The 57,671-nt window shown below is 67.9% G+C and carries 44 protein-coding genes (2 of these 44 cut by a window edge); 18 read left to right on the forward strand and 26 right to left on the reverse strand.

All coding sequences use genetic code 11. The features are described 5' to 3' along the window. The 3 genes in view from IM660_RS17215 to IM660_RS17225 are tightly spaced (at most 47 nt apart) and all read right to left on the reverse strand, a layout consistent with a single transcriptional unit that may run on beyond the window. A protein-coding gene (locus tag IM660_RS17215) for a carbohydrate ABC transporter permease (RefSeq protein WP_193497000.1) crosses the window boundary here: on the reverse strand, positions 1-5 show its start. It extends 955 nt beyond the left edge of the window; the window shows 5 of its 960 coding nt (coding positions 1-5); it begins with the start codon at positions 3-5; its stop codon lies off the left edge, out of view. A 10-nt stretch (positions 6-15) separates the two neighbouring features. Further along, positions 16-1,338, reverse strand: coding sequence for a sugar ABC transporter substrate-binding protein (locus IM660_RS17220; RefSeq protein WP_193497001.1), 1,323 nt, complete (start codon positions 1,336-1,338; stop codon positions 16-18). A gap of 47 nt (positions 1,339-1,385) precedes the next feature. Continuing rightward, a complete protein-coding gene (locus tag IM660_RS17225) occupies positions 1,386-2,411 on the reverse strand; it encodes a Gfo/Idh/MocA family protein (protein ID WP_193497002.1) in 1,026 nt (341 codons plus the stop codon). Between the two features lie 114 nt (positions 2,412-2,525). Here IM660_RS17225 and IM660_RS17230 point away from each other — a divergent pair, with 114 nt between their 5' ends. Continuing rightward, entirely contained in the window at positions 2,526-3,713 is a 1,188-nt protein-coding gene (locus IM660_RS17230; protein ID WP_193497003.1) for an ROK family transcriptional regulator, read from the forward strand. A gap of 82 nt (positions 3,714-3,795) precedes the next feature. Then, complete coding sequence (locus IM660_RS17235) at positions 3,796-4,581, forward strand: nucleotidyltransferase domain-containing protein (protein ID WP_193497004.1); 786 nt, start codon at positions 3,796-3,798, stop codon at positions 4,579-4,581. A gap of 101 nt (positions 4,582-4,682) precedes the next feature. On the opposite strand, the gene IM660_RS17240 is transcribed toward IM660_RS17235, so the two are convergent. Genes IM660_RS17240 through arsB form a run of 3 tightly spaced genes read right to left on the reverse strand, consistent with a single transcriptional unit; the run spans position 4,683 to position 7,280 of the window. Next, positions 4,683-5,105, reverse strand: coding sequence for an arsenate reductase ArsC (locus tag IM660_RS17240; protein WP_193497005.1), 423 nt, complete (start codon positions 5,103-5,105; stop codon positions 4,683-4,685). Beyond that, on the reverse strand, positions 5,098-6,159 hold the full coding sequence (locus tag IM660_RS17245) for a metalloregulator ArsR/SmtB family transcription factor (protein WP_193497006.1): 1,062 nt from the start codon (positions 6,157-6,159) through the stop codon (positions 5,098-5,100). The genes IM660_RS17240 and IM660_RS17245 overlap by 8 nt, the downstream gene beginning before the upstream one ends. Continuing rightward, a complete protein-coding gene (gene arsB / locus IM660_RS17250) occupies positions 6,156-7,280 on the reverse strand; it encodes an ACR3 family arsenite efflux transporter (RefSeq protein WP_193499495.1) in 1,125 nt (374 codons plus the stop codon). Before arsB ends, IM660_RS17245 begins: the two co-directional genes overlap by 4 nt. 211 nt (positions 7,281-7,491) lie before the next feature. Here arsB and IM660_RS17255 point away from each other — a divergent pair, with 211 nt between their 5' ends. Genes IM660_RS17255 through IM660_RS17275 form a run of 5 tightly spaced genes read left to right on the forward strand, consistent with a single transcriptional unit; the run spans position 7,492 to position 13,034 of the window. Next, positions 7,492-8,913: a sulfatase family protein gene (locus IM660_RS17255; RefSeq protein WP_193497007.1), complete on the forward strand. Its 1,422-nt coding sequence runs from the start codon at positions 7,492-7,494 to the stop codon at positions 8,911-8,913. 34 nt (positions 8,914-8,947) lie between these two features. Continuing rightward, positions 8,948-10,336, forward strand: a complete 1,389-nt coding sequence (locus IM660_RS17260) for an ABC transporter substrate-binding protein (protein ID WP_193497008.1) — start codon at positions 8,948-8,950, stop codon at positions 10,334-10,336. Between the two features lie 3 nt (positions 10,337-10,339). Beyond that, a complete protein-coding gene (locus IM660_RS17265) occupies positions 10,340-11,299 on the forward strand; it encodes a carbohydrate ABC transporter permease (protein ID WP_193497009.1) in 960 nt (319 codons plus the stop codon). After that, positions 11,296-12,153, forward strand: a complete 858-nt coding sequence (locus IM660_RS17270; protein ID WP_246465015.1) for a carbohydrate ABC transporter permease — start codon at positions 11,296-11,298, stop codon at positions 12,151-12,153. Before IM660_RS17265 ends, IM660_RS17270 begins: the two co-directional genes overlap by 4 nt. Then, positions 12,150-13,034 carry an N-acetylmuramic acid 6-phosphate etherase gene (locus IM660_RS17275; protein WP_193497010.1) on the forward strand — a complete coding sequence of 295 codons (885 nt, stop codon included), beginning with the start codon at positions 12,150-12,152 and terminating at the stop codon, positions 13,032-13,034. Before IM660_RS17270 ends, IM660_RS17275 begins: the two co-directional genes overlap by 4 nt. Here IM660_RS17275 and IM660_RS17280 read toward each other — a convergent pair. After that, complete coding sequence (locus IM660_RS17280; protein WP_193497011.1) at positions 13,027-15,228, reverse strand: alpha-N-acetylglucosaminidase; 2,202 nt, start codon at positions 15,226-15,228, stop codon at positions 13,027-13,029. The genes IM660_RS17275 and IM660_RS17280 overlap by 8 nt on opposite strands. Then, the gene (locus IM660_RS17285) at positions 15,225-16,592 is read right to left on the reverse strand and encodes a Gfo/Idh/MocA family protein (protein ID WP_210769012.1); all 1,368 of its coding nucleotides are present in this window, start codon (positions 16,590-16,592) and stop codon (positions 15,225-15,227) included. Before IM660_RS17285 ends, IM660_RS17280 begins: the two co-directional genes overlap by 4 nt. 129 nt (positions 16,593-16,721) lie before the next feature. Between IM660_RS17285 and IM660_RS17290 the strand changes: the two genes are divergently transcribed. Then, positions 16,722-17,747, forward strand: a complete 1,026-nt coding sequence (locus tag IM660_RS17290; protein WP_193497013.1) for an Lrp/AsnC family transcriptional regulator — start codon at positions 16,722-16,724, stop codon at positions 17,745-17,747. A 68-nt stretch (positions 17,748-17,815) separates the two neighbouring features. On the opposite strand, the gene IM660_RS17295 is transcribed toward IM660_RS17290, so the two are convergent. The 3 genes from IM660_RS17295 to IM660_RS17305 form a co-directional block, all read right to left on the reverse strand. Further along, positions 17,816-19,000 (reverse strand): glycoside hydrolase 5 family protein, encoded by a 1,185-nt coding sequence (locus IM660_RS17295; RefSeq protein WP_193497014.1) that lies wholly within the window; start codon positions 18,998-19,000, stop codon positions 17,816-17,818. Positions 19,001-19,100: 100 nt separating this feature from the next. Next, positions 19,101-20,696 (reverse strand): FAD-dependent oxidoreductase, encoded by a 1,596-nt coding sequence (locus IM660_RS17300; RefSeq protein WP_193499497.1) that lies wholly within the window; start codon positions 20,694-20,696, stop codon positions 19,101-19,103. A 1-nt stretch (position 20,697) separates the two neighbouring features. Next, positions 20,698-21,690 (reverse strand): LacI family DNA-binding transcriptional regulator, encoded by a 993-nt coding sequence (locus tag IM660_RS17305; RefSeq protein ID WP_193497015.1) that lies wholly within the window; start codon positions 21,688-21,690, stop codon positions 20,698-20,700. A 269-nt stretch (positions 21,691-21,959) separates the two neighbouring features. On the opposite strand from IM660_RS17305, the gene IM660_RS17310 reads away from it, so the two are divergent. Further along, a complete protein-coding gene (locus tag IM660_RS17310; protein WP_193497016.1) occupies positions 21,960-22,970 on the forward strand; it encodes a GDSL-type esterase/lipase family protein in 1,011 nt (336 codons plus the stop codon). 187 nt (positions 22,971-23,157) lie between these two features. Here IM660_RS17310 and IM660_RS17315 read toward each other — a convergent pair whose 3' ends face one another. Beyond that, positions 23,158-25,488 (reverse strand): NHL repeat-containing protein, encoded by a 2,331-nt coding sequence (locus tag IM660_RS17315; protein WP_193497017.1) that lies wholly within the window; start codon positions 25,486-25,488, stop codon positions 23,158-23,160. Positions 25,489-25,801: 313 nt separating this feature from the next. On the opposite strand from IM660_RS17315, the gene IM660_RS17320 reads away from it, so the two are divergent. Continuing rightward, positions 25,802-26,992 carry an ROK family protein gene (locus tag IM660_RS17320; protein ID WP_193497018.1) on the forward strand — a complete coding sequence of 397 codons (1,191 nt, stop codon included), beginning with the start codon at positions 25,802-25,804 and terminating at the stop codon, positions 26,990-26,992. A gap of 24 nt (positions 26,993-27,016) precedes the next feature. On the opposite strand, the gene IM660_RS17325 is transcribed toward IM660_RS17320, so the two are convergent. The 10 genes from IM660_RS17325 to IM660_RS17370 form a co-directional block, all read right to left on the reverse strand. After that, positions 27,017-28,006 (reverse strand): hydroxyacid dehydrogenase, encoded by a 990-nt coding sequence (locus IM660_RS17325; RefSeq protein ID WP_193497019.1) that lies wholly within the window; start codon positions 28,004-28,006, stop codon positions 27,017-27,019. Continuing rightward, a complete protein-coding gene (locus IM660_RS17330; protein WP_193497020.1) occupies positions 28,003-28,950 on the reverse strand; it encodes a Gfo/Idh/MocA family protein in 948 nt (315 codons plus the stop codon). Before IM660_RS17330 ends, IM660_RS17325 begins: the two co-directional genes overlap by 4 nt. Next, complete coding sequence (locus tag IM660_RS17335) at positions 28,947-29,843, reverse strand: ATP-binding cassette domain-containing protein (RefSeq protein ID WP_193497021.1); 897 nt, start codon at positions 29,841-29,843, stop codon at positions 28,947-28,949. The genes IM660_RS17330 and IM660_RS17335 overlap by 4 nt, the downstream gene beginning before the upstream one ends. After that, entirely contained in the window at positions 29,836-30,810 is a 975-nt protein-coding gene (locus IM660_RS17340; RefSeq protein WP_193497022.1) for an ABC transporter ATP-binding protein, read from the reverse strand. The genes IM660_RS17335 and IM660_RS17340 overlap by 8 nt, the downstream gene beginning before the upstream one ends. Beyond that, positions 30,807-31,742, reverse strand: a complete 936-nt coding sequence (locus IM660_RS17345; RefSeq protein ID WP_193497023.1) for an ABC transporter permease — start codon at positions 31,740-31,742, stop codon at positions 30,807-30,809. The genes IM660_RS17340 and IM660_RS17345 overlap by 4 nt, the downstream gene beginning before the upstream one ends. Beyond that, positions 31,739-32,683 carry an ABC transporter permease gene (locus tag IM660_RS17350; protein ID WP_193497024.1) on the reverse strand — a complete coding sequence of 315 codons (945 nt, stop codon included), beginning with the start codon at positions 32,681-32,683 and terminating at the stop codon, positions 31,739-31,741. Before IM660_RS17350 ends, IM660_RS17345 begins: the two co-directional genes overlap by 4 nt. A gap of 105 nt (positions 32,684-32,788) precedes the next feature. Next, positions 32,789-34,558, reverse strand: a complete 1,770-nt coding sequence (locus tag IM660_RS17355) for a peptide ABC transporter substrate-binding protein (RefSeq protein ID WP_193497025.1) — start codon at positions 34,556-34,558, stop codon at positions 32,789-32,791. 114 nt (positions 34,559-34,672) lie between these two features. Continuing rightward, positions 34,673-36,355, reverse strand: coding sequence for a sulfatase family protein (locus IM660_RS17360; protein ID WP_193497026.1), 1,683 nt, complete (start codon positions 36,353-36,355; stop codon positions 34,673-34,675). A gap of 86 nt (positions 36,356-36,441) precedes the next feature. Continuing rightward, positions 36,442-37,038, reverse strand: a complete 597-nt coding sequence (locus IM660_RS17365) for a TetR/AcrR family transcriptional regulator (protein ID WP_193497027.1) — start codon at positions 37,036-37,038, stop codon at positions 36,442-36,444. 41 nt (positions 37,039-37,079) lie between these two features. Continuing rightward, the gene (locus IM660_RS17370; protein WP_193497028.1) at positions 37,080-37,418 is read right to left on the reverse strand and encodes a type II toxin-antitoxin system PemK/MazF family toxin; all 339 of its coding nucleotides are present in this window, start codon (positions 37,416-37,418) and stop codon (positions 37,080-37,082) included. 126 nt (positions 37,419-37,544) lie between these two features. Here IM660_RS17370 and IM660_RS17375 point away from each other — a divergent pair, with 126 nt between their 5' ends. Next, positions 37,545-38,813: an FAD-dependent oxidoreductase gene (locus IM660_RS17375; protein ID WP_246465016.1), complete on the forward strand. Its 1,269-nt coding sequence runs from the start codon at positions 37,545-37,547 to the stop codon at positions 38,811-38,813. 252 nt (positions 38,814-39,065) lie between these two features. Next, a complete protein-coding gene (locus tag IM660_RS17380; protein ID WP_193497029.1) occupies positions 39,066-39,962 on the forward strand; it encodes a DUF4349 domain-containing protein in 897 nt (298 codons plus the stop codon). A 2-nt stretch (positions 39,963-39,964) separates the two neighbouring features. On the opposite strand, the gene IM660_RS17385 is transcribed toward IM660_RS17380, so the two are convergent. Next, positions 39,965-41,137, reverse strand: coding sequence for a hypothetical protein (locus tag IM660_RS17385; protein ID WP_193497030.1), 1,173 nt, complete (start codon positions 41,135-41,137; stop codon positions 39,965-39,967). A gap of 195 nt (positions 41,138-41,332) precedes the next feature. Between IM660_RS17385 and IM660_RS17390 the strand changes: the two genes are divergently transcribed. Beyond that, complete coding sequence (locus IM660_RS17390) at positions 41,333-41,827, forward strand: septum formation family protein (protein WP_193497031.1); 495 nt, start codon at positions 41,333-41,335, stop codon at positions 41,825-41,827. A gap of 65 nt (positions 41,828-41,892) precedes the next feature. Further along, positions 41,893-42,288 carry a DUF4280 domain-containing protein gene (locus IM660_RS17395; protein WP_193497032.1) on the forward strand — a complete coding sequence of 132 codons (396 nt, stop codon included), beginning with the start codon at positions 41,893-41,895 and terminating at the stop codon, positions 42,286-42,288. Between the two features lies 1 nt (position 42,289). Here the strand turns inward: IM660_RS17395 and IM660_RS17400 are convergent, their stop codons facing one another. From IM660_RS17400 to IM660_RS19965, 3 genes are all read right to left on the reverse strand, one after another. Then, positions 42,290-42,901 (reverse strand): hypothetical protein, encoded by a 612-nt coding sequence (locus IM660_RS17400; RefSeq protein ID WP_193497033.1) that lies wholly within the window; start codon positions 42,899-42,901, stop codon positions 42,290-42,292. Next, positions 42,898-46,140, reverse strand: coding sequence for an eCIS core domain-containing protein (locus IM660_RS17405; protein ID WP_193497034.1), 3,243 nt, complete (start codon positions 46,138-46,140; stop codon positions 42,898-42,900). The genes IM660_RS17400 and IM660_RS17405 overlap by 4 nt, the downstream gene beginning before the upstream one ends. A gap of 83 nt (positions 46,141-46,223) precedes the next feature. Next, positions 46,224-48,251 (reverse strand): ATP-binding protein, encoded by a 2,028-nt coding sequence (locus IM660_RS19965; RefSeq protein ID WP_193497035.1) that lies wholly within the window; start codon positions 48,249-48,251, stop codon positions 46,224-46,226. A 217-nt stretch (positions 48,252-48,468) separates the two neighbouring features. On the opposite strand from IM660_RS19965, the gene IM660_RS17415 reads away from it, so the two are divergent. The 4 genes in view from IM660_RS17415 to IM660_RS17430 are tightly spaced (at most 1 nt apart) and all read left to right on the forward strand, a layout consistent with a single transcriptional unit that may run on beyond the window. Then, entirely contained in the window at positions 48,469-49,035 is a 567-nt protein-coding gene (locus IM660_RS17415; protein ID WP_193497036.1) for a Pvc16 family protein, read from the forward strand. Continuing rightward, positions 49,032-51,299 carry a carboxypeptidase-like regulatory domain-containing protein gene (locus tag IM660_RS17420; RefSeq protein ID WP_193497037.1) on the forward strand — a complete coding sequence of 756 codons (2,268 nt, stop codon included), beginning with the start codon at positions 49,032-49,034 and terminating at the stop codon, positions 51,297-51,299. Before IM660_RS17415 ends, IM660_RS17420 begins: the two co-directional genes overlap by 4 nt. Before the next feature lies 1 nt (position 51,300). Then, a complete protein-coding gene (locus IM660_RS17425) occupies positions 51,301-53,835 on the forward strand; it encodes a carboxypeptidase-like regulatory domain-containing protein (RefSeq protein ID WP_193497038.1) in 2,535 nt (844 codons plus the stop codon). After that, positions 53,832-57,671 carry the 5' portion of a carboxypeptidase regulatory-like domain-containing protein gene (locus IM660_RS17430; RefSeq protein WP_193497039.1) on the forward strand. The gene runs 1,935 nt beyond the window's last position, so the window shows 3,840 of its 5,775 coding nt (coding positions 1-3,840); its start codon is at positions 53,832-53,834; its stop codon lies beyond the right edge, outside the window. The genes IM660_RS17425 and IM660_RS17430 overlap by 4 nt, the downstream gene beginning before the upstream one ends.

The following is a 57,671-nucleotide window of genomic DNA, read 5'->3' on the forward strand; positions in this document are numbered from 1 at the left end:
GCCATGCTCACCTGATCACCCGAGGTATCGATCGACGAGTTCCTGGGTCTGTTGCGCTGCCGAGTCGAGCGCGTCCTGTGCGCTCGTCCGTTCGTTCAGCACGTCAGAGATCTGCACCGAGAGCAACTGATCGAGCTCGTTGGACCAGGGCACGCCCCACCGTTTGGTCGCGTACTGAGTGGACTCTTCGTACGTCTCGAGCACAGGCAACGCCTCCCGGCTCTGCGGATCCTCAAGCACCGTCTGCGACACGGGGAACCATCCCTCACGTTCGACGATCTCGCGCTGGACCTCGGCCGAGGCGGCGAACTGCAGCCATGCGAGAGCGGCGTCCTTGTTCTGGGAGAACTTGCTGATGGCGAACCCTTCCGAGCCATCGATCGACGCCGAACGCACGCTCATCCCCGGGATCAACCCATTGCCGACGGACTCGGTGTCGAGCTGCGACTCGGCGGCGGTGGCCACGGCGTACTGGAACGGCCAGTTGAACACCATCCCGGTGCTGCCCCGCGCGAACTGGTCGCCGAGATCGGAGGCATTCGTCGTCTGGAGGGAGGCCGGATCCATGACTCCGTGCACCGTGAGCAGCTCGGCGAACTTGGCCAGCGCCTCCACACCGTGCTCGCTGTTGAAGATAGGCCTGAACTCGTCGTCGTACATGTCCCCGCCGTTGAGCAGCAGCACCCGCAGGAAGTTCTGGTAGGCGCCGGCGGGATTGCCGACATCGCAAGCGAAGCCCCACCGGTCCTCGGTCGTCATGGCCTTCGCGGCCTCGACGAACTCATCCCAGTTCTGCGGCCCGGCCTCGGGATCGAGGTCGGCCTCGCCCATCATGTTCTTGTTCCAGAACATGGTCTGAACGCTGGCGAACTTCGGAAGACCGTAGACCTTGCCATCCCAGCTCACCGCGTCGAGAGCAGGCTGGATGAGGTCATCCGGAACTGCAGCGGAGTCGAGCTCCTGCAACCATCCGGCTTGCCCGAACTCAGCTGTCCATCCTGCCCAGGTCATGACGACGTCGATGCTGGTGTCACCAGCGGCGAACAGTGTGGCGAATCGGTCGTGCAGATCGTTGAAATTGCCTTGGGTGTAGGTGCGGACGGTAATGCCGGTCGCCGCCTCGAAGGCCGCGATGGTCGAGTCCTGGAACACCTGATTGGTGTTGTCGTCGAGGATCGTGATCTCGCCCGAGGGTGAGTCCCCGGGAGCGAGCGGCCCGTCCTCCGCTCCGGTATTGCTATCGGTGCTGTTGGCGCCGACGCATCCAGCCAGTGCGAATGTTCCGGCAGTCGTCGCGCCCAGCTGCAGCGCCCGACGACGGGAGAGTGAGTACACCATTGGTCATGCTCCTTGGGTCGTGTCGTCCTTGCTCGGTTCGTGATGTGTCACACGGCAATCGCCACGGGTCCGCCAGTGGCGAGACTCTCGTGGACTGCCGCGATGCTGCGGGTGATGGCCAGTCCCTGCCGAAGGTCCGGCAGGTCACGCTCGGCGCCGCCGAGGACGTCGACGAACTCGTCGATCATGTCGATCGGGATGCCTCGTAGACGTCCCGCACGCTCGTAGACGCCGAACTGAAGCCAGCTGGCGCCGTCAGGGGCGTACCGGGTGACACCGCTGGGACTGATCTCCACGTGGTACGTCATTGCCTCGGTGTGGATCTCGTGCCGGAAGTCGAAGACAGAGGGCGCCGATGTGGGCATCACCCACGAGGAGTTCAACGACACCAGGGACCCGTCGGAGAGGGTGAAGGAGGCCGTGACGACGTCCCACGTCGGCACTCCCAGGGCCGGAAGAACGCGGCGAACCCCTCGGGCGTACACCTCAACCGGCTGGGCCTGGGCCAGCCAGGTGGCCAGATCCAACGTGTGCGGCATGAGGAACCAGGCTGGTGAGCTCTGACCAGCCCAGCTGAGCATCTCGGTGGGCACGAAGCGGGTGTCGTTCAGGTTGGCGACTTGGTGCAGTACCTGACCCGGCTCGCCACCTGCCAACTGACGGCGCACCTCAAGGAACCGTTCGTTCCACCGGTTTTCGAATCCGACCACAGCGCGCACCCCGGCCCGCTCAACCGCCTCCGCGATCGCTTCGGCGTCCTCGACGGTTGTGGCGAGCGGCTTCTCGATCAGGAGATCGATTCCGGCGTCCGCGAGTCGCACGGCCGCTGCACGGTGAGCGAAGTCGGGGGTGGCAATGACGGCGGCTGTCACCTCGGGATGCCGGCTCAGCAACTCATCCACCCCGGTGTAGGCAGGCACTCCCAGCTCCGACGCTCGCTCGGCCCCCAGATCGGGCGCGCGGTCGACAAGGGCTACGAGGTCCGCTGCCGGGTTCTGGCTCACCGCGCGGGCGAACATCGCGCCACGGATACCCGCTCCAACAACCGCGAGCCTGGGGAGATCTGCCGACATATCGCTCCTTCACGTAGGTATGAGGTAGTAACATACATACTTCATAGCGACTTGACCAGACCACTTCCGGTCCTGGGTCGGGCACGATGGGCTCCGGACGAGAGGAACTCCCGCATGACTACGGGTCAGACGAGCAGGCCGGTGAAGCTGGTCAGCCCCACCTCGATGGGGCGCACCAACCGATCACGCGTGCTTCAGCTCCTGCTGCGCAACGGCCCCGCAAGCCGCGCTCATCTCGCCCGCACTCTTGGCGTCAATCGAGCGACGATCGCGACGATCCTGCAGCCAATGATCGATGACGGCACTCTCGTCGAGGGCGAGGCGGTGTCCGCCTCGCCCTCAGGCGGCAAGCCAGCCCGGCCGCTCTGGTTCAACGAGAGGGGCGCCGAACTCGGGTCGCTCCGGATCTCTTCGACCCGGCTCACGGCGGCCAGGCTCGGGATGGACGGCAGTATCCGGCAGCAGTCAGCCCGTGACATCGAGCCAGGCTGGGCCCTGGACCACATCGTGGACACACTCCTGGACCTCACATCCGAGTGCTTCGAAGGGCGCGACCTGGTCGGCGTCGGAATCGCAGCGGCAGGCATGGTCGACACCTCAACGGGCACCATCCTCTCGCTGCACCTGGCACCCGTGCTGAACGGATTTGCGATCGCTGACCTTCTCGGCTCCGAGCATGGCGTCCCGGTCGCAGTCGATCACCACCCACGGGTCCTGGCCCTGGGTGACAAGTGGTTCGGACTCGGTCGGACGCTGGACGACTTCGCTTCCGTCTACACGGGGGAGGCGCTCGGGATGGGAATCGTCCACGACGGTGACGTCTTCCGCGGGTACAACGGCGCCGGTGGCGAATACGGGCACACCGTCGTCGACGTGCGCGGCGACCTGTGCATGTGCGGGCGCCGCGGATGCTGGGAGACGATCGCCACGACGCGGTGGCTACGGGCACAAGCCACCGCGGCAGGGCTCCCCGGCGCCTCGTCGATGGACTGTGCCGAACTGGTCGCTCTCGCGGCCCGCGGCCATCCGATGGCGGCGGAACTTGCTGATCGCTACGCCGCCAACATCGCGATCGGCCTGGCGAACAATGAACACATGCTCGCCTCGAGCACCTACATCATGCACGGCGACGTGGTGGGCGGCGGCGCCTACATGCGCCGGCGCCTGCAGCACCACCTGACGGCCTCTGCACCGCACCGTGGTGAACAGCCGACCGTGCTGCTCGACCTCAGTGACGACGACACCGTGCTGCTTGGTGGCGGCGGCCTCGTCCTGTCCTCCGTCTACGCCACGACCGTCTGAGACCACGTGGCGACGTCGGCTGTAGCTGGCACCGGAAATCGGGGTCGGGCAGGCTTGTCGCACCCCACCCCAAGGAGCACGCGTGCAGCACCACGAGGAAACCGTCGCCGCTTTCGTCGAGCACGTCCGCCACGACCCTGATGTGGTGGGCGTGGTGGTCACCGGATCAGTGGCCCACGGCACCGAGCGCCCCGACTCCGATGTGGATGTCCAGCTCGTCCTGACCGAGGACGCATTCACTCAAGCGTGGGAGCAGAACAAGCTCAGCTACGTCGTCCGGGACGTCGCCACCTACGACGGTGGCTACGTCGACATCAAGGTGGCGAGCCCCGACTTCCTGCGGCAAGCAGCGCAGCACGCGGACGATCCGATGCGTCACTCGATGATCGGCGCGCGGGTTGCCTGGTCGCGGATGGAAGGCCTGCAAGAACTGGTCGACGCGATCCCGGTGCTGCCCGCGGGCCTCTGGGAGGACCGGATGGCGTCGTTCATCGCGCAAGTGCGGCTGCACGGTCGCTACTTCCTCCCACAAGCCGTGAAGCTGGAGAACACGCACCTCCTGCACCACGCGGCCGTCCATGCGGTCACCGCCGGCGGCCGCGCGCTGCTTGCCCTGAACCGGACCCTGTTCAAGGGGCACAAGTATCTGGATGGGATGCTCGCTTCGGCCGAGCATGTGCCCGACGGGTACGCGCACGCGGCGGCCGAGCTACTGCACCGACCCAGCATGGAGTCCGGGGCGGCCTACATGGACCTGCTGGAGTCATTCCACCCCTGGCCACTCAGCAAGGAGCAGACGCTGTCCACGTTCGTCCGGGACAACGAGCTCGGCTGGTACTCCGGCAGGATCCCGCCGGAGTACATCTGATCCTCTAGTACGACCGACAGGACGTCCCCCAGCCAGCACGTACACAACTGACGGGCCGGGAGCATGCCGCGCCACTATTGGCACGGCATGTCCGAGGGCCGTCAGTTCGGGACGGAAGCCGCCGCCACGCCCAGCTCCGCAAGCAACGCGACGATCCGTCCCCGGATCTCGTCCCGGATCGGGCGCACGGCCTCGATCCCCTGCCCGGCGGGGTCCTGCAGCGCCCAGTCTTCGTACCGCTTGCCGGGGAAGATCGGGCAGGCGTCGCCGCAGCCCATGGTGATCACCACGTCCGAGGCCTGCACGGCGTCGGTGGTGAGCACCTTGGGCTGCTCGGCAGTGATGTCGATGCCGAGCTCGGCCATCGCCGCCACCGCGACCGGATTGATCTGATCGGCGGGCGCCGACCCGGCCGACCGGACCTCGACGCCGTCACCGCCGAGTGCACGCAGGAAGCCGGCGGCCATCTGCGAGCGCCCGGCGTTGTGCACGCACACGAACAGGACGCTGGGCTTGTCAGTCATCATTCTCCTCGAGATGGGTGGACTGGGCGACGGAAGGGCCGTCGCCGGGAATAGTCAGATCGGTCACGAGGGTGGCAAGCAGCTCGCGCACGTGGGAGTCGATCTCGGCCTGGATGGCTGCGACGCCGGCGGCCGAGGCGAGTGCCGGATCTCCGACCTGCCAGTCCTCGTAGCGCACGCCGGGGATCACCGGGCAGACGTCACCGCAGCCCATGGTCACGACCACGTCGGCGGCGCGGACGGCATCGTCGGTGAGCGGCTTGGGGAAGGCGTCAGTAGCGCTACCGAGCGCGTCGAGTGCGTCACGCACGCCCGCGTGGATCTCCGACGCCGGAGTCGAACCTGCCGATCGGACAGTCACCCGGTCTCCGGCGTAGTGCCGCACCAGGGCCGCAGCGAGCTGGGATCGGCCGGCGTTGGCTACGCACACGAACAGCACCTGGGGCGGGGTGCTCGCGCGGTCACGGGTGATGTCGACCAGGCGCTGCCGGGCGAATCGTTCGGTGAGGGGCACCAGGTGAGCGCTGATGGTGGCGGTTCGGGCGAGCCCTGTGTAGGACTCCCGGACGATCGTGCGCACCAGGGTGGGGTCGACGTCGGCGAAGCGGCTCGTCAACGCGGTCGTGAGGTGATCGAGAGCGAGTTCGACATCGGACAGGCCGGTCAGGTGCGGCGAGGCGTCGCGAGCAGCGAGCGCCGCCGGGGCGAAGGAATCCAGCAAGGCCGTGACGGCGCTGCGGTAGCCCGGGGTGATGGAGTACCAGACCCAGGTGCCGCGGCGCTCGCTGGTGAGCACGCCGACCTCGCGGAGCACCTTGAGGTGGTGGGAGACCGTCGGCTGCGACAGGTCGGTCAGCGCGGTGAGATCGCAGACGCACGCCTGACCTGCGGGAGCGGCGGAGATGAAGGAGAGCATCCGCAGCCGGAGCGGGTCGGAGAGCGCCTTGAGGGCGGCTCCCACCTGGTCGGCGACGGAGCGGTCGATGGCGCGCGCCTCGAGGGCGGGGGCGCAGTCGGGATCGGTGGACAGGGGCTGGAGTTCGGAGGTGGTCATGATCGGATCTCCTCATGGGAGGTGGGGGTCTCAGCGGTGACAGCGGCGTCGCCCTGTGAGCTGCGTGGATCACGGCCCCACCAGCGGCGGCCGACCCACAGGGAGACGTAGACGAGGCCCACGAGCACGGGAACCTCGATGAGCGGGCCGACGACGCCCGCGAGTGCCTGCCCGGAGGTGGCTCCGAAGGTGCCGATCGCCACGGCGATCGCAAGCTCGAAGTTGTTGCCGGCGGCGGTGAATGCGAGCGTGGCGGAGCGTTCGTAGCCCAGGCCGAGGGCCTTGCCGGCGACGATCCCGAGGCCCCACATGAGCGCGAAGTAGACGAGCAGCGGCAGTGCGATGCGGACGACGTCCCAGGGGTTGGAGGTGACCGCCTCACCCTGGAGCGCGAACAGCAGCACGATGGTGAACAGCAGACCGTAGAGGGCCCACGGTCCGATGCGGGGGACGAAGCGCTCCTCGTACCAGTCGCGTCCGCGGGCGCGTTCACCGATGAGGCGGGAGAGGAAGCCGGCCAGGAGCGGTATCCCGAGGAAGACGAGCACGTTGATCGCGATCTTCCCCATGGAGACGTCCAGGGCAGCACCCTCGAGGCCGAGCCAGTCGGGCAGCACGGCGAGGTAGAAGTAGCCGAGCAGGCTGAAGGCGAGCACCTGGAAGACGGAGTTGAGGGCGACGAGCACGGCAGCCGCTTCGCGGTCACCGCAGGCGAGGTCGTTCCAGATGACCACCATGGCGATACACCGGGCCAGGCCCACGATGATCAGACCGGTGCGGTACTCGGGCAGGTCGGCGAGGAAGATCCACGCCAGGGCGAACATCAGCAGCGGGCCGAGCAGCCAGTTCAGCGCGAGCGAGGCGAGCAGGAGTTTACGGTCGCCGGTGACGGCGGCCACTTTGTCGTATCGGACCTTCGCCAGCACCGGGTACATCATCACCAGCAGGCCGAGGGCGATCGGCAGGGAGATCCCGCCGATCTCGAGCCGGGCGAGCAGATCGCTCAGCGCGGGGACGAAGCGGCCGAGAATCAGCCCGGCGACCATCGCGAGCCCGATCCAGAGCGGGAGGCCACGGTCGAGGGCGGAGAGACGGGCCGGCTGAGCGGCCGGATGCTGCATCGACATACTTCAATATTGACGGACTTCGATCCAGCCGTCAACTGCTGGTCGAGACCGGACCAGACTCGCCACAGCGCGGTGCGTCACAACGCTATTTCTCAAACTGCAACGCCCCAGTATCGACATCTTTCATTCTTATGATCGATCGCGACACCCGACGACCTCGCCATCTACTCTCGCTGCATCATCCTGTCTCCCGGAGGTGCGCACCGTGCCTGACACTCGCCGACCGAACATCGTGCTCATCCTGAGCGACGACCACGCCGCGCACGCGATGAGCTGCTACGGCAGCCAGGTGAACGAGACGCCCTCCTTGGACCGCATCGCCACTGAGGGCGTCAGATTCGACCGCGCGGGCTGCACCAATGCGCTCTGCGCCCCGAGCCGGGCGTCGATCCTCACCGGCACCCACAGTCACCGCAACGGGATGATGACCCTGACCACGCCCTTCGACTCGACTCAGCCGACCTTCCCGGCACTGATACAGGCCGCCGGATATCGCACGGCACTGTTCGGCAAATGGCACCTGGGGCACGGCGCCGGGCACGACCCCGACGGTTTCGACGAGTGGCAGATCCTGGACGGCCAGGGTGAGTACGACGATCCCGAGCTGATCAGCCCAGCCGGACGCACCCAGCACCCCGGGTACGTCACCGACGTCCTCACCGACCTTGCCCTCGAATGGCTGGATCAGCAGGGCGGCACACAACCCTGGCTGCTGCTGCTGTGGCACAAGGCCCCGCATCGGCGGTGGTTCCCGGGTCCGCACGAGCAGCACCTCTACACCGACGTCACCTTCCCTGAACCGTCGACTCTCTTCGACGACTACGAAGGACGGGCTGATGCCGCGGGCGAGGCCGCGATCCGGGTAGGCCGCGACCTGGACGAGCTGGACGTGAAGACCACGATCCCGGCGTTCGACACGGCCGACGAGCGCACCTCGTGGTTCTACCAGCGCTACCTGCGTGACTACCTGCGCTGCGTCGCCGGGATCGACCGCACCACGGGCCGCCTCCTGGACTACCTGGACGCCACCGAACAGTCCGACGACACCCTGGTCACCTACGCCAGCGACCAGGGCTTTTTCCTCGGCGACCACGGGTGGTTCGACAAGCGATTCATGTATAGCGACTCGATGCGCATCCCGCTCGTGATGCGCTACCCGGCCGAGATCCCACCCGGGACGGTCAGCACCGACTTCGCCCTCAACCTCGATCTGGCGCAGACGTTCCTCGACTTCGCCGGGATCGAAGCGCCGGATCGGATGCAGGGACGCAGCCTGCGGCCGCTCTGCCGTGGCGAACACACCCCCTGGCGCACGCACGTCTACTACCGCTACTGGGAACACCTCAAGGCCGGTGTGGGTGCCCATGTGGGCGTGCGGACCGAGCGGTACGCGCTCATCCATTACTACGGCGAGGCCCTCGGAGTCACCGGCTCGATCGATGAGCCACGCCATCCGGAGTGGGAGCTTTTTGACCTCGAGTCCGATCCGCTGGAGCTGCGGTCCTGCTACCACGACCCTGCCTACACACAGGTCCGTGACGAGCTGACGGAGCTACTCGTGTCCACCATCCATGAGACCCATGACACACCCCCACCGAGCCTGCACCACCTCGCCCACGCCTCCTAGACAACCGACCGACGCGATGCAAAGGAGCAACACCATGAGAAGAGCAGGACGACTCACTGGAACGGCGGCGGCAGCGCTGGCCTCCTGTCTGGCACTGGCCGCCTGTTCAGGCGGCGGAGATGGCAACGGCACCGACGACGGCGATGCTGCGGACAGTGCCATCACCTTCTGGACACCACACGTCCAGCCGGACCGGATGGCCGCGCAGCAAGAGATCGCCGCAGAGTTCACCGCCGAGAGCGGCATCGAGGTAGAGGTCGTGGCCATGGCAGGCGCCGACCAGGACCAGGCACTGATCACCGGGGCAGCGTCCGGCGATGTCCCCGATGTGGTGCTGCACGCCCCTGACCTGAGCGCCTGGCAGTCCCAAGGGCTGGTCGACTCCGGCGCCGCCACCTCGGTGATCGAAAGTCTCGGCGCGGATACGTTCAACCAGCAAGCTCTCGACTTCATCACGATCGAAGACACCTACCAAGCGATCCCGGCCGACGGTTGGGTCCACTTGATCGCCTATCGTACGGACCTGCTCGACGAGGCAGGCATTTCCGTGCCCGCTTCCCTGGATGAGCTCGCCGATGCGGCCCAGACCATCCGAGCCGATGTCGGGATCACGGGAATGGCGATGGGCACGCAGGCTGGCACGCCATCAGCCACCGAGGCGATCGAGTCCACCTTCCAGCAGACCGGGTGCGAACTGGTGCAGGACGGAACGGTCACCTTCGACTCCCCGGAGTGCGTCCAGGCCGCCGGGAACTTCGCCACCCTCGCCGACTCCAGCGCTGCCGGACCGTTCGACGTGCTCAGCGCACGCTCGGCGTACCTCAACGGCGACGCCGCGTTCCTGCTGTTCTCCACGCACATCCTGGACGAGCTCGCCGGCCTCGATGCGGACAACCCACTCACCTGTGACGAGTGCGCCGACAACGAGAACTTCCTGATGGAGAACACCGGGTTCATCACCGTGCTGGACGAGAGCAACCCCGCTCAGTACGGCACGACCCTGAACTACGTGATCCCCGAAGGTGCGAACGCCGAGGGCGCGAGTGAGTTCGTGGAGTACATGCTCAGCGATGGCTACAGCGCCATGCTCGGCACGGCCCCCGAGGGACGGATCCCGCTGCGACCGGGCACTGCCGACAGCCCGACCGAGTATCTGGATGCGTGGGGCACCCTGCCGATGGGCGGGTCGGACCAGTCGGTCGCCGATCTGTACGGCGATGAGCTGGTGACCTCTCTCGGCGACGGCATGAACGCCGTCTCCCGTTGGGGTTTCGGGACCGAGGATGCAGTGCTCGCGGGTGAGGCGTTCGCGCAGAACACTCTTGCGGAGCAGCTGGAGGCGCTCTACTCCGGTACCGATCCTGAGCAGGTGGTGGCAGACATGGCCGCCGCGGTCCAGTCGCTGCAGGACGAGCTCGGCTAGGAGATGTCTGACGCCCGCTCGACGAGGGTGGCGCGGGGGTCCCGGCTCAGCCGGGGCCAACGCGCCAATCTCCATGGATACCTGCTCTCAGCACCGTCCTACCTGACCATCACCCTGGTCATTCTCATCCCGTTCTGCGCCGTAGTGGTGTTCGCGTTCGCAGAGTTCCGGCTGATCGACGTTTCTCAGATGAGCCTGGGCACGATCGACTGGTCGCTGGCGAACATGTCCGGTGCCCTGCAGTCCGGCCGGTTCTGGAGCTCGCTCGGGACCACCGTGGCCTACGCGGTTTTCACCACGATCGGTGTGATCGCCGGCGGCGTCATCGTGGCGCTGGCGATGCGCAAACCGTTCCGCGGTCAGCACGTGGTCAGGGCGCTCTTCCTCGTGCCGTACGTACTGCCGGTGATCGCCGCGGCCACGATCTGGCGCACCATGCTCAATCCCCAGTACGGGATCATCAATGCGTTCGGCACATCCGTGCTCGGGTGGGAAGCGCCGATCGCGTTCCTGACCACGCGGTCGGCGGAGATCGGCGGCCTGTCGATCCCGGTGGCCTTGACGATGGTGATCCTGTTCGAGATCTGGAAGTCGGCGCCGTTCACCTTCCTGTTCGTCACGGCCCGCTTGCAGAACGTCCCAGCGGAGCTGGAGGACGCTGCGGCGATCGACGGCGCCAACGCCCGTCAACGGCTCACTCACATCGTGCTGCCACAACTTCGGACCGTGGTGATGGTGCTCGTCCTGCTCCGATTCATCTGGTCGTTCCAGAACTTCAACGACATCTACCTGCTCACCCAGGGCGCCGGCGGTACCGAGGTGATGGCCGTGCAGGTGTTCAAGCAGCTCACGGTGCGCGCTGACGTCGGCAGTGCCGCGGCATACGGCCTGTGCATGACGGCGATCCTGGCCGTGTTCGGGATCGCGTGGGCGTTGACCAACCGGCGGAAGGAGGCGCTGTGAGCGCGGCACGAGAGCCAACCTCCATCCGGGCGCTGCGGGCCACGATCATCGTCGGTGCCATGGTGCTCACCTGCGGGCCGGTGCTGTACGGCGTGCTGCTGTCCCTGCGCCCGTTCGCCGCGGCGCTGAACGACCCGCTCAGCATCGTGCCGACCCTGGACGAGATCAGCTTCGACGCCTACGTGCAAGCCATGCGATCGACCGCCGACGGCGGCTACGGTCTGGGCGGATTCCTGCTCAACTCCCTGATCCTGGCCGCCGGGACGGTGCTCGCCTCGATCCTTGCGAGCATCCTGGGCGCCTACGCCACCGCCCGGATCCACTTCTCCGGACGCAGCGTGGGCAACACCATCATCGTGGCCGTCTACATGTTCCCCGGCATCGTGCTGGCGGTGCCGCTGTTCGTGCTGCTCAGCCGTGCCGGACTCACCTCGAGCCTGGTCGGGCTGGTCATCGTCTATGTCGCCCTGACCGTGCCGGTATCGCTGTACATGCTGCGCAACTACTTCATCGCTCTGCCCGCCAGCATCGAGGATGCCGCCATGATCGACGGGTGCTCCCTGCTGGGCGTGATCTGGCGGATCGTCCTGCCGATCGCCCTCCCCGGGATCGCGGCCACAGCGATGTACATCTTCATGATCGCGTGGAACGAGTACCTGTACGCCCTGCTGTTCCTCGTTCAGGCGCGCGACCTGTGGACCGCACCGCTGGGTATCGCCCAGCTGACCGAGTTCGACACCCCGGTGACGATCCTGCTCGCCGGGTCGATCGTGGTGACGATCCCGGTGGTGCTGCTGTTCGTCCTCGCCCAGCGGCTGCTGATCAGCGGGCTGGCAGCGGGAGCAGAGAAGTGAGGCATCCCGACTCCACCGAGGACCGCCACCCGGGCACTGCCGACATCGACACCTGGGAACCTCAGGCAGCGATCGAAGCGATCCTGACCGAGGACCTGGCCGGAGTGCGCGCCGCCATAGCTGTCTCCGGCGAGCTCGCCTCTCTGGTGGAGCAGGCCCACGCGCGAACCCGGGCAGGGGGCCGCATCCACTACTTCGGCGTCGGCACCTCAGGACGTCTGGCATTCCTGGACGCCACCGAGTCCCGGCCCACGTTCGGCGTGCAGGGCCTGTTCACTGCCCACTTCCCCGGTGGCCCCGATGCCCTGCTGGACTCCTCGATCGACCGGGAGGACGCCGAAGCTGCTGGGGCGGAGGACGCCGGGGCTCTCACCTCCGGTGACGTCGCGATCGGCGTGACCGCCTCGGGCGGCACTGCCTATGTCCGCGGTGCCCTCGCCGAGGCACGCCATCGCGGCGCGTACACGGCGCTGATCGCCCACCGCGCCGGCGCCTCGCTCAGCAACAGCGTGGACCTTGCGATCGAGGCAGCAACCGGTCCCGAGGCCCTCACCGGTTCCACCCGGTTGAAGGCCGGCACCGCCACCAAGGTGCTGATCAACGCCTTCTCCACAGCGCTGATGATGCGCTCGGGGCGCACCTGGTCCAACCTCATGGTGCAAATGGTTGCCACCAACTCCAAGCTGGACGAACGAGCCGTGCGGATCCTGGCCATGGCCACGTCTCGCCCGAGCGAGGAGTGCGGAAAGGTTCTCGCCGCCTGCGAGGGCGAGCTCCCGGTCGCGCTGACGGCGATGCTCTCCGGAGCGACCCCGGAGGCGAGCCGCCGCGCCCTGGCCGCGGGCGGCGGGGTTCGCGACGCCGTTCAGTGCCTCAGCTAGCGTCGCGGTACCTGGCCAGCAGTTCGGTCGCGATGGTGGTCAGGTCCCCGCTGGGCTCCGTCGGCCCGATGGTCACCTGGTCCGCCCAGGACTCCTCGAATCCCACGACGGCGTCCCGCAGCTCGGTCAGATCGCCCTGACCATCGTGGGTGGCCACCCGGGTGAGCCAGTCGATCCAGATCTGCCAGCGCGGTAGGTAGAACCCGCCGAGCAAACCGGCCCAGTGCCGTCCGGAGTAGTCGTGCAGCCCCGAGGTCTGCTCGCCCCACACCGTCAGGAGACGGCGCGCATCGCGCACCAGCGTCTGCTGCTCACCGGCGTCAGAACCCCAACGGGACGCATCGGTGAGCCAGGTGCCCAGGAGCCGCTCACGCTGAGTGCCGGCCAACCGGTCCAGGTCGGCCAACGCCCAGGTGAGAAGGCCACCGTAGTGAGCGACGCCGTCGGGATCTGCCGCCTGGGCGGCCGCCGAGAGGGCGCGGATCGTGGCACGGCTACGTTGCGCGATCAAGTGGGTGAGCGCATCCACGAGGTCGCTCGCCAGGGCCGGTGACGCACCCGTGTGGCTGGCCACCTCGAGCAGGTGGCCGGCGGACGCGGCAATCGCCGGTAGGTCCCCTTCCACGGTCGGGTCCGACTCGGCGTCGATGTTCGCCGAGATCAGCACCGGTGCGTCCGGGTCGAGGAACTCCCCCGCGCTGCGCTGGCGGGCGAAGGGCGGATCCACGTCCCACGGGCGTGCGATCAACGGGGACGGAATCGAACGGCTCGCCCCGGGCCGGTAGAGCGTGGTCACCAGCAGGTCCCACGCGCGGGTGGCCGCAGCCTTCGCCGACGGCGGAGCGTCCCGGAGGTCGTAGCGTTGCCACGCGTAGTCGCGCACCCAGGTCTCGACCTCCGGGGTGTGCCAGGTCAGGTCCGTGGCCAGCTCGTAGAAGACCGGGTTGTTCTCGATCGCCTCCATCGCGAGCCCGGTGCCGACCAGCTGGCCGACCTGGTCCTGCCCCTCCCGTGCGGCGTCGAGCACACCGCCGAGGTCACGGGTCAGGCCGTGCAGATCGCCGTGCACGGAGAACCGGCCGCCGAAGTTGTGCACCGCGGACCACAGCCACGGGGTGCTGGAGATGCCGCGGCCGTCGTTCCAGACCGGCGCGTGCTCGGCCCACAGGTCCAGCACGAGCAGTCGTCCACGGGGCACGGCACCGGTGACGGCGGCGATTCGCTCGGTGGTCCAGAACTGCCGGTGGTAGTGGAACGGCCATCCCTGCATCACCCAGATCGCGTCCGGGTCGGTCGCGGCCATCCCGGCATAGACGGCGCGGGTGTGCTCGGCGAGGCGTTCCGGCTCACTGGTCGGCGGGATGGACTCGATGAACGGGTCGGCGCTGTAGAGGTGGTCGGTCCCGAGCAGCTCGGTCTGCGCGCGGGTGACGGCATCGGCAACCCTCGCGAACCGAGGTTCGCGGGCATCGAGCAGTGCCGTGGAGAAGCCCTGCCAAGTGGTGCGCGGGGTGTCGGCACCCGCGAGGGAGTTCGGTACGTGCCCGCCGAACGCGGGCAACACAGCGCGCATGCCGAGCTCGCGCTGCCGAGCCAGGATGCGCTGAGCGAGGTCCAGGCGTTGGTCGAACCAGGTGGCGGGCACAGGTCCGCCGAAGGCGTTCGTGCAGCCCATCAGCGTCCAGGGCAGGTGGGCTGCGGAGCCGAGCCAGGTGCGCACGTCGTCCGGGTCCGCGCCCTGCTCGGTGAACGCCCGAGCCAGCACCGCCTCGTGGGCCACCATCATCAGTGGGGTGGTGATGCCGTGCAGTGCCATCCAGTCGATCTCACGCTGCCACCGCTCCCAGTCCCAGTACGGCGCGGTGTAGCCGGTGGTCACCACGTTCAGGTAGTAGCGGTGCTGGGCCGGTGTGGAGCGCCGCACCGGGGCGGCGTCGGGCCAGCCGCCGTCGACCGACAGCGGGAGCGTGCTGTCCCAGGCGACCTGAACCCCGCAGATGTCCTTGAGGTAGGCGTACAGTCCGGCGCAGGCCGCAGGCGTGTCGGTCGCTCGCACCTGGACCACGCCGGCCCGGGCGGCGTACTCGTAGCTTGGGGATTCGCCGTCCAGGTGGGCGACTTGCAGGCCCTGGGCATGGCCGAGCACCCGGTGGGCGAGTTGTTCGACCGCGTGGGCGTTGACGGGTGTGGTCATGCTGTCAGCTCCACCGTCTGCCCGGCGTGGCGGGAACGTTCGGCGGCGAAGGCGATCCGGTGGCTGCGCTCGGCATCACGGAGCTCGGTCGGCAGTGCGGCGGTCTGCCCCGACCGCCATTGCTGCACCTGCTCGACGAACTCGTGCATCAGGCCGTCGTCGCCACCGGCATGACCGTCGCTCTCCCGGCGCCCGGGGCGATCGGCCAGGTCCGGGTCCGAGGTGGGCCCGGCGGAGATCGTCCACGTCTCATCGTCCGGGAGGCCAGAGCGCCCCTGCACTTCTCGGTCCCACCGTGACCACTCGTGCACCGTGTCTCCGCGAGCGGGCAGGAACCGGCGCACCTCCAGCTCGCCGGTGTCCAGCCGCCCGCTGATCTCCCCGTGCGAACCCAGGATCCGGATCGTGCGCGTGTTGGACGCGGTGAACGCACCGATGCGCAGGGTGGCGAGCACGCCGGTACCGAAGGAGATGGTCACCACCTGGTGGTCCACCTGATTGTTGTCGCTGCGGTACACGCACCGACCGTAGGGACCGTCCTGCAGGGCGGCGAGCCGGCCGGCGTCACTGGTGTCCCTCGTGACGGCGGTGACCGGCCAGGTGTGGTGGCCGGAGAGCCGGTCGAGATAGAGGCGCGGGGCGTAGAAGGGGCAGGTATCGGCGGCGGGGCAGCCGTCCGTGCACCGCTCGGGGGCACCTTCGGGTGCGTGCTGGGGCGTGAAGTGGGTCAGTGTTCCGGAGGAGGACACCGACTCGGCTGGTTCGTCGATCAACCAGGTGAGCAGGTCCAGGTCGTGGCAGGACTTGGCCAGCAGCATCGGGCTCGACTCCTCGGCGCGGCGCCAGTTGCCGCGCACGTAGCTGTGCGCGAAGTGCCAGTAGCCGATGTCCTCGGTCTGGTCGATATGAATCAGCCTGCCGATGGTGCCCTCGTCGATGAGCCGCTTCACCGTGCGGTAGAAGTTCGTGTACCGGAGCACGTGGGCGACCCCGACGAATGCGCCGGTCTCGGTGATCGCTGCGGACATCGCGTCCAGCTGCTCCTCGGTGGGAGCGAACGGCTTCTCCACCAGCAGGGCGTAGCCCTTGCGGGCACCGGTGACCACCGGGCCGTCGCGGATCAGGTCCGGGGTCGCCACCACGAGACCGTCACTGAGCCGGTCGTGGGCCAGCAGATCGGACCAGGTGGCGAACTGCCTCTCGGCGGGGATCTGGTGGTCCTCGGCGAACTCCGCGCGACGCACCGGGTCCGGTTCGGCGACCGCCACCACGCGGGCGCGATCGGGGTAGCGCAGGCAGTAGTCGCCGTACGCCTCCGCCCCTCGATGTCCGGCGCCCACCACGCTCAATGTCACTGGAGTCATCACGCTCATCCTCGCCGTCGCCCGCCCTGCTCTGGATCCGGTCAGTACAGATGCATGCTTGATCGGGCGATGACCTGGATGCAAGAAGTGCGGTCTAGATGAACGATAGTGATATTGTTCCTAGCCATCATGGTAGAAACAGACACCCTGGAGCTGCTGGACCAGAAGGTGGTCGCAGCCCTGTTGGCTCACCCGCGATGCCGGATGAGCGCCCTGGCCGCCGCGGCTGGAACCAGTGCGCCGACCGTGTCACGCCGGCTCAACTCGTTGTTCGAGCGGAAACTGATCCGGGTGGTCAGCGTGATCGACCAGCAGCGTGCCGGTTACGGGTTCGCCGTCTTCCTCAGGTTGCGGTGCATCCCCGGTGCGAGTGCGGATGTCGCACAGGCTGTCGCGCAATGGCCGGAATCGGGCTATGTGTCAGTCGTCGGTGGCGATCTGGACTGCACGGCACAGTTGCATGTGCGGTCCACCAAGCACCTGATGGAGCTCCTCAACAGTCGCCTCACCCAAGTCCGCGGCGTGACCGGCAGCTCGACATCGAAGATCATCCGCCGCTTCTCCACACCGCACGGCTGGTCCGGAGGACTGGTACCGGAGGCGACCCTGGCCACCTTGCGTGCGGAGCGGCTCGATCACTGGTCCGAGGATCGCCCGTGCGACGCACGACCCATCGACGCGCTCGATCAGGCGCTGGTCGACCTGCTCAGCGCCGACGGGCGGCGCAGCTGGCGAGACCTCGCCGAGCACCTGCAGATCCAGCCGGCCACCGCTCGCCGGCGGGTGGAGGCGCTCATGTCCGCCGGCCTGCTGCGGCTGCGAGCCGTGGTGCAGCCCGCGGTGATCGGGCAACCTGTGGTCGCCTCCCTGTGGTTGCGTGTGACGCCGGCCCGGCTGGAGGCGGTCGGCCGGACGTTGGCCGCCCATCCGAACGTGCTGAACATCGCGGCCACGACCGGGCTGACGAACCTGAGCGGCGAGATCGCCACATCCGACGATGACGCGCTCTACACCTTCCTCACCGAGGAAGTCGGGCGACTACCTGGCGTAGCCGCCGTTGACGTCTCGGACGGCCTGCAAGTCATCAAGCGAGCATCCCTCGTCTACGACCCGGAGCATCCAGAGCGGGTGCGCTCCGAAGTCACACCGGGATAACCGGCGCTCCGCCGGAGACGCTCACTCCCGCTTCTCCACACCGGCCACTCCCACGTTGACACCTGAGGTCAGCCCGCCGGCAACGCCACCAACTGCTCGATCCCCCGACCGGCCAGGTACGCAGCGTCGTGCCGCCGCTCGGCCCGGACCAGGGCCATCGGCTCCGGCTGCTGCAACCACACGGCCATCACGTCCAGGTCTGGAATCCGGTCCGGAGGCAGCACCAGCGCGGCACGTCGCGGCTCGGGCGCCGTCGTACCCCCGGATCGCACCTGCTCGGCCAGCTCGGCAAAGACCTTCCCGATCGGCTTCAGCTCGTTGCCGACGGTCAGCAACCCCAGCTCGTACTCGAGGTTCGCGAACGCCGAGAACCGGCGGTCCACGTCGTGCGAGCACCACCAGGTGATGCCCTCCACCGACGGCGTCGCTACCGTCGCCGCCAGCAGGTCACCGGCGTAGCCGGTGGGGTCCGACACCCACTCCGGCGCCACGCCGAGCTCCTGCACCCAGACGGGTCGGACGCCGTCGGGCTGGGACGCCAGCGCTACCTGGACAAGGAAATCGGCCACGCGCAGGCTCCCCTGCTCACCGAACCGCGTGAGCGCACCGCTGAACCAGGGCCAGGCATGCACCGCGGCCATCGAGCCCGTGCTCGCGAGCAGCTCCGGGCTGGGCGAGGGCTCATCATTGATCCAGGGCCGCTGGTCCACACCGATCACCACGTGAGCACGCGGGGCATGCTCGGAGATCGTCGCGACCATGGCGGTGCACCAGGCGTCGAGTGTGGCCTCGTCGGCCGGGTTCCATGCGGTGAGTACGTTCGGCTCGTTCCCGACGTCGTAGCCCCACAGGGCCGGGTGATCGGCGGTCCGCTCGCACACGGCGGCCAGCAGGTGCTGCTGCGCGGCGATCACCCAGGGGTCGGTGAAGATGTTGCGCTGGGTCTCGGTTGCCGTGTCCAGCAGCCAGGCGGGTCGGAAGTCGAACCCGGAGAGCCACCCGTTCAGCACGGTGACGCAGACCTGCAGGTCCCGTTCGCCGGCGAGGTCGAGCAACTGCTCCAGCCGGTCGAGCATGACCGGCGAGACCCACGCCGGGTTCGGTTGGAACCAGGGCCAGATGCACTGGATCCGGATGTGGTCGACCTCGAGCGCAGCCACCGCGTCCAGGTCGCGGGCGATGCTGGTGGCGTCCCAGTCCAGCCAGCAGTAGTACCAGTGCTGGGACGGAACGTAGTTCACTCCGATGCGCATACTTCTCCTCGTTGAACTCCCCCGCCGACCGCTGACTTCCTCGGCGTCTGGGCCGTGGACGCCGAGGAAGTCAGCGGTCGCGCGCGGGGTGGGCCCGGTGTCAGTACCCTTCGACCCCGTCGGGCCAGTGCAGTTCCACCCCGTCGGCTTCGAGGGCGGCCTGGAACTCCGCGAGCCCCTCGCCCTCGGCCACCTTGTGCGGTGCGGTTCCCTGCTCCAGGCACCAGGCCGCGAGCGCACCGGCTGATTCGCCGATGTTCCACTCCACCGGGTGCAGCCGGAACGCGCCGTTGGTGATGTGGGTGGTGCCGACGTTCTTCCCGGCGGCCAGCAGGTTGCTCATCCGCTGCGGTACGAGCGTGCCGAGCGGGATCTCGAACGGTGCGCAGGCGACGTCGATGTAGTTGTCGCCGCCGGTGGAGGGGTGCAGGTCGATGCGGTACATCCCCACACCCACCGAGTCGGGGAAGGTGGCCGGTCGGGCGTGGCCGCGCACGTCCACGGAGACGTCCTGCTCGATCACGGTCCGCAGCGCCTTGATGCGGCGCGACTCGCGGATGTAGGGCGCCTGGGCGAAGCCGTCGTCGGTACCGGTGGCCTGCGGCACTAGGCGCAGCCCCGGCCAACCTGTGCCGCCGTCGGGGCGCGGGGCCTCGGTCTGCAGCCAGTAGAACATGCTCAGCGCGAAGCGCTTGGCCTGGGCGAGGTGGTGCTCCACGTCCGGCACGTCCACCACGGGCGAGTCCAGGTAGTCGATCATCGGCCAGTTCACGAGCACCTGGTCGCTCTCGTACGCCCCGGGCTCGAACAGGTCCCGGGCAATGATGCGCCGGAAGGTCCACAGCTCCTTGTCCCCGGCCGCCTGGCGCTGGTCGGCGGTCTGGTTCAGCGGGTCGTCGTTGATGTCCGGGGTGAACGTCCTGGTCACGGTGGCCAACGTCCGCGGGTCCGGCGCAGTCAGCGAGAGCATCGGCGCACCCCAATACTCCGGCTCATAGGAGCGCCAGTGGTCGTAATCCTCCGGGCGCTCGATGGTGTGGTCGCCCTCGACGTGCTCGATCACGAAGCACCAGCTGATCGCCTGCTGGTTGTGCGGCTGAGCCTGCGCCGGCGCACTCGGCTCGCCGTGCTCCGACCGGGCCTCGAAGCCGGTCACGTACTCGGTGCCGGTCAGCGGCAGCAGGTCGCCGAGCTCGGTGGCATCGAGCACATAGTCGGCCTGAACCGTCGTCTCCTCGCCGGTGCGCACGTCGGCCACGGTGACCGCCCGGACCACGTCTCCCTCGACGTCGGCGCTCACCGGACGGGTGCGCTCGAGCACCCGGATGACCCCGGAGGATCGGAACGGGGCAAGCATGCTCTCGATCACGGCAGCGGCCACACGCGGCTCGGCGCAGATGCGGCTGACCATGCCGGCGCCGGGGTTGAGGTCCTTCTTCGCCTTGGCGCCCTCGGTGAGGGGGTAGTGGTCGCGGTAGTAGTCGCGGATCCCCTCACGCAGCCGGCGGTAGGAGGCGGTGACCCCGAACTCCTCCACCCACGTGTGCTCGTCGGCGGGTACGGCCTGGCTGGTCAGCTGGCCGCCGAGCCAGGGGTACTCCTCGGTCAGCACCACGCGGCGGCCGGCTCGCGCAGCAGCCAGGGCGGCAGCCACACCGCCCATCCCACCGCCAACCACCAGGACATCTGTCTGCATGTCAGTCACTGAGTCTCTCCTCGGGCGCCGTCAGGGTGGTTCCACTCACCGTGGCGCAGGCGATGAGCGAACGGGTCTGGTTCAGGGAGTCATCGATGAGGTCGGTGAGTACGCGCACGCACTGCCGGCCGAGTTCGGTTCGTGGTGGCACGAGCCGGGTGATGCCGTCGGCACCAGGGGTGTCACCGAGCGCAATGAGGCTGATGCCCTGGCTGGCTGCCCGCTCCCGCAAAGCCACGGCCCGCACCGGGTCCTCCACCACCACGACGGTGGCACTCCCGACGGCGGCCCAATCCGCCGCAGGATCCTCACCCTGGGTGGTACGCACCCGGGCCTGCACCCCGACGGCGTCCGTCGCCTGCGCGAAGCCCTTCGCCCGGTCTTCGCCCGCCTCACCTGGCTTGGGGTCGCGCAGCAGGAGCAGGTCGCGGTGGCCGAGGGCGAGCGCCTGCTCGACCAGGGCTCGGGTGGCGTTGACATAGTCGATACCGACGTAAGGGATCCCCGGGACATCCCGTCGGCCCACGGCCACGGCCGGGTGACCGTCCCGGACCAGACGCTCCAGGTCGCCGTCGGGCATCGAACGCCCGAGCAGGAGCACGCCATCGGATAGGCGCAGGCGGCTCTTGCCCGTGAACAGGGTTCGCACTCCTTCGCGGACCGGGCCGGAGGTGAACATCAGCAGGTCGGCACCGACCTGCTCGGCCTCACTCTCGATCCCGCGCAGCAGCGGGGTGTAGAAGTCGACGTGCTCGGTGGGGAAGGCGGGTTCATAGGTGAACACGCCGAGGATCTTGTTATCGGCGCCCACGAGCCGGCGGGCGGCAGGGTCGGCCGTGTACTCCGTCTCCTCCAGCACCTGCTGCACCCGGCGGCGGGTCTCTTCGCCGATGCGGGCGGTGGGCGTGCCGTTGAGCACGAGCGACACGGTCGATTGACTCACGCCGGCACGTGCAGCGATCTCGTGCTGGGTGATGCGGGGCGGGCGGGGCACGGCGGGGCTCCTCAGACGGCGGTCTGATGGAACGATATGTGATCATACGCATTATCAGAAGGAGAGGGCCCCGTCGGTAGTTCGCTGACCCTCCCCGACCGGCCCCGCTGACCGCCTCGACCCGGCTACGCCAAGTCGCGGCAGCATTGTGCGACAGACTGACGCAACCGTGTCGCTCCGGTCAGGCGTGGACGCGTCGGCGGCAGCCCAGGCCGGTCTGGTTGGATCAGACCTGGCTGGACGAGGAACTCACAGACGAGAGGGAGCCGATGTACGAGTACGCACTGGACGACGACCGCCTGCACTGGACCGGCCTGGTGAACCTGGAGCACTCAGGCACCGATCGCTGGCAGCCGTGGCGACTTCCGGCCGATGCCGGGCTCGACTCGATGTCACCGGAACTGGCTTCGCGTGCGCGGATGGCGTCTGGGGCGTGTACCCGGCTCGTGACCGATGCGACTGTGCTGGACCTGACCATCGACTCGAGCGAGGATCAGGACGACCCCCGGCCGGTGGACATCGTGGCCGGCGGCAGCGTGATAGCGAGCGTGCTGCCTGACACCTCCGGGCACGTGCGCGCGGACCTTCCCGCTGGGTCGAAGGAGGTCGAGATCTGGTGGCCGCAGTGGGGTGAGCTGACCCTGGGCCCCATCCGCACCGACGCCCCGGTCCAGGCGACAGGGTGGCAACCGGCGCTGCGCTGGGTGACCTACGGCAGTTCGATCACCCACTGCCGCAGCGCCGACTCCCCCACCGGCACCTGGCCGGCGCTCGTCGCCCGCGCACGCAACTGGGACCTGACCTCGCTCGGATTCGGCGGCCAGTGCCACCTCGACCCGGTCGCCATCCGCACGATCCGCGACCGCCCGGCTGACCTCATCTCCCTCTGCCTGGGGATCAACATCCAGGGCGGCGGCACGTTCAATGCCCGCACCCTGGGCCCTCAGGTGGCCGGCGCCATCGAACACATCCGGGAGGGACACCCGCACACCCCGATCGCCGTGATCACGCCGATCGCCTCACCGGACCGGGAGCAGCAGCCGGGAGGGGCGGGTCTCACGCTTGCCCAGGTTCGGGAGATCGTCGGCGAGGCGGCCGCGAACGTCGTCGAGCGTGGGGATTCTGATCTCCATGTCGTCGACGGACTGAGCATCATCGGCGCCGGCGATGCTCACCTCATGCCCGACGGGCTGCACCCCGGCCCAGAGGGGTACCGGCTGATGGCGGAGCGAATCGGGCCGGTTCTGGAGGGGATTGCTGGTCAGACCACCGGCGCCTAAGTGCGACCGAGCGGTCTTCGCGAGCTGGATAGACGACCAGCTCGTGAAGACCGCCCAGCCGCCGGGAACGCCATGACGGAATGCCTCTTGAGGGCTGCCACGCATCTGTCCGTCCCGGGATCGCGACCTTCGGGCGAAAGTTGCACGACCAGCCCACAACCACTGCGACATTCGGGCTACGGAGGCATCAACGCACCTGGGCAGCAGGCAGGGCATTGGCGGCGAGCCGCAGCGCGGATCTAACCTCAGGTGAACCGACCTCATCTATCAGTGCAGACAGCCGTTCCCATGCCCGCTCCGCTGGCCGACCACTCCTGCGTTCCATCACACTAAGGTCGGCCCGTAGACGCATCGCAACAGACTGATGAACTCGACCACTATCGAGATAGTAGTCAACAAGGCTTTGCACTTCGTCGGTCGCCGATGCCACGTCGCGAACGGAAATCAGTCGCCGGTCACGCAGGGTGTATAGAATTCCATCCTCGTCTACAGCAAGGTCGGGGCGCCCGTACCATGAGTCCCCGAGATTCTCGACCAGTGGCGTCCACTCATAGTTCGCCAGACTTACGCGATACATGGCCTCCTGGGTGACGTGATACATCGTGCCATTGGCGAGGAGCAATTTCTGCGGGCCGGCACTGCCTTGACCGTGAGGCGCATCCTGCTGATGCAACACTTCGCGAGCGCTCGTATCAAAAGCGAAGAATGAGCGTACGCCGCTGACCGGCTCGTACGCGAGGCCATACAGCACGCCATCACCCGCCACCATCGACTGAATCAGCCCTCCGGAAAGATCGGGCTGCACGACCCAGTCCGGTTCCGGGCTCAGCGGATTCCACGCAGCCAGGTGTCCCGGCTGATTGGGCTCTGATCCACCTGCCTGCCGCACTCCATGAACACTCGCCACGTAGGCCATTCCATCTGAACCAACCGCAAGGGAACGCAGCGACTCCTCGTCACCAAACGGATCGAGACGCTCCTCCCACTCACCAGAGTCCGGAGCGTAGACGATCAGGGCACCACCGCCGTTGTCAGCTTCTAGTGTGACGAGGACACGTTCGTGAACGCCGTCCCACGCCACATCCCACGGCCGGTTGTACCGGTACGGACGCCCAGGAGTTGATGGGAACCCGAACTCCTGTATCGGCGACTCACCGGGAACGTGGGTCCACATGCCGCGAGCGGAATACGACGGCGCAAAGAGCGTATCCTCCAGCACGAGCATCGACTTCACCTCACCCGGAATCGCGAGGTTGGACACATTGCCAACCTCGGCTTCATGTGCGGCGACCACCTGGGTGCCACCCACGTAGACCCGGCCGTTTCCCGCTGCGATAGACATGCCGAGAACAGGGTCCGATTGAGCACCTACATCGAGAAGACTGCGACGCTCCGCGTGTCCATTCGCCACGTCGTAGGAGACGACCGTACCGTCATCCATACCCGCATAGATGACACCGGCAGCATGACCCAAACCCCATGCGAAATTGTGAGGCGACAGTTCAGCAACCTTCTCTACAGAATTCGATACTCTGGAATAGCGGTAGAGGTCGTGACCCGCAACGTACACATCGTCTTCGACCGCCATGAACTGACTGCGCGTGTTGACCACGGAGGGGCCGAGCGCAACGGTGGAGAAGTCGTCCAGCGAGAGGACCGCCATCCCTCCGAGTCCACGCAGATACAACTCTCCACCAAGGACCCCCAACCACCCGACTGTCCCCGGGTCGATCTCTGGAGGCAACGGCACCAGCGACACCTCACGAGTCGTCCGGTTGACCTGGAAGAGCCCGTCCTCACTCGCCACGAACACCAGCGTCTCAGTCGCAGCAACAGCTCGCGCCATGGTGCCGTTCGAACCGATCAGCCCAAGACTTTCAGTCGCTCCGGTCGTCGGGTCGATCTCGTACAGGCGGGCAGGTCGTCCAGTGGCGTAGAGCATCCCGTCCGGCGCAACAGCGAGGACGATGTTTCGATTCAGACCCGGCCGTGCCAGTGGCTCCGGTTTCGCACCTGGATCCGTCATATCCCAGCGAAAGATGCTGGCCTCACCGGCGGATAGCAAGTTCGGCACCGCATTCCCAGTGAACATGACGCCGTCCCTCTCCACCATCGACTTCACCATCCCGGTGGAGCCCACGTCGACGGCGTCAGTGACGCGCCCCTCACTGGTGTCATATCCAAGCACCTGAAGAGGACTGCGATTCCTAGTGCCGACGTAGAACATTCCGTCATGGGCCATACCACTGAACAGCACCAAACCCTGTACACCAACGCCGAGATCGCGCACCTCCGGCGCCTCGTTTCGCGCCCCCGGACTGCTGGACTCGTCTCGACCCAGGGCTGAGGCACTGGTGCCGACCACCCCTGTAGCACCAAGTGTCGCTACGCCACCTCCGACTTGCAGCAACGCTCGGCGGCTCAGCGCGCGCTCGCGCTGGACTCGCGGATCGACCTTCTGTTGCGAGTTTCGGCGTCCCATATGCTCCTCCTTGAGCGAGTTTTCTTCGGTCACCATCCAAACTAGTGGGAGATCCGACACCTGTCTAGACGCCATTCCTCGACAGGAGGTCGCCCGCAGAGCACTGCTACGCACAATCGAATCCCCCTTGCCACGCTTCCGACTGAGCCAGAACGCGGACAGGCAGCGCTGCGAACGGCTAACCCCACCCAACGAGCACATGACCGGATCGAAGGCGCAGAGAGGAACACCTACGAGCTCCGCCGCTACCCACCACACGGGAGGGTCGCCAGCCACGCTGGGGGGCGCATTCCGCACCGGCACTTGACCCCATATAGTCTAGTGACCAAATAAAGAGGAGGGACGCGACGTGACACGCTCGACTCTCGGTGTCAGTTGGACTCAACCGGCGAACAAGGGTTTGATTCGCCAGATCAATGAGGCCCGGGTACTGGACGTGCTCCGGGTCAACGGGCCGACGGCTCGTGCCCGGATCGCCCAGATCACCGGCCTGAGTCCCGCCACCGTCACGCAGATCACCGCCCAGTTGATCGAGCATGCCCGGATCCGGGAGGCGGACTCGGTCCGCTCCACCCGGGGCCGCCCCGCCCAGTTGCTGGAGCTGGACCGCTCGCACGTGCGAGTGATCGGAATCGACATCAGCCGCGAACATCTGGTCGCGGTGGCCATCGACCTCACCGGCGAGGTCGTGCTGCGGCGGCGAATGACACGCCGCGGGACTGACGCCCACACCGCTGTGGACGACGTCACGACCCTGATCGGAAGGCTTCGCAAGGACGTCTCCTCCCAGGAGTTGGTCGGGGTGGGGATTGCCGTCTCCGGCACGGTCGATGCCGAGCAGGGATCGGTCGTACACTCCGGACTCCTCGGCTGGGACGACGTCCCGCTCGCCCCGCTGGTGGCCGAACGCACCGGCCTCCCGGTCAAGGTTGAGCGCTACGTCGACTCACTCGCATCGGCCATCACCCTGTTCGGCGGCGATGCCGCCCAACGGATCCTGATCGTCAACGTCGCCCCGAGCATCGGGGTCTCGATCGTGCTCGGCGGCCAGATCCACCGGCAGCGGCAGGGCCGCTCCGGCCCGATCGCCCACACCAGGATCGATCTAGCGCACGACTCCGGAGCAGCGTGCCACTGTGGCAGGCGTGGCTGCATCGAGACTGTCGCCAGCCAGTGGGGAATCGAGCAGCAACTGCGCGCCGACGGCCGCGAGCTTCCTCCGCAGGACTGGGCAAGTAGTGACGACGGCGCCGTGTCGGACACTCTCGCCACCGGAGGGATCATCCTCGGCCGCGCCCTGGCCAATATTGCCAAGGCGCTCGACATCGAGCGGGTGGTGGTGGCGGCGCCTGGATCCATGCTGGGAACCTTTGCCGACCATGCCGAAGAGGCCTTCGATGCCGAGTTCGACCAGCCGGAGACCGTCGCCCCGTGGACAGTGTCGACCTCCGACGACACCGCCGCTGCACGCGGCGCGGCATGCGGGGTGCTCGGGGCGATGTTCTATGTCGACGTCAACGCGACCCAGCCCCGCGACTGAGGAAGCCGCCGCAGTCTAAGCACCTCACCCACTGATCACGAGCATCTCCTCGGTCACCTCGTGAAGGAGGTCCTCACCGCGCACGAACCGGCCGATCTCGTCCACCAGAATCTGACCGCCACGGCGACGGGACTCCCGGGTATTGCCTGCCACGTGCGGGCTGAGGACGACGTTTGGGAGCATTCGCAGCGCGGCATCGACCGAATCCGGTTCGTTGTCGTAGACATCGAGGGCCACCTCGATCCTGCCGCTTCGGGCCACTTCCAGTAGCGCCCCGGGTTCGACCACCCGTGACCTGGCCGTGTTGATCAGCACAGCACCCTCCTGCAACTGCGCGAGCTCAACAGCGCCCAGCATGTGCTCGGTCTCGGCCGTGGCAGGTGCGTGTACCGAGACCACGAGACTCTCCTGCAGCAGCCGGTCCAATTCCGCGCGCCGCACCCCGAGCTCGTGGGCCGCCGGCTCCGACAAGTAGGGGTCGTGCACGCTCACCTGCGCCCCCAGCGCCTGCACCCGCGTGATGTAGGCGCGCCCGGTCCGGGAGGCGCCGATCACTCCGATGCGCGCACCGGCAATCTCTCTGCGCTCCGGCACCTGACGCGCCTCCTGCAAAGCCGCCCCACGGGCGAGCGCTGCGTGGGTGCGGTGGAGCCGTTGCAGCCCGACCATCGTCAGTGTCAGCGCGGTCTCGGCGACCGACTCGGCCATGGCCGCACCGCCCTGGGTGACGCGCACGCCTCGCTGCCACGACCGCGCCGTCACCAGGAACTTGACCGAAGCTCCGGTGTGGGCCACCAGGCCCAGGCGAGGTGCGCCGTCGAGAATCTCGGCGGTCAGCGGTGCGCTGGTCCAGCCGGTCACGAGGACGTCCGCGTCAGCGAGCGCCTGACCGTAGGATCGCGGATCGTCCAGGACGCGCACTCTCCCGTGGGAGCCTAGCTCGGCGAGCAGGTCGTCAGGGAGGAAGCGAACCCGGTCCGATTCCCGGACGGCCACCACGATCGTGGCGTTCACACCCGCACCTCCGCACCGGTCTGCAGACTCTCCGCGGCAGCCGCGAGCAGTCGCACCACCCCGAGCATCTCGGATGTGGCGATCGGCGCGCGGCCCGTGCGGCACATGGTGAGGATCTCGGTGAGAAGTGGGACGTAGAAGTCGGACCCGCCGGCGGTGATCTGGAACGGCGTGGCGGACTCCCTGTAGTGCAGCGTGCCACCGGTGCGCGGCGTCCAAGTCGGGCTGCCGCGGACGGTGGCGATGCGGCCGTCCTCCCATTGACAGACCAACACGGTCGCGCCCGGGCCACTACGTGCCGTCACCGAGACGCAGCCCGGCCCCAGGACCGCATGTGCCAGGTCCGCCAAGTGCACGCCATACCAGGCCGGTAGCGGCAACGGGGGCTGTGCAGGCATCGGCCCCCACAGATCGGCCCCCACGACGGCGCCCGGTCCCCTGACCTCGGTGAACGGCCTGGCGTAGCGCTTGGGTGAAGCGCACAGGACCGGCACCCCTGCGGCGTCTGCCTCGGCAAGGACTGGCTCGACTTCCGGGGCCGAGAGCGCCAGTCGGGTGTCGACGTAGGTCGGCCGGCCCGTGGCCACGGCGGCGGCGAGCAGTTCGACGTGCTGGCGCGGGTCGACGGCGGTGATCAGAACGGCGTCGACGTGGGCAAGCAGATCTTCCATACTGCCAGCTCGTGGGATCGTGAGGTCGTCGAGGACCTGGGAAGAGACGTCGTCGAATCGGTCGCGACTCATGGCGAAGTCCGCCGACGGAGTCCCCGGCCAGGCAGCGACGACGCGGGCACCGGCGAGCGCAGGATGGGGCGGCTGCGCACTCTGGACGCCACCCGGCTCCCGGTGCGGAGAGTCCTCAGCGGCGGCGTTCAGCAGGCGCGCGAACGCCGGCGCATGGGAGGAGTCGAGGCCGGCGAGGCCCAGGCGTAGCGGAGTAGTCATCGGACGGCCTGCGGATGTTCGGCGGCACCGATCCGGGCCCGGTGGCCAGGTCCGACCTCGGTCATGCGGACGCTGTCATCGTCTTCCGGGCGCCAGGGGTCCTCAGGCAGCGGGACTGGCTCACCGCGGACAGGGAGTACCGCGGCGAGGAGCTGGCGGGTGTAGGGATGGCGCGGCTGCTCGAAGAGCGCCTCGGCCGGGCCCTGTTCGACGAGGCGCCCTCGGGACATGACCGCGACCGTATCGGCCAGCTTCTCCACGACTCCGAGGTGGTGGGAGATGAACAGCATCGTCAGGCCCAGTTCGTCCTTGAGTCGTTCGAGCAGGGAGAGGATCTGCGCCTGCACCGAGACATCCAGTGCGGAGGTCGGCTCGTCGCAGACCAGCAGTTCCGGCTCGAGAGCGAGCGCCCGCGCGATCGCGATGCGCTGCTGCTGCCCACCAGAGAACTGGTGGGGGTAGAGCTCGGCGGAGCGCGGCGGCAGACCAACAAGTTCGAGCAGCTCCCGCGCCCGCGCCTGCCCGGCGGCAGCATGAGCGACGCGGTGCAGCCGCAGGGGTTCGGCCACGTTGGCCGCAGCAGTGAAGTGGGGCAGCAGCGATCCGAACGGGTTCTGGAAGATCATCTGGGCACGGCGGCGGAACGAGGCGGCCTGACGGCCCTTGATGGAGGTCATGGGGCGCCCGTCGAACTCGACCGTGCCCGCCGAGACCGGCTGCAAACCCATGACGAGACGCGCGACGGTGGACTTACCGCTGCCGGACTCGCCGACCAGGCCGACGGTCTCGCCGCGACGGACCTCAAGGTCCACGTCATCGACAGCGGTGACCGCTCCTCCCCGGCCGCGGAACACCTTGCTCACGCCGTTGAGGCGGACGAGGGGATCAGACATGGTCGTGGCTCCTCCAGCAGGCGGCGACTCGGCCCGGGCTGACGCTCTCGAGGCTTTGGGCATGGGTGCACCGATCAGCGTCGGCCAGCGCGCACCGGGTACGGAACGGGCATCCGCTGGGCCGGTTAGCCACATCGACCGGACTGCCAGGGATCACCGAGAGTTTCCGGTGCCTGTCCCCGACATCGATCGTGGATCCGAGCAGGCCCTGGGCGTACGGGTGGGCGGGGCGGTCGATGAACTCGGCCATTGGGCCGCGCTCGACCACCTGGCCCGCGTACATCACCACGGCGGTGTCGCAGAAGAACCTGGCGACACCGAGGTCATGGGTGATCATGATGATGCCGGTCCCCCGCTCTTTCTGGGCCTTCAGCAGCTCCAGGATCTGGCGCTGGACGGTCACGTCCACGGCGGTGGTCGGCTCGTCTGCAATCAGCAGATCCGGCTCGATCGCCGTCGCCATCGCGATCATGGCTCGCTGCCGCATCCCGCCGGAGAGTTGAAAGGGGTACATCCGCAGGCGGCGCTCGGGCTCCGGGATGCCGACCTCACCCAGCGCCCGGATCGCACGCTCGCGCGCCTCGGCCTTGGTGCACACCCCGTGCCAAACAAGGTGCTCAGTCAGTTGGCGCTCAAGGGTGATGGTGGGGCTCATCGCCTCCATCGCGTTCTGGAACACCATGCCGATCCGGCGGCCGCGGATCGCGCGCATCGCTCGTTCCGGCATGCCCACGAGATCCTGACCGTCGAAGATCGCGTGCCCGTCGGTGATCGAGGCGGTCTTCGGGAGCAACGCGAGCAGACTTCGGGCACCAACGCTCTTGCCGGAGCCGGACTCACCGACGACGGCGACCGCTTCTCCGCGCGCGACGCTGTAGCTGAGTCCGTCCACGGCGGGGACCATGCCGCGTTCGGTGCGGAACTGCACCTTCAGGTCCTGAACATCGAGCAGCACATCGGCGGTCATCGGCGCGTTCCCGTCGTGTCGAAGGCGTCTCGGATCCCGTCCCCGAGCCAGGTGAAGGCGAGCAGCACGACGGCCAGCATCACGGCCGGCCACACCAGCATGTTCGGATAGGAGGTGACGTAGGAGATGCCGTCCTGGATCATGCCGCCGAGCGAGGGCGTGGGCGGCTGGACTCCGAGGCCGAGGAGGGCGAGGCCGGCCTCGGCGGTGATGGCTGCCGGGATCCCGAAGGAGACGGCCACCAACAATGGTCCGACGGCGTTGGGCAGGACGTAGCGGACAGCGATGGTCACGCCCGGCGCACCCATGGCACGGGCGGCTTCGACGAAGTCGCGCTGCATCAGCGTCATGGTCTGCGCACGCGTCAACCGGGCCATGTTCACCCATGAGGCGATGGCGATCGCGAGGATCACCGCTCCGACGCTGCGGCCCAGCACAGCCACCATCAGAACGGCGAACAGGTAGGTAGGGAAGGCGAACATCACGTCGGTGATGGCCATCAGGAACTGTTCGGCCCGGCCACCGCGATACCCCGCGATCAGGCCGATCACGACCGCCACGATCAAGGCCGCCAGCTCGGCTCCGAAGCCGACGAGAAAAGAGGTGCGCAGGCTGTAGATCAGGCGCGAGAGCAGGTCCCGGCCGAGGAGATCGGTCCCGAGCAGGTGCCCAGCGGTCCCGGGGCCGGCGAGGGTGTGCTCGTAGTCGGGTTCCTCGAATCCGTACGGTGCGATCAGCGGCGCAATCACCGCGAGGATGATCAGGGCTACCAGCACCACGAAGCTAGCGAGAGCGAGCTTGTTACGGCGAAAGCGCGTCCAGGCGCGACGGAACTGGCTCTGGGCCTGAGCTGCTCCCCCGGTCGCCACCGACTCGGAACTCTCGGGCGGGTCGGGGCGTTCTGCCGTGTCAGTGCGGTCCGTCTGAGTCATCGTGCACCTGCCGTCGCGCGGATGCGGGGGTCGAGGAAGCCGTACAAGAGATCCACCACCAGGTTGGTCACCATGAGGATCACGGCGAAGAAGAGCGTGGTCCCCATGAGCAGGGGCATGTCACGAGAGGCTGCTGCGTCAGTGAAGTACTGCCCGAGCCCGGGAATCCCGAAGATCCACTCGATGAACACGGTCCCGGTCATGAGGTTCGCAAGCACCGGTCCCGCGACCGTCACGAGTGGGATGAGGGAGTTGCGCAGGACGTACCGGCGGATCACGAGCCGGCGGGCGCCGCCCTTGGCGAAGGCGGCAGTCACGTACTCCTCGCGCAATGTCTCCAGGACCGAGGAACGAACGTAGCGGGTCATGACCGCGGCCGGACCGAGCGCCAGTGCAATCACGGGCATGATCATGTTCTCTGGTCCGCTCCACCCCCGCGAGGGGAGAACGTGCCAGGTGCCGGACAGCAGCAGCATGAGGAAGGTGCCGACGAGATAGGGAGGCAGGCTGTGCCAGATGGTCACCGCGAACATCGACCCGTAGTCCCAGGGGGTGTTCTGCCGCAGGGCCGAGAACACGCCCACGGGAATCGCGATACAGAGGGCGATGATCACCGCCACCACGGCCAGGGTGGCCGAGACCGGAAAGGACGTGGCGATGATGTCCTCGACGTTCTGGCCCGTGTACTTGTACGAGGGACCCATGTCCCAGGTGAGGGCGCCTTTCATGAAGCCTAGATACTGCTGCCAGACGGGCACTTCCTCGCCGTAGCGTTGCTGCATTTCGGCCGTGACGGTCGAGGACTCCTCTGCCGCCAGGTTCGAGATGTCGGCGAAACTTCCCGGCGCCAACTGCAGCAGACTGAAGGCAATGATGGAGACCGCGATCAGCGAGAGCACTAGCCGGGCTACTCTGCGGACCACGAAGACGGCGAGATTCATCGTGATGCCTCCAGCTCGGCGTCTCGCAGTTCGGGGATGCGGATGTCAGCACCTCGTGCCGGCGGGGCTCCTGCTCCGCCGGCACGAGCGTCGAGATCGGACAGGTCATTCACCGGTGATGGACACACCCTTGAAGTAGTACACGTCCGGGGTGCCACGGAGATTCAGGCCTTCGACCCCCGGCCGTACCAGGTAGTTCGCATCGATCAGCGTCACCGGGAGATAGAGATACAGATCGTCGCGAACTTCGGCCGCGTCGACGAAGTACCCTGTCGCGGCTTCCAGATCCGGCTGACTACTGCCCTCAGCCGCGAGCGCCGTGAACTCCTGCGCGCCCGCGCTGGCGTGCTCGTCCCGCAACGCCCGCAACTGCGACTCCCGCTCACCGGGGTCCAGATCCTCGTCTGCCTGGACTTCCTGGTACTCCTCCCACACCTCGGCAGGGAGGCTGAACTCCTCCATGGTGCGGGGGTTGAAGATCGTATTGATGGCGTCATTCCAGTTGGCGCGCGTGATGAAGCCACCGGAGTAGAAGCCCGGGGACTCCTGCACAGACCAACGCTCTTCCACATACACGCCGCGCTCGACGTTGTTCACACGCGCACTGATCCCGAGATGCTCACCCCACTGATCCACCGCGACATCCAATTCGGGGCGAGGCGCTTCTGTCAGCAACATCAGCTCCGGGAAACCCTCACCATCGGGATAGCCCGCGTCGGCAAGCAGTTCCTGGGCCCGTGCGATGTCCTCGTCCTGGCCGAGACCATGCTCCGCACCCAGGTACTCCGGCACCAGTGACCTGGCGACGGCCACGCCCGGCTGCAGACCAGCGACGATCTCCCGGCCTAGAGCGAGGGAAAGTGCCTCACGTACGCGCACATCCTCCAACACGGGATTGGTACTGCGTAGCAGTGCCAGGTAAGTGATGTTCCGCTGCTCGACCGCTCTGATCTGATCCGTAAACTCGGGGTTGTCCACGTAGGAGAAGACGTCCTCGCCGACGAGCTGCATGAGGTCCACCTCGTCGTTGTCATAGGCGACCGGGCTCACCGGCTCGCCAGAGGCAAAGAGTTGGATCTCCACCTCATCGAGGTGCACGTTCTCGCCGTCCCAGTAGTTCTCGTTCGGGACAAGGGTCATCTCGACATTGCGCTGCCACTCGTCGAGCACGAAGGGCCCATTGCTGACCCAGTTCTCGGGCTCGGTCCACTCCTGCGGGAACTCCTCGAGCGTCGCAGGGTGCAGCGGGAGCATCGAGGGGTGCGTCAGGCCAAGCAGGAAACCAGGGTTAGGGGCCTCAAGCGTGAAGACGAGCTCGTGCTCTGCAGTCGCCTCGATACCGACCTCGCTGAAGTCGGTGACACTTCCGGCCAAGAACTCGCTCGCATTCACAATGCCCAGGGCCGTCTGATACGAGTTCGCGCCCGTCGTCGTCCCGGCGGCCGAGCCACCGGGAGTCAGGAGCCGCTCATAGGTCCAGACGAAATCGGCAGCCGTCACCGGTTCGCCGTTTGACCACGCCGCATCCCCCCGTAGCTGGAAAGTCCAGACCGTGCCGTCCTCGGACACGTTCCACTCGGCTGCCATCCCGGGCTCCACGTCCGACCCGTCCGCGTTCTGAACAACCAGCCCCTCGAAGAGACCCTGCTGGTCGATCCAGATGCCGTTCGTGATCACATGAGGGTCGAGACTCTCGGGGTTGGGCCAGGTCGTCCGGAGAATCTGAGCGGCGCTCTCGTCACCGGATCCGGAGTTCGTGCTCGCATCGGTGCCGCCATCGCCGAAGATGCTGCAGGCGGTCAGGGCAAGCGCCGCGGCGGCGACAGCCGCAACTGCCTGAACGCTCCGCTTGGGCATGGTGTGGGGGACTGCCATCGTCACTCCATTGTCGTCATGTCGGGCCGGTCGTGGGCATCGATGCCCGCGAGAAATGTCCGTCGGTCGTGGGAACGACGCTAAGCATCGCATTAAATTTTGTCAATAGCCGAATCAAGCGCTGCTGAGAGATGTTGCGGAAGGGGTGCTGGCACCGGAAGTGCTGACATCGCGCGCACGGGTGGCATCGGAGCGAGCAGCTGCACGTGCCGACTCAGGGCGCACGAACGACTTCACCGGGTACGGGTACGGGCGTTGCCAGCCTCTGGCGTAGAACTCAGGCTCGGTCGATGAGCCGATCTTGTCCTCGTGCCCGCTGGCCACGAGGGCCATCACCTCACGCGTCAGGGTCGCATCCATTCGGTCCAGGTCGGCCCGGTGGGCGGGATCCCGGCTGAGATCACGGATCTGCTCCGGATCCGCGTCGTGGTCGTAGAGCAGCACTTCACCGGTGCCGTACTTGTGAAGCACCATGCCACCCTCTCGCAGCATCCACCCGTCGGCGACGGCGCCCACCACCCGTTCTCGTGACTCCGCCTCGAGCCCTGAAAGCCCAGGGACGGCACGCGCATCCATCTGCTCCGGTACACCGGCTCCCACGAGCTCGAGCATCGTGGGAGCAAGGTCGTAGAGGTCAACCATGGCGTTGTTGATGCCCGGCACATGACCAGGAATCCGGATCATCATCGGCACCCGGACGGATTCCTCGTGGAACATCGCCTTGCCCAGCAGCTCACGATCACCCAGGAAGTCACCGTGATCGGAGGCGAGAATGACGATGGTGTCTTCGGCCAGGCCCGCTTCATCGATCGCCTGGAGCACGCGCCCGACCTCGTGATCGACTTGCATGACCAGGGCCGAGTAGTGGGCGCGGACCTGGGCCCGCGCCTCATCGGGAAACTCGGAAAGATCTAGGTCGGCCCACGCACGCAGGTAGGAGTCGCGGGCCGCCTGCACCCGTTCGGGGGCATGGTCGGCACTTCCCGGCCGCGCGATCGGAACCCGGTCGCGGTCGACCCGATCGAGGAACTCCGGGACAGGGTCGTAGGGACAGTGCGGCCCGGGAAACCCGACCATCATGGCGAACGGCTCGTCGCATCCTGTCCGGGAGGCGATGAACTCCTGCGCGGCGGTACCGACGAAATGGTCGACGGAGTGCTCCCACGGCACCGGGGGCGGCGTTGCCCCTCGGCTCTCGTGGTATTCGGGCCACGTGTTGGCATGAGTCTTCGCCAAGCCATGCCGCCGTAGGTAGGCGTCGTAGTCGTCGCGGATGGCGATATGACGCTTGTCTTCGGCGATCACGCGGTGGTGGAACCCGTAGCCGGCATCCCAGGGGTAGAAGTGCATCTTCCCGATCGAGGCGGTCACGTACCCTGCGGAGGAGAGCCGGTCAGCCCACGTCTCGATACCCATCTGGCGATAGTCGGGCCGGAGCCCCTGGTCATTGGCCAGCACTCCGGTGCGCAACGGGTGCATTCCGGTCAGCAACGCGTTCCGCGCCGGCACACACAGCGGTGCACTCGAGACGGCAGCGGTGTAGCGCACACTCGATGAGGCAAGCGCGTCGATAGCGGGGGTCTGAAGCCAGTCGGCGCCATAGCAACCCAGGAAGTCTGGGCGGAGCTGATCCGGGAGTATCAGGACGATGTTCTTGCGGGTCACGAAGCCTCCTGTGCGGCGCAGCCACACGCGTTGCCGAGCACGGGCGGGCCAGAACGCGAGGCGTCGTGTCGCACTGTGACGAGAGCCGCCGTTGCTCAATAATTTTGTCATCAGCAGAAGTATGGTGATCATCGTCCACATGCCCCGCCAGTGTCAAGACACGGAAGATGCGCACCCAGAGACGAGCAACGAACGTCAGGGCGCGATACGAGAAGCCATCAGAGAGCGAGCAGCCGCCGACACGCATCGACTACCAAGGACACCCTGGGGGTGGCCGACGACCCGTGGGCGAGCGCCCGCACCGCCCACTCGTCCATCGCCCGCAGCACTGCCATCACCAAATGGAGCTGCAACTCCGGCGGCAGGTCGGCACGCACCGCCCCTGCCTCTCGCCCGACCTGCAGCACCCGGGCCACCCAGCCCGAGATCTCAGCCACCACACCGGCCTGCGCACCCTGGGGCGGCGCGGCGTAAAAGAGGCGCCCCAGCAGGAGGGCGTCAGGATGAGCGACCAGGTCGCGCTCCAGTCGCGCGAGGAACCCTTCGACGCCCTCCCAGAAGTTCTCGGCGAAGGAGTCCGGCGCGGGCACGTCCAACCCGGCCCGCACCTGCTCGGTCAGGTCGCCGATCACGAGATCCACGAGATCCTGCTTCGACTCGAACAGGTGATAGAAGCTGCTCTTACTCATCCCGCACGCCCGGATGATCCGGTTCAGCGACGCACCCTCGAGACCGGCGCTCGCGAACTCGTCCGCCGCGGCCCGCACGAGTGTGGCTCGGCGTTCTGGGTCGAGGCGGTCCAGCGGGTTCGGCATACCGCGAGAGTAGTGGGAGTCACGCGCGGTCGGTCGAGCGCTCAGGTATCCAGCACCAGCGACAGCGTGCCGCGCACCTGATGCAGGACCGGTGAGCCCACGTTTCCCCAGCGACCGATCACACGACGCGTGGCCACAGACCGTACGTGTTGACACTGGGCAGAACACTGGCTGCGGAGTCCGTTGTGCTCGTCAGGCTCGATCACGATCTCGACGCTGCTCTGCCGGACAGTACGCGTCAGCGGCACCACCTGGACGACGTTCGGAGCCCCGCGCAAGATCCGCGCAGCAGTCACGACGATCGCAGGCCGAACGAGCCCAGCCTCCGACCCGAGTGGCGTACCAAGATCGAGTTCGACGACATCACCGGGCGTCAGCATCGAGCCACGCGGTCTCGTCCCCCGTCAACGGTCCGTACGACCCCGATCAACAGTGGACCACCCGGTCCACAACCGTGCTACAGTCGCACTGGACCACCTGGTCCAGCATTCACGGAGGGAGCCGGCGTGAGCTTCATCGAGACACCGCTACACGACCAGCTGGAGGCGGCCGCCCGGGACTCCCGGCCCACGCTCATCGTCGGGGCCGGCATCGCCGGCACCACACTCGCCCAGCTCTTGCGCGGCGCCGGCCAACACCCGGTCTTGATCGAGCGATCCGCCGGCCGCCACCCCGGCTACATGCTCGCGCTGATGCCGATGACCGATGCCGCATTCAGCGACCTCGGCGTCACCGAGGCCTATCACTCTCGCAGCGTGCCCATCAGCCGCTACCGCGTGCGCTCACGCACAGGAACAATCCTCCGCACCGACCCGATCGACGAGATCCTCAGCCAGTACGGCGACTACCGTGGCATCAGCCGCGGTGACCTGCTCGACATCCTCACCACCGATCACGCCCCGGTCACCACGGGCACGACCGTCTCCGCGCTACGGGACGAGCCAGACGCCGACAGCGCCGCCACAGTCACCCTGCGCCAAGGCGAGCAGGAGACCGAGGCAAGCTTCGCCGTCGTGATCATCGCCGACGGAATCGGCTCGACCACTCGCCGCCTCCTCGACACACCCACCACAGACGTGGACACGGGCTGGGGCGGCTGGGTGGTGTGGGCTCCTGCCGATGATCAGATGGATCTCGGCGAGGAGCTGTGGGGCACCGACTTCCTCCTCGCCACCTACCCCGTCAAGGATGCCGTCGGCGTCTTCCTCGGGGGCAACCGGGACGACACCGCCGCCGGACCGGAGGCATTCGTGGCACGGGTGCGCCGCCAGGTCCCCTCCCCCGGGCCGCGCATGAATGCGGCTCTGGAGGCCATCCTCGCCGATCCCGACCCCTACTTCTGGCCGCTCACCGATGTGCGCGCTGCCCGCTGGACCACTGGCCGCACCGTGCTGCTGGGCGACGCCGCCGCCGGCTTCCTGCCCACGGCGGGCATCGGGGCTGGCATGGCAATGGAGTCGGCCTGGGTGCTGGCCCGCCTGCTGCGCCACCACGAGAGCAACGACGGCGGCCCTCCTCTCCCAGCACTGCTCACCTCGTTCGAGGCTCGCCAGCGCCCCCGGGTGGAGGCCGCGCAGGACAACTCCCGCCAGCTGGCACGCTTGATGTTCCGGCGCAGTCGGATCTGGGCCGTCGTGCGGGACCTGGTGGCGCGGCGGGTCAGTGTGGCCACGGCGCTCGGCCCGATCCGGAAGCTGCTTGCCGACCTGCCGTCCGTCACCCCACCGTCCACCAACTCACCCACCACCACCAACTCACCCACCGCCGAACGCTGAGTTGGTCGGCATCGAGGCGGGCAGCGTCAAGGGGTCAATGCAACTTCGGGCGGATTGGCGAGTAGGTGGGGGCGGGCGAAATGGTGCGGACGGGATGGTGCGAGCTACGTGGGAGCGAACGAGGCCCCCTGTCATGGCTGGTACTGCTGCTTCACCTGCCCGGCTACGATGCCGCAACGAGTCAGCCACGGTTCGGCCTCGATCCGGCCACAGCCATTCCGCTGCCGGAGCAGCCGGCATAGCGTCACGACCATGAGACGCATCCATGGGGTCATAGCAGCCGCCACACTCGCCTTACTCGCGGCCTGCTCAGCGGGGACCAGCACCAACGACAGCGCCGGCAGTGAGGCCGGGCAGCCGGAAATGGCAGGAGACGGCGCCTCCGTCGCCGATTCACCCGGGCGCGACACCGACACCGAGATCGGCGAACGCCAGGTCATCACCACCGCCTACGCAACCGTCGTGGTGGACGATCCAGAGACCGCGGCGACGGACCTGGCCACCTTGACCTCCGCCGTCGGGGGGCACGTGCAGAGCCGGTCGATCTACCAGGGCGAGAACACTTACGAGTACCGAAGCCTGCCCTCGGCCAGCATGACGCTGCGCGTCCCGGCCGACGAGCTGGAAGGGATGCTCGCCGATCTCGCCGACCTCGGCGACGTGCGCGACGTCTCCCAGGACAGTGAGGATGTCACCCGTACGCTCGTCGACCTCGACGCCCGGATCAGTGCATTGGAAACATCCACGGCGCGGCTCGAGGAGATCATGGCCGGAGCGGAGACCAGTGCCGACCTGATCGAGGCCGAGGCGGCCCTGAGTGAACGGCAGGCCGAGCTGGAGTCCTTGCTCTCTCAGCGCGAGCACCTCGCCGACCAGGTGGCGATGTCGACCCTGCACGTGCAGCTGACCGCAGAGGATCTGCCTGAGGTCACCGCCGACGGTTTCCTCGGCGGTCTGCAGACCGGGTGGCAGGCGCTGGTCTCGTTCGTCAGCACGCTCGTGGTGGCGCTCGGGGTGCTGCTGCCGTGGCTGGTGGTGCTCGCCATCCCGGCGGCGATCATCGCTGTGATCGTCCGCCGACGCCGTCGCAAGAGCGGCAGCCCGGCGACCCCGAACAACCCCGAACCGGTGCCGAACGAGAGCGCCTGACCTCAGGCCTCAGGGACGGTGATATCGACGTCCGCGCCGTGGTCGGTGAGCACGGCGCGGCCCGAGGTCCCGTCAGGGTAGTCGTAGTCGATGGCGCGCAGCAGGCCAGCGGGACCGACCCACCACGTCTCGCTCCACCCGTCCAGAGCGAGCTGGTACCCCGTGACCGCCACCCCATCGATCTCGTCGACCCCGGCCTCTTCAATAGCACTCGCATCGGCCGCGAGCTGCTCCTGCCAATGCGCCCAGTCCCAGGTGTCCGGCATCGGAGCAGTCGCATCCGGCTGCACGAGCTCCGGCTCCCCGCCACCCTCGGCCACCCAGTACTCCTCGTCCACCCACCACTCGCGGCGGGTGATGGTTCCGCCGGTGTCGGTGGTGGTGACCTCCAGCGCGTCCAGTTCGCCCTCGACATAACGGACGGCGCCCTCCTGAGACCCCTCCTCAGTCTCCTGGGCGAAGCCGAACGTGCCCGTGGATTGCAGTGCCGCCGCCGTGACCGTCCCGATCGTGTCGCTGGTCAGCGGCACCGCAATCCCAACGTCGGCACCGAAGTCGAAGAGCCGGCCCTCCCCCTCCGAGCCGTCGGCAGTAGAGAACTCGTACCCGCGCAAGAGGTCCGCTTCATCCAACCACCAGATCTCCGTTCGCTCCGGCCCGGTGATCTCGACACCTGTCACCTCCACGCCGTCGATCTCGTCCGTGCCCACGGACTGCACCGAGGTCGCCGCGGCAGCAATGTCCTCCTGGAGCAGCGCCCAGTCGAAGGCAGCCACGAAGGACTCCGCGTTCTCGACGGTGTCCGGGCTTGGTGCCGCACGCTCGTCTCGCGCAGTCCAGTAGGTGCCATTCACCCACCAGTCGCGCCAGAGATCCTCACCGTCACGCTGAGTGACCTGGATCGCCGCCACCTGCCCGTCCTCGTAGACAATCGACCCTTCGGTCGTGTTCTCCGCAGCGGTGAACTCGAACCGGAACGACCCGGCATCGCGGAGCGCTTCCGCGGAATCGGCGCCGATGGCTGCCGCGTCACCGGTGTCCGGATCCCCATCCTCGCCCGGGGAGCAGCCGGCCACCAGCAGTCCACCCACCAGCAGCCCACACACCAAGGTCAGGGCACGTGGCCAGTCCCGCTCCGTCGTCATCGATCGTTCCGCCGTTTCGCTTGCGCTCACGTATTCCCTCTCCCTCAATGAGTGCGAACGACCCTAGCAATCCAGGGACACCTCGCCGATGGGCGCCCCTCCCTCGCCGGAAGAGATGTTCGCCCGCTCACGCTCACCACGATGTCAGTAGCGACTACCGATGCTTCCCACGTGTGCACCTGACTAGCGTCGGCGGTGCCCGAGCCGCCGAGGAGGAGGTGCGCCATGCCGGGAGCCCGTGCCCGCCGCTTCTGGCGTCTGCCACCAGCGCTCCTCATCCTCGCGCTTGCCACTGGGTGCAGCGTGTTCGACGGCACGGACACGGTCTCCGTGTTCGACCTGAGCACCGGTGACTGCGTGCTGGCACCGGAGGACGTCACGGTTGAGATCTCCGAGGTCACGGTGGTCCCGTGCGAGGAACCGCACCACCTGGAGGCCTACGCCCTGGCCGAGTTTCCCCAGTCGACGGGTCAGTCGACGACTTCGGCGGCTGGGAGCTCTTTCCCCGGCGACGCTGCCCTCAAGGACTTCGCCGACGGCGCCTGCGCCGAGGAGTTCGCCGACTACGTCGGCATCGACTACCGGGATTCTGAGTTGTGGTTCACCTATCTGGTGCCCTCGGCCCGTAGCTGGCAGGCCGAAGACGACCGCAGCGTGCTCTGCTTCGTCACCACCACCGGGGAAGAACTCACGCAATCAGTCGCCGGTACCGGGTGGTAGCGGCGGCCAGCTCGTCGCGCTCCGACCGATCACCGACCGCTGCGACCACCATCAAGAGGAGTGCCATGCCACGGCCCGCCGCGACCACCACCGCCACCATGACGTGCACCTTCGGTGCCGCGCCGTCGACCTTGAACGCGACCAGCGCCCCCACGGTCCTGATCGAGGGCAAGCCGGCAGCGACCATCCGCGACACCATCCCGGTCATGAACATCCCGCCGTTCGGGATGTGCACGTCGCTGGCCAATCCCGCCGTCGCCGCAGCCACCACAGCCGCACTCGGCGTGCTCACCCCGGCCCCCTGCCTCCCCGTGATGGCGACGCCGGCGTGGCAGAACGGAGCCACCCGGACCCTCATCGGCGGCACCCCCGGCCTCACCCAGGGCGCGATGTGCACCTGCGCCTACGGCGGCATGATCCAGGTCGTCAACGCCGGCACTCTCAGGAGTCAGACCGGCTGATTCAGGAGTCAGACCGGCGGGCCTCGAGGATCCGGTCGAGCTCCGCCCGCTCCGCCTCCAGCTCCAGCCGATCGTTCTCGCGAACCATCGCCATGGCGTCCGAGGCGCTAGCAGACCCGGAGAGCACCGCCTCGATCGCGGGCCAGTACCGCACCAGTTGCTGCTCAGCCGTGGCGAACGCGAGTCCGAGTAACCCACCCAACGCGCCTGTCGGAATCTCCACCTCACCCACAGTCACCGAGGTCCGGACCGCGATGCTGCCGGCAGCCAGATCGACCTCGATCGTGGCGTCGAACTCGGCATCGCTGGCACGCACGGCCAACTCGACCGCGGACTGCCGGTGCGCCACCGGAATCGGAACGGGGTACACGGCGTAGCAGCTCACGGACCGCGCCTGCGAGCGCACCACACCGAACAGGTCACCCATCCGCGCGTCCTCAGACGCTACCTCCACTGTCGCCACGTCGACGTCCAGATCAACGTCGTGCCCCGTGAGCACGAGTGAGATCGCCACATCGCGCAAGAACGCCGGTTCCACGGCGTCGAGCTGGACGTAGGAACGAGAGATTCCCGACGACGCCCCCTCCTCGGGCGCACCGCTTGCGTTGGTCATACTCCAGCTTTCTGGGCCGGCTGTGCCCGGCGTTCAGCGATCATGATCTTGATCAACTGGATGGCCGCCTGTGAGTTTCGGCTGGGCGCTCGGTCACGTTCGGCTTCCAGGTCAGCCAGGGTCACGGTGGCTTCCCACGTCTTGAGGTCGTCGTCCGTGGCGTCCTCGGCGAGCCACCGGTCCCCGACGACGCAGACGATGGTGTCGTCGGTGATCACGCTCTCATAGACCTCAGTCCGAGCGGCGAGCTTCTTGCGCTTGGCGGAGGACAGGAACATCCGAGCCTGCCAGAAGAAGCCACGGTTCTTCTGGCTGTTCTCACCGAGCTGCTTCTTGCTCGCGAGTTCGTTGCGTCGCTCGGCCAGAGATTGGGTCTCGTTCCACTTCTTCAGCACTCCGGCCCCGCGCTTCTTGAGCCCGGTGATCGGCTTGAGCTTGGTCTTCAGGTCCTTGTACGCCGTTGTAGGATCGGCGTCGGTGCCCATCTCGGCGAGCACGGCGTCGCGGATGGTCGCAAGAATGATGTCCTGGCTTCCCTCGGTGCCGTCCTTGGGATCCTTTCCCGGCCGGACCGACGACGGTTTAATCTGCTGGATGTACTCATCAGAGATTAATACTCCGTTGATCCGGTAGTTCTTGAGAAACTCCGCCGCCTCCTTATCGCCCTGGGCGGCCCGGATGATGAGCCCATCGACCGCCATCTTCGGATCACGTCGCAGCTCCTCCTCGGCAGCACCTTCGCGGTGGAGCACCTCCGAATCCTTGCGAGCTCGGACGGCCATGGCGGCCAGCACCTTGTCGGCGATGTAGTGGCAGAGATCGTGGAGAGCGCCGAGCACGCGCTTGCCGGCGCTGATCGCCGCCGGGATTCCCAACCCCCCGGCCGTGACGATCTGCGTGATCGCGATGACGGCATCACCGATACTGGATCCCAATGCCCAGCAGTTCTTCTCGAGCTGCTTCGTGTAGACCTGTGCGATGTGCATCAGCGAGTGGACGTTCACATCCACCTTCTTGTTCGTCGCCGTATTCTTCCATGCCCGTCCCAGGCTGACATTTGTTTCGTGCTGCCGCTGCCCCGTCAGTGCGACGTCCACTACGGCACGAGCCATCGACATCACCGAACTCACGAGGTCGAAACCGGGCAGCGCCTCCCACACCACGCCTGCGACGTCGGAGTCAATCAGTTTGGCCAGTTCGGCGCACTTCTTTGCGGCCGAATTGATCCCGTTCACGCCCCCTGCGCCAGACTTGGCTACTGCGAGGCGATCGCGAACATCCTTCGTCTCGGATGCCTTCTTGGCGGAGCTGACCAGCGACACGGTGGACTTCGCGGCTTCGAGGAGACCAGTGAAGATGCTCGTGACACTCCCGATTCCCGATTCGATCTTCGACTGCGTCGATACGTCCGCCAGCGCGGGCATCTCGCCCGACGGAGAGACCTTCATCGCCGTGTTCATCGAATTGGCAAAGTCGACACTGGGCGAGGTCAGGCCCGTGGGATCCAGGGGATCCAGGGCCATCGGAAGCTGGCGAGAGTCAAAGGCGAGGGTAGCGCCGTCGGTCTCCTCACGGTTCTCTTGATCGGCCCGTATGCCGGACCATCCGGAGACAGTGGCGATCGCACCGGTGCCCTTCTGGATCTTGCCGGCGACGGACTCGACCTTTCCCACGGCGCCATCGGCCTTGGTGAGTTTGGCCTTCTTCGACTTCTCATGCTCGGACGTGGAGCCAGCGGTCACCTGCGGCGTGCCGGCCCCCGTGGTGGGCTTGATCAGCAAGGCCAGCGAACTCTCGATCTTCTCCCTGTCCCGACTTGACTGGCGGTCCTTGGCCTCCACCCGGTCGAGGGCCATCTGCCAAGCTGCGATGTCCAACGGTCCATCCCGAGGGGGCATCCGCTGGATCACCTTGGCGTCTACGTCGCGACGGACCTCGGCCGCGGCCTGCGGCCGGGCCTTCAACTCGGTGACCGGGGGGACCGCTGTCCGTAGTTCCCGATACTTCCTGGCCATCCGCTCGTAGACCAGCTCGACGTCCTTGCCAAGCATCCGCGACGTGATCACTGACTCGTCTGCCGTCTTCTGCGCATCGCGTTGACTCTGCGTAGCATCACCCGCGGCCCGGACGCGGCGGACCTGAGTGACGAGACGTTCCGCGGCCGTCTCCCGAGGGGGCCGCAGGGCCTTGAGGAGGGGGTTCTCCAACGCCAACCAGGTAGCGTCGTACGCCTGTTGAGCGGCTTGCTCATCGTCGACTCCGGGCAAGCCTCGAAGGGTCGCGAACAAGCGTTCCTCATCCTTGCGGACCCTCTCGAAATCCTTGCTCAGGTCGCCCACGTACTGACCGCGGTCCGTCTTGTGCAGCGCCCCGACACCGTTGGCGTTGAACGACTGCCCGGGGCCGTCGAAGGGCGCCTCGTCATCGAGCTGGGTGACCTTCTCCCACCCCTCGTTGCGCACCTTCACCCCTTGCCGGCCACTCGCCTTCAGCCGACCCTTCTGCCTCTTCTCGAGATCCTTGCCCTGCTTCACCGAACCTGCGCTCTGCTTGTCGCCCTTTCCCTTTCCAAAGATCTTGACTCGTCGGCGGATCTGCCCGTCGTGCACTCCCTCGGAGAGCACGTGCGCGATCTCGTGAGCGAGCACGTCCTCAGCACCGGCACCGGCACCGGCACCGGCACCGGCACCCAGGAAAACGTCCTGACCAACCGTGAACGCCTCGGCCGAGAGTGCATCGCCCAGCCGGTTCGCCTCCGCCCCCCGGTGAATGCGCACCCGGCCGAGCGACCGCCCGAACGCACTCTCCATCCGGGCGCGCTCGGCACCCTGAAGCGGAGCACCACCACCACGGGCCGCCTCGATCCGGCCCGCGAGTTGCCCACCCAGCCGCCCACCCTCCGGGCCGACCGCCGCACCCGGCACCGCCACCGGAGTGGCTGACCGCCGCAGGTGGGAACAGCCCGAGCCATGCCGGTGATGATCGGCACCGACCTGCCCCTGCTCGCCTTCCTCCTCGCCCGTGGTCCGGCGGAGCCTGGCCAGCGCGGTCTCGGCACGCCGATCCGCCAGCTCTTCGGCGATGTCGTCGGCGTGGCCCACCACCAGCCCACCGGCGCCGACACCCGCCAGCGGCGCAGGAGACGCCGCGGGCGCCGCCGCATCCGCGTGCGGAGCCTTCTCGGCCTGGTGCCCGGGGTCCGCCGTGGTCGCCGAACGTGACATGACCCGGTCTGTCATCGACCCTCCCTCAACGCGCGCGAGCCGTCAGCGCTCGCTGGCGCCAGTCTTCCCCGCGGCCTGCACGCCGGCATCAGTAGCCACTACCGAGATCCGGCCCACCGCGACCCCGTCACCCGCCGCCCCAGCTTGGCCATCTCCCGCTCAGCCGCGCGACGCAGATCCGCCATACCCACCTCCCGCTGCTCGGCGACGGCGTCATAGGTCGCGGCCAGCACGATGTTGCGCACGTCGCCACCAGCGATCTCGAGGGACTCAGCCAGCAGATCCAGATCGACAGGGTCCCCCGCCGCGGTTCCCGGCAGCTGTGCCAGGTGCTGCTCCCACAACCGGCGCCGGGTGGGCGCATCCGGATCGGGAAAGTGCACCATGAAGTGCAGCCGCCGGGCGAACGCCGGATCGAGGTTGCCACGCAGGTTCGTGGCCAGCACCGTGATCCCCTCGAAGGCCTCCATCCGCTGCAGCAGGTAAGCGACCTCCTGGTTGGCGTAGCGGTCGCGGGAGTCCGTCACGGCCGAGCGGCTTCCGAACAACGCGTCGGCCTCATCGAAGAACAGCACCGCATTGAGCGACTCCGCCTTCGCGAACACCCGCTCCAGGTTCTTCTCGGTCTCACCGATGTACTTGTCCACCACGCTCGAGAGGTCCACCCCGAACAGATCCGCACCCAGTGCGTCGGCCAGCACGTGCGCGGCGAGCGTCTTCCCCGTTCCCGGGCTTCCGGAGAACAGTGCGCAGATGCCGGTGCCCTTGCCGCCCTTGCCCTGCAGATCTCCCAGGCCCAGCACCTCGTCACGGTTGCGCGCCCACCCAATCAGCCGCTCGACCTCGACGCGCACATGATCGGGCAGCACCAAATCGTCCAACGTGGCCGGGGTGCCACCGGAATACGCATGATGACCGGCTGCCAGCATCCGCACCGCCCGCCGCACGTCCTCGGCCCCCACCGCGCGACTCTCCCGCCGGGCGTCGGCGCGCGCCCGCTCAGCGACCAACTCGATCTCCTCCGGCATGATGCGGGCCGCCACCACCTCCGGCCCGACCACATCCTCGGCGATCGCCTCCCGCCAGAGCGCCTCACGTTCGCCCCTGCTCAGACGAGTAGCCGTCACCGTCGCCGGCAACAGCTGCGCCCATCGCGGTTCCCACGCGATCGACGCCACCGCCACCACCGGCACCGCAGCACGATCGATCAGGTCGAGATGAGCTGTGGCGTGCTGAGCACCGAGGAGCACCAGCACCGCCCCCTCGAGCCCCGCCTCCAGGGTCAGGGCTGCGAGCGTGTGGCGCACGTGCACCGGGTCCGGTGACGTCCCCTCATGTTCGGGCACCCCTGCCTCACGCCCCGACGGCGCCCGCTCCAGATCAGCCACGACGCACGCCACCCCCAGACGCCGGCAGGCAGCGACCGCGAGCGAGGCGGCTGCAGCCCCCGGCGCAGCCCTCACCCAGACCAGCGACTCACCCCCGGCAAGCGCATCCGCCACGTCACCCGAGCCGTCCATGTCCACCGGCGGTGCGTGCACCAACACCCGTTCCACCTCCTGCGGCACCACGGCCGCCCCCAGCACGTGCGACACCACACGGTCAGGCACCGCCAGCCTGCGGCTCAGCAGCACCCCGTCACCCTCCACACCGACCAACGCGTACCGGCGCAGCCGGCCGCCCCGCTCCAGCAGCCGGCGGGCCCCCGGTTCGGCACTTCCCAGGCCGGCCGACTCCCAGGCGAGCGCGACGCTCGGGCGAGCTGCGCCGTCGTCACCCGAGAGCAGCCCGGCAAGCAGGTGCGCACTGGGGTGCGCCTCGGGGAGGCAGGCGAGAGTCAGCACGGTCTGCTCGGTGAAGCTGAGCCCGAAGCGCTCGGCCACCTCCCCCACCCCGGCATCCAGGATCTCCAGCGACGCACGGTCGGCAAGCAGCGCCGCGAGCGCCGCCCGGGCGAGCCCACGCCCTGCCCGTTCACCCCCTGCCTGGCCACCCTGTGCCTGACCACCCTCTGCCTGATCACCCTCTGCGGGCGCGGTGCCGGCCCACACCCCCGCACGTTCACGGCGCTCGACGGCGACCTCCCACGCTGCCAGGACAGCACCAGTCAGGCTGTGGGTCGTCATGGCAGCACGGTTTCCAGGTCAGCACTGTATTCAGTGAACTGCTGTTCCATGACCTGCTGTTCCATGGCCTGCACTGTGGCACGGGCACCGGGGCGGGCAGGGGCTCCGACGGTGAAGTTGGGTAGGAATTACCGATGTTGCCCCGCACCCGGATTCCTAGCCTGAGGAGGCTGCGGATCCGTGCGTGGCGTTGCGGCCGGGAGGCATGGGAGGAACGGTGCTGATTTCTGCTGTCGAGGACGGCATCGAGAACCTGCTGCGCGCCGCCCTCCCGCTGGAACGTGAGCACGGCGACATCTCCTTCGAGGCCCCGAACAGCACCTGGTCGGCCACGGTCAACCGACTCACCGTGAATCTGTTCCTGTACGGGGTGGGCCGGTCCGCCCAGCCCCCGATGATGCAGCCGGATCGGCGGGACTCCTCCGGTCGGGTGGCCCGTAGGTTCGCGTTGCCGATGGTCGAACTGTCGTTCCTCGTGAGCGCATGGGCCGGCTCGGCACGCGACGAGCACGAGCTGCTCAGCGATGTGCTCACCCGGGCACTGACCTATCCGACCATCCCTGCCGAGCATCTGAGCCTCTCCCTGGACTCCACCGTCCAGCTCGCCGTGGCCAACGACGAGAAGAACCGGCCCCGTGACGTCTGGGGCGGCCTGGGCGGGAATCTGAAGGCATCGTTCGTGCTGATCGCCACCGTCGCAGCGGACGCCTACCCCTGGCAGGACGCCGCACCGGTGGTCGACCGGGTGGCGCCCGCCGTGCTTCCGAGGCCCGGGGCGCCATGAGGATCGCCAGCGTCATCGATCGCGCCGAGATCGCCCCGGGCTCGGCCGGCGTGATTCCGCTCGATGTGGTCAACACCAGCGACGTCATCGACACGCTGAGCGTCCGCACGCTCGGCTTCCCCGCGAGCGTCACCACACGCAGTGAACCGGAGGCGCTCACTCTCTTTCCCGAGGCCGAAGGACGCCTCGAGGTCCAGCTTGCCTTTCCCGACACCTTTCCTGCGGGCCGTTACCACGTGACCTTGGTGGTCCAGGGGCGCGCCGCTGGCAGCACCGAGGCCTTCCACGACGTCGAGGTGACAGTGCCGCCCCGGCCGGAGGCGTCCATCTCCGCGAGGCCGACACTGGTGCGCACCCGCGGCCGGGCGATCTTCGAGGTCACGGTGGAGAACACCGGCAACACCACCCTCGACCTGGCGTTGCGGGCAATCGATACGGACAGGAGTCTGCGCACGTCCATCGCCCCCGCCACGCTCTCCATCCCGATCGCAGGCACAGCGGTCACAGCCGTCACAGCGCGCGGCCCGCGTCAGCTGCTCGGCACCGACCAGGACAGGCCGTTCCGCGTGGTGGCCGAGGCCGAGGGAACCTCGACCGACGTCACGCTCACATTGCGCCAACGCCCGGTGTTCGGCCGTGGCGTGATCACGATGTTGGTGCTGATGGCCATCCTGGCGGCGTGGGCGGTCGCCATGCTGGTGGGCATGCGCGAGGTGCTCGGCACCGACCCACCCACCCGGGTCGCACCCGCCTCGTTCTTCGCCGCGAGCCCTGAGGAGGGTGGCAGCGTTGACGCTGCCGGCGGTACCGGCAGTGCTGAGGGTGCAGGTGCTGCCGATCCAGCCACGGGCGCCGCGCCTGCTGGCGCCGTCAACAAGGACGGTCTCCTACCGGTCGGCGTCGGTGCCACGATCACCGGAACAGTGCACGGCGCCGACGACCCCGCGGGGGTCGGTCGCCTCAACGTCGAAGCACTCCGGGAGTCAGCCGACGGGTTGGTCCTGGTCTCCTCGGCTGCCAGCCAGTCCGACGGCACCTACACCTTGTCCGGCCTCTTCCCGGGTGAGTACCTGGTGCGCGTCTCCTCACCCGGGTACGAGACCGCGTGGCATCCCTCCAGCACCGAGGAATCAACCGCGACACCGGTCCAAGCTTCCGCGCAGGAGGTGACCGACGGGGTCGACCTCGTGGTGACCGGCGATCCGGCCTCGATCGCCGGGAGTGTCAGCACGGGCGACGTCGACGACATCGAGGTCACGGTGACGGCGACACCCACCTGGGCGGCGGAGGATCTCCCACCCGTCGAGGTCCAGACCGATGGCGAGGGCCGGTACGAACTCACCGGCCTCGTCGCACCCGGAACCTACGACCTGACCTTCACCGCGGACGGCTACCAGCCCACGAGCATCACCGAGACGGTCCTGGGCGGGCAGGAACGGCTCGCGCTCGACGTCGCCCTCGGCACCGGCGCGGGAACGATCGCCGGCACGGTCACCGACGGCACAGGTGGCACCGATGGCAATGCAGGACTCGGGGGCGTGGACGTGTCGACCACCCTCGACGGTGAGGAGATCGTCGTCGGCACTCCCACGATCGGCCAAGTCGGCTCGTTCGTGATTGCCGGCCTCCCGACCCCAGGAACCTATGTGCTGACCGTCAGCAAGGACGGCTACGGCACCGAGAGCGTCGTCGTCGACCTCGGTGCCGGTGAGTCGAACACCGGGGTGAACGTCGCTCTCTCCGGGGGCGCCGGAACGATCACCGGTCACGTCGTCGACGAGTCCGGCCGGGGCGTGGGTGGCGTGGAAGTCAGCGCGGGCGGTGCCTCGACCACCACGCTCACCGCAGGCGACGTCGGCGCGTTCGTCCTGCCAGGGGTGCAGGGCAGGGCCACGGTGACCTTGACGTTCGCCCGGGAAGGCTACGTCTCTGCCTCCACGCCGGTCGACATGACGCAAGCTCCGCCGTCGGGCATCGAGGTCACCCTCGCCGAGCTGTACGGAACGATCCAGGGGCAGGTGACCGACTCCGACGGGGGCGTCGCCGGTGTGCACGTGGAGGCCACCGACGGATCGCACGTGTATCGCACCACATCGACCGCCAGCGGCAGCGCAGGTAGAGGCTCCTACCTCCTGCCCGATCTGCCACCGGGCAGCTACACCGTCTCCCTGGTCCGCGACCAGGTGGCGGTGACCACGGCGATCGTGGACGTGGAGCAGGGAGCGTCGGCCGTCCAGGACCTTCCGCTGCCGGAGGGCAGCTGAGATGCACGTCGACATCACACCGCGGCGCGTGACGGCGGTCCCCGGGATGCCCAGCGAGTTCCTGGTCACGATCACCAACACCAGCGAGGTCATCGGCGGGTATTCGCTACGCGCTCTCGGAGTGGACCCGGAGTGGGTCACCTGCGACGAACCGGAACCACGCCTGTTCCCCGGCGAATCCACGACGGCGCAGCTCACCTTGCGTTTGCCCGACCGCTCTCCCGCGGGCGACCGGGCGGTCGCCATCCAGGTCACCGACCTGGGTGACCCCTCCCGCATCTGCGTGGAGGAGGCGGTGGTCGAGGTCGCCCCCGCGCCGCACGCACGGATCGATCTCGACCCTGCGACCGTCACCGCAGGCCGGTCGGCCGGGTACAGCTGCACCGTCTCGAACGAGGGCAACACGGTGCAGTTACTCCGGCTGGAAGCGCTCGACCCGGAGGACCGCACCACCTTCGACTTCCATCCCAGCGAGGTGAGGCTGGGACCCGGAACCAGTACCACGGTGGACCTGAGGGCGAAGGCGCGGCGGCCGTTCCTGGGAGATGCGGCGCTACGCCCGTTCACTGTGCGGGCCAGCGGTCCGGGGCTGCCCGACGCCGACCACGTTCCGGCTGCCGCGGGCATGTTCGTGCAACGGCCCCGGCTCTCCCGGGCAGCCCTCGGCCTCATCGGTTTGATCGCGGCCATCACCGTGTTCGCGACGGTGATCACGATCGCACTCAGTTCGATCGCGGCACAGTCAGCCGCCGACCGTGACCTCGCACTGCAGGTCGCTCAGGCGCGTGAGCAGGAACCCGAGGCGGGCCGGGCCGAGGTCACCGGTTCCGTCGTGGAGATCAGCACGGGAGCCACGGCACCCGGGGTGTCGGTCGAGCTGTTCCCGGCAGAGGACGCCAGCACCCCGTTGTTGTCCACCGCCACCGACGACGAGGGGCAGTTCAGCCTGACCCAGCTGCCGGCCGGCGACTTCCTGCTGCGGGTCCGAGGCGCCGGCTTCGCCGAGGTCTGGTACCCGACGGCGGGGACGGCTGCCGATGCGACCCCGCTCACCCTGGCCGAGGGTGGTTCGATCGAAGATCTCCTGGTGATCGTCGGTGGCGTTCCGGCGCAGGTCGCTGGAACAGTCAACGGCGAGGATGTCAGCGGTGCGTCGTTGCGGGTGGAGCTGCCGCTGGACGAGGAACCGTTGGAGGGTGAGGTCGAGCCGGCCGCCGATGAGCCTCCGGCCGACGGCACCGGCGGCGGCGCCCTGGTGCGCAGCGTCCCGATCAGCGAGGACGGCACATTCGAGGTCGCCGACCTCCCCTCCCCTGCGGTCTACGACCTGGTCGTGAGCAAACCGGGATTTGCGACCTCCGTCCAGCGCATCGACCTCGCGGCCGGTGAACGCCGTGACGACATCGCTCTCAGTCTGACGCTGGGTGATGGCTCGATCACCGGCGCCATCGAAGGACCGGACGGACCGATCAGCGGTGCCACGGTCGTCGCGACCTCGGGCCAGACGCGGGTCGAGACCGTGAGCCTGACCGAAGGGGAGACCGGAGGCTTCGTTCTGCGTGAGCTACCGACGCCAGGCACGTACGCGATCGAGGTCTCCGCCACGGGCTACGCGCCGGCGTCATTGACCGTGACGCTCACGGCAGGTCAGCAGTTCACGGGTGTGGACGTCGTGCTGGGGCCCGACCATGGCACGCTCGCCGGCACGGTGACGCTGGAGGGCGAGGGGGCAGGCGGGGTCCTCGTCACGGTCTCCGACGGCGCGACGACTCTGCAGACCGTGTCCCGGTCCACGGCACCGACGGGCGCGTGGGAGCTGGCGGGCGTCCCGCTGCCTGGTGACTACACCGTGACCTTCGCCCGCCAGGGCTTGGAATCGCGTGTGCTCTCGGTCAGTGTCGACGAGTTCGGGGTGGTGACCTCCCAGGCCAGCGCCACCTCGATCGATGTCGCGATGCGGTCGGCCACGGCCAGCCTGTCCGGGCTGGTGCGGCAGACACGGGGCGGTGCAGCGGCGCAGCCGGTGGGCAACGTCGTCGTCACGGTGAGCTCAGGCGCCGCCGACCGGGTAGTCACGACAGCGTCGGTGCCGGCAGCCGACGTCGGACGGTACCGGATCGAGAATCTTCCGCCCGGCACCTACACCGTGACCTTCGCCCGCAGCGGCACGCGGACCACCTCCGAGATCATCGAGCTGGATGCCGCTCAGCACCGCACGCTCGATCCGGTGCTCGTGGCGCCCGCCCGCATCGGGGGCACGGTGAGCACCAGTGCCGGACCGGTCGTGGACGGCAGCGTCATGCTCTTCCGGGCCAACGAATACGGGACCTCCGCCCCGCCGGTGGCTCAGACCAGGACCGATAGTGCCGGACGCTTCGTGATCGAGGACGTCGCGGCACCGGAGCATTACGTCGTGGAGGCGCGCACGTCCACCGGCAGCGTCGTCGGCACCTCGCCCCCGTTCACGCTCGAGGCCAGCGAAGACCGCACCGTCGACATCAGCGGCACCACCGAGTCCGGCGGAGGTACCTCATGAGCCAGGCACGCCGTAGCGGGCCACAGGCGCCCACAGTCTCGATCGTTCCCGGCGCGCACGCGCCAGCCTCCGGGGTGGCGACCGTGCAGGTCCATGCTCGCAATATCGCACCCGGTTCCCGGCATCTGCGCGTGGGCATCATCGGACTCGACGACGCCTGGCTGCCGGCGACCGTTCAGGTCGGGGCAGCGGCGGATGAGACCGTCACCGTCGATCTTCCGATCACTCCGACGGAGGGTGCCGTCGCAGGCACCTATCCGTTCCTGGTGACCGTCGAGGCCAGAGACACCACAGCCACCCACAGCACAGGCAGCACGGACGGCACAGATGGCACAGGTGAACGCACTCTCGCCGAGGGCACCCTCCGCGTCGACGGGGCGAGCGATCTGGTGCTGGCGGTCGAGCCCGCCGACAGCCGGGGCCGCCGACGCAAGCGGGTCGAGGTGGTGGTGGGCAACACCGGTGCCACACCGGTGGAGGTCGGTCTGAGCAGCACCAGCGATCAGGCGCTCACCGTCAACTTGGACTCCACGCGGGTGCACCTGGGTCCGGCCGAGACCATTCGGATGCCGGCACGGGTGGGGCCACGCAGGATCCGCCTGGCCGGTTCCCGCACGCGCCACTCCTACGAGGTGACGGCGACGGGGCAAGCGGCTCCTCGTCACGCGCAGGCGAGCTTCACCTCGGGCGCGCTGCTCAGTGCCGGCGCCATGCGGGTGACGGCGGTCCTTGCCGTGGCCGCGGTGTGGCTGGCCGGGCTGCTCGTCGCCCTCCCTTACGTCGCGGACCGTTTCACCGCCGACGAGGCCCCCACGGTGGCGGCGACGGCCGGCGGCGAAGATCCGGGGGTGGGATCCTCCGGAGGTGGCGCATCCGAGGGTGACTCCTCCGGAGGGTCGTCCGGTGGTGAAGGGACAGACCCGGCCGACGGCGGCCCGAACGACGATGGCGAGGGCGACGGCGGCGACGAGGGCCTGCGGGTCTCAGGCGTCATCACCGGCGCGGCACCTAGCGACGCCGCCATCGAGATCGTTCCGACCGCCAGCCTGTGGCCCTCGGCGGCCACCACGGACGCCGGACCGCAGCCCGGGGCGGCTCCGGGCAAGATGGTGGTACCGGCAGCGCCAGCGGCGCCCATCACACCGTCGGGAACGGCGCAGCGACTCACCACATTCGCCGATGGGAACGGCGCCTGGGCCCTGGCCGGCCTCACGGCGGCTTCGCGGTACCTGGTGACGATCACCAAACCTGGCTACAGCACGCAACGCGTGGTCATGTCCGGTGCCGAGCTTGCCGCCACACCGCTGGAGACCGACCTGCAGGCGGGCGACGGTTCGATGTCCGGAACCGTGCGGGGACCGGGCGGCCCGGTCGGCGGGGCCGAGATCACCCTGACCGACGGCACCACGACCATCACGACCCGGTCAGCCACCACGGGCACCGTCGGCAGCTGGCAGGTCGAAGGCCTCGTGACGCCCAGCACCTACCTGGTCGAGGCATCCTCGCCCGATCTGGGGACCGAGGCAGAACTCATCGCGTTGCCGGCATCTGGCGCACGGACCGCCGACCTCACGCTCGACGCCGGGGTCGCTTCGGTCAGCGGACGTGTCACTGGGCTGAACAGCCTCGGCCAGAGCAGCGGACTGGGCGGCATCACCGTGACCGCGACCGACGGCACCACCACCCGGACCGCCACGACCCTGACGGGGGAGGGCGCAGGAGCGTTCCTGCTGCCGAGACTGCCGGTCGGGGCCACCTACACCGTGACGATCTCCGGGGAGGGGTACACCACCGTCACGCGAGAGGTGCGACTGACCGCCGACGGCGTGGGTGGGTGGACGATCCCGATGACCTCCTCTGGCGGCATCGTCCAGGGGGTGGTGACCGACGAGACCGGCGCCGGGATCACCGCAGCGGGGCTGACACTGACCCATGGCTCGGACACGGCCGCGGTCTACAAGACGATGTCAGCCTCCGACGGTTCGGGCACATTCCGGTTCGCCGGTGTCGATGCCGGCACCTACGTGCTCTCTGCCGAGTCATTCGGGCACGAGACCGGCTACGCCGAGGTCATCGTTCGGCCGGGTGGGTCGGTCGAGGTCGACCTGACACTGCCCACCCTGGTCGGTGACGGTCTCGTCGCGACCTCCTCGATCACCGGCCGGGTCACCGACTTCACCACCGGCGACAGGATCACCTGCCCGGTGCTGGCGGATGGCGAGGCGTGTCAGATCACGGCCGAGGTGAGGGTGACCGACATCGACGGCCGGAGCCACCTGCTCTCCACGACGGTGGCGCCCGACGCCGAGTACACGCTGCCACCGGACAGCGACACGGTGACGGGCCTGCTTCCGGGTCGATACGTCGTCACGATCACGGCCCCGGGATACGAGCCGGGCGAGGTGGAGGTGACGGTCCCGATGGCCACCGAGGTCCAGGCCGAGACCGTGGCCCTGATCCCGTCACCCTCCCTGACCGGATCGGTGCAGGCTCGGACGGGCCTCCTGCCCGACGGGGTATGCGTGGTTGCGCGCTCGGTGGACGAATCCGGGACGATCGAGAACCCCTGCGACCCAGCCGAGGCCGAGTGCGCGACCACCGCCTCGCGGTGCACCCTGGTCACTGACGGCACCTACCGCATGGACCGGCTCGCGGCGGGGCGCTACGAGGTCTCGGTGACCGGGCTCTCCGATGACTACCTGGTGCCGGATCCGGAGTTGGTCACGCTGATCGCCGGGGAGGTTCAGCGGCACGACATCCTCCTCGAACGGCTCGGCATCGTCTCCGTGACGGCGTCCCGCTCGGACGGTTCCTCCCGAGACCGGGCCGAGGGCGCATGGATTCGCGCAGTACGGGACGGAGAGAGCGGGGCGGAGGTGGTCGCCGAGGAGCAGGTCCCTGAGGAAGGCTTCGTCCAGCTCACCGGCCTGGCGCCCGGCAACTACACCATCGCCGCATCGGAGGACCAAGGAGGTGAGGTGGTCGCGAGTGCCGAGGTGACCATCGGCCTGAACCAGGAGGTCCAGATCCAGCTCGTCCTCGCCTCGAACGAGAGCATGGTGAATGCCTCAGTGAGGTACCAGCTCGAGCCAGCAACCGAACTGCCCGTGGCCGACGCCAGCATCATGATCACCGGGGTGGCGTCCTACTGGAACGGTGTGGCGATCCCGGGCACGTGGTACGTGGAAACCGACAACGACGGCAACGCGGTGATCTGTGCCGATCCCGACGCCGGGTGCGAGCACACGGTCCCGGTGCTCGAGGACCCCTGGACGATCCACATCCATGCCGCCGGATTCGACCCTGTGACGCTGAGCAATGCACCGCTCAGTTCGCTGGATCGCGTGATCCTCACCCCGCAGGCGCAGGAGTTCACCGGTTCGGTCACCCTCGCCCCGGACGCCGACGGCGTGGTCGAGGGTACGCGCTTCGAGGTGCTGCAGGCCCCACCCGGAGTAGGAGACCTCTCGCTACAGGCCGGACCGGAGGGCAGCATCACCTTCTCCGACACGGACGCCCCGGAATCGGGTCAGATCCGCCCAGGCAGCTACACGATCCGCGCCACTCTGGACGGATACGCCTCCTCGACGGAGGAGTTCGACGTGCCGTTGACCATCACCGGGCCGCCTCCGGAGCCGACGTGGGAGCTGCTGGAGGATGCACGGGTCCGGGTGGTGGCGGCAGACGAGGACACCGGAGCGCAGGTCCCTGGTGCGGTGATGACGTTGCGCGACCCGGACGGCGATCTCGAACTCGAGCGCACCGCAGGACCGAGCCAGCGCGTGGTCGACTTCGGCACCCTGCCAGCCGGTGACTACGAGGTGGACGTCAGGATC

The sequence above is a fragment of the Ruania alkalisoli genome (genome assembly GCF_014960965.1).
Taxonomy (GTDB): Bacteria; Actinomycetota; Actinomycetes; order Actinomycetales; family Beutenbergiaceae; genus Ruania; species Ruania alkalisoli.

Coding starts and splice junctions, on each gene's coding strand:
- IM660_RS17420 (WP_193497037.1), top strand. CDS start 49,032: ATGAGGATCGCCAGCGTCATCGATCGCGCCGAGATCGCCCCGGGCTCG.
- IM660_RS17400 (WP_193497033.1), bottom strand. CDS start 42,901: ATGACCAACGCAAGCGGTGCGCCCGAGGAGGGGGCGTCGTCGGGAATC.
- IM660_RS17220 (WP_193497001.1), bottom strand. CDS start 1,338: ATGGTGTACTCACTCTCCCGTCGTCGGGCGCTGCAGCTGGGCGCGACG.
- IM660_RS17425 (WP_193497038.1), top strand. CDS start 51,301: ATGCACGTCGACATCACACCGCGGCGCGTGACGGCGGTCCCCGGGATG.
- IM660_RS17345 (WP_193497023.1), bottom strand. CDS start 31,742: ATGACTCAGACGGACCGCACTGACACGGCAGAACGCCCCGACCCGCCC.
- IM660_RS17240 (WP_193497005.1), bottom strand. CDS start 5,105: ATGACTGACAAGCCCAGCGTCCTGTTCGTGTGCGTGCACAACGCCGGG.
- IM660_RS17315 (WP_193497017.1), bottom strand. CDS start 25,488: ATGGTGACCGAAGAAAACTCGCTCAAGGAGGAGCATATGGGACGCCGA.
- IM660_RS17260 (WP_193497008.1), top strand. CDS start 8,948: ATGAGAAGAGCAGGACGACTCACTGGAACGGCGGCGGCAGCGCTGGCC.
- IM660_RS17390 (WP_193497031.1), top strand. CDS start 41,333: ATGCCGGGAGCCCGTGCCCGCCGCTTCTGGCGTCTGCCACCAGCGCTC.
- IM660_RS17370 (WP_193497028.1), bottom strand. CDS start 37,418: ATGCTGACGCCCGGTGATGTCGTCGAACTCGATCTTGGTACGCCACTC.
- IM660_RS17380 (WP_193497029.1), top strand. CDS start 39,066: ATGAGACGCATCCATGGGGTCATAGCAGCCGCCACACTCGCCTTACTC.
- IM660_RS17405 (WP_193497034.1), bottom strand. CDS start 46,140: ATGACAGACCGGGTCATGTCACGTTCGGCGACCACGGCGGACCCCGGG.
- IM660_RS17290 (WP_193497013.1), top strand. CDS start 16,722: ATGGTAGAAACAGACACCCTGGAGCTGCTGGACCAGAAGGTGGTCGCA.
- arsB (WP_193499495.1), bottom strand. CDS start 7,280: ATGCAGCATCCGGCCGCTCAGCCGGCCCGTCTCTCCGCCCTCGACCGT.
- IM660_RS17365 (WP_193497027.1), bottom strand. CDS start 37,038: ATGCCGAACCCGCTGGACCGCCTCGACCCAGAACGCCGAGCCACACTC.
- IM660_RS17285 (WP_210769012.1), bottom strand. CDS start 16,592: ATGACTCCAGTGACATTGAGCGTGGTGGGCGCCGGACATCGAGGGGCG.
- IM660_RS17295 (WP_193497014.1), bottom strand. CDS start 19,000: ATGCGCATCGGAGTGAACTACGTTCCGTCCCAGCACTGGTACTACTGC.
- IM660_RS17335 (WP_193497021.1), bottom strand. CDS start 29,843: ATGTCTGATCCCCTCGTCCGCCTCAACGGCGTGAGCAAGGTGTTCCGC.
- IM660_RS17310 (WP_193497016.1), top strand. CDS start 21,960: ATGTACGAGTACGCACTGGACGACGACCGCCTGCACTGGACCGGCCTG.
- IM660_RS19965 (WP_193497035.1), bottom strand. CDS start 48,251: ATGACGACCCACAGCCTGACTGGTGCTGTCCTGGCAGCGTGGGAGGTC.
- IM660_RS17340 (WP_193497022.1), bottom strand. CDS start 30,810: ATGACCGCCGATGTGCTGCTCGATGTTCAGGACCTGAAGGTGCAGTTC.
- IM660_RS17300 (WP_193499497.1), bottom strand. CDS start 20,696: ATGCAGACAGATGTCCTGGTGGTTGGCGGTGGGATGGGCGGTGTGGCT.
- IM660_RS17360 (WP_193497026.1), bottom strand. CDS start 36,355: ATGATCACCATACTTCTGCTGATGACAAAATTATTGAGCAACGGCGGC.
- IM660_RS17355 (WP_193497025.1), bottom strand. CDS start 34,558: ATGGCAGTCCCCCACACCATGCCCAAGCGGAGCGTTCAGGCAGTTGCG.
- IM660_RS17395 (WP_193497032.1), top strand. CDS start 41,893: ATGCCACGGCCCGCCGCGACCACCACCGCCACCATGACGTGCACCTTC.
- IM660_RS17350 (WP_193497024.1), bottom strand. CDS start 32,683: ATGAATCTCGCCGTCTTCGTGGTCCGCAGAGTAGCCCGGCTAGTGCTC.
- IM660_RS17280 (WP_193497011.1), bottom strand. CDS start 15,228: ATGACCACACCCGTCAACGCCCACGCGGTCGAACAACTCGCCCACCGG.
- IM660_RS17225 (WP_193497002.1), bottom strand. CDS start 2,411: ATGTCGGCAGATCTCCCCAGGCTCGCGGTTGTTGGAGCGGGTATCCGT.
- IM660_RS17230 (WP_193497003.1), top strand. CDS start 2,526: ATGACTACGGGTCAGACGAGCAGGCCGGTGAAGCTGGTCAGCCCCACC.
- IM660_RS17245 (WP_193497006.1), bottom strand. CDS start 6,159: ATGACCACCTCCGAACTCCAGCCCCTGTCCACCGATCCCGACTGCGCC.
- IM660_RS17265 (WP_193497009.1), top strand. CDS start 10,340: ATGTCTGACGCCCGCTCGACGAGGGTGGCGCGGGGGTCCCGGCTCAGC.
- IM660_RS17330 (WP_193497020.1), bottom strand. CDS start 28,950: ATGACTACTCCGCTACGCCTGGGCCTCGCCGGCCTCGACTCCTCCCAT.